This is a genomic window from Massilia sp. (assembly GCF_031995545.1).
Lineage (GTDB): Bacteria > Pseudomonadota > Gammaproteobacteria > Burkholderiales > Burkholderiaceae_D > Telluria.
On record NZ_DAMAGA010000038.1, the window covers coordinates 1 to 50,112 of the forward strand.

The following is a 50,112-nucleotide window of genomic DNA, read 5'->3' on the forward strand; positions in this document are numbered from 1 at the left end:
TGGTGCCGACGTTGACGTGCGGCTTGGTCCGTTCGAATTTACCTTTTGCCATTTCAGACTCCTAAGATCTAACGATATTTTTGGGAATTACCAGGCACACCTGACGGGCGAGTGCTACGACTGCCAACCAAAATTCTGGTGCCCTTGACGTGGATTGAACACGTGGCCTCTCCCTTACCAAGGGAGTGCTCTACCACTGAGCTACAAGGGCTGATTTTTGCGATGTAGAAACCACCGCACTAACTGGAGCGGGTGAAGGGAATCGAACCCTCGTCGTAAGCTTGGAAGGCTTCTGCTCTACCATTGAGCTACACCCGCGAGGTACAACTTCTATCCGACTTCACAGATCTTCTTTTTGGTGGTGGGGGCTGGATTCGAACCAGCGTACTCAGAGAGGGCAGATTTACAGTCTGCTGCCTTTAACCACTCGGCCACCCCACCGCGAAGAACCGCAGAGTATGAAGCAAGCTCAACGTACTGTCAATCAGGTTTTGGTAGAAGATTTTCTACTTCGCCTGACAGCGTTGCTTCGGGGCGTGATTGTAACGGGCCGACTGTAAAGCTGCAAGGGTGATTTTTGCATGACATGAAAATATTTAATCCCCGCCGCCAAACGCAGGCTCAGGCAGGCGCCAGCGCCGCCAGCACTTGCGCCTTGAGCGCCTTGATCAAGGCGGTCTCGTCCTGCGGCACGCCTTCCGGCGCCGGCACGATGCGGTCAGCGTAGAACAGGCCCAGAGGCACCTTGTTGACCACCAGCGGCAGCACGATGAAGCTTTCGGCATCCGGCAGCAGCGTCTTGTACCAGGCCGGCAGCAGGTCGCGGATCTTGGGGCTGAAGGCATCGGCGATCATCATGTCGGCGTCGTTTTCCAGCGCCAGGTGGAACAGGTCGCGCCGGGCGGCTGCAGGAAACGCGAAGCCGGCCTGCAACGCGGCGGCACTCTCGCCCAGCGCCGCGCGCGCCCGGTACTGGCTGCTGCGCGCGTCGCGCAGGCACAGGGTGGAGAAGCGAAAGCCCATGGCGCCGTGCAGCGTGGACAGCGCCGCCAGCGCCACCTCGTGCATCGCGGCCTTGCCCGAGCCGCGCAGCAGCGTCACTTCCTGCAGCCCGGCCAGCAGCCGCTCGGCCGCGTTCTTCGGCTTGCCGCTGGAGTGGAACTCGTCCTCATCGTCGGCGCCGGCGTCGAGCGAAGCCAGCATCAGCACGCCCGGCAAGCCGTCCGCCGGCGGCGTGTCGCTCTTGGTTGCCCGTTCGAAGCTCAGGCTCTGCAGCATGGCGGTCATGCCTTCCTGCACCGTGCCGAACAGCGTCTCGAGCCCCTCTTGATCCAATTCCAGCGCCGCGCCGTAGCGCTCCAGCAGCGCCGCCACCTCGGGCGAGCGCGCCGGTTCATGGCTCTTGCCCATCAGGCGCGCGATATCGATGCCGAACGAGGCCACCTGGCACATCCATTCGCTGCGGTCTTCTGCCACCGGCAGCGGGCCCGGCGCCAGCGCCGCCTGGGCGCGCACGATCAGTTCGGGAATGTCCCACTCGACCAGCACCGCTTCGGCCAGTGCCGCGTAGCTGCAGCCCAGGATCAGTTGCGAGGCCTGGGCCGGGGTGTACTTGCCGGCCGCCACCAGCGCCGCGATCTCGCGGTAGCGGTCGTATTCGTGGCTGGCCACCAGCAACGGCCCCAGGTTCTTGAACAGGCAGCAGATCGACGCTTCTTCGGCGCCCTTGTACGGGCTGATGCGCGCCATCTCGCGGCCCACCATGCTGGCGCACAGGGCTGCTTCCAGTTCCCCGCGCACGGCGGCGTCCTGCTGGCCGCCGTCGAGCGCATCGACCAGCAGCATCGCCAGCGCGGCGCTGCGCACATTGTCGAAGCCGAGCAGGGAAATGGCGCGCGAGACGGTGGTGACCTGGTTGCCGCCGGCGGTGCGGTATTGCACCGCGTTCGACAGGCGCAGGATGCGCTGGGTCAGGGCCAGGTCGGACATCACGTGCAGCGCCAGGTCTTGCGTGCCGCGGTCGCTGGACGACGTCATCTCGATCACGCGCGCGACCGCGGTGCCGAGCGCGAACATGGCATCGTTGCCGGCCACCTTGCGCAGCAAGGCGGGGCGCACGCGGCGCGCGGCGCCGTCCTGGGGAATGTCCGCCATGTTCAGTTCAGCTCGTTGGTTCAGCTCGTTCGAGTCGGTTGGGCCGGCGTGGTCAGCTTGCCTTGCGCAGGCGCGCCGCCCCGCCCTTGCCATAGCGCTTCAGGATCTGCTGGTGCAGCGCGGCCATGGCGGGCAGCTTGGTGTTGAGCGGGTCGAGCTTGCGCACGTTGCCGATCAGGCCGATCGCCTGCTGGCCCAGCTTGTCGTCCCAGCCCATATGCTCCAGGCAACGCAAGGAGGCCAGCGCGGCATTGAACGCCACCGCCGGGTTGTTCGGCAGCTTCACCGCCGCTTCCAGCATCAGCGCCACCGCGCCATGATAATCGCCATTTTTTGCGCGCGCCGCACCGTCGGCCACCAGGTCGACCACGTGCTGGCGGCTCTGCTGGGCCAGCTCGCGCGCCAGTTCGCCACGCCCGGATTTTTCCAGCACGCCCATGGCGCGGGTCATCACGGTGTCGTTGGCGGCATTGCGCATCACGTCGCGCACGATGCCGGACGCGCCCTCTTCCATGCCATTGTCGAGGCAGCTGCGCGCCAGTTCCAGCTTGATGTCGGCCGACAGGCCGGGCGCATCCTTGCAGGCGGCCAGGGCGCTGGTGAGCGACTCGCCCAGGCGCGCTTCGTTGCCGGTGTATTCGTGCACCAGGGCCGAGGCGATTGCGCTGCACAGCGGGGTGTTGGCGCGCCCGCCCATCGAACGCTCGAGGTCGCGCACGACGGTGGCGGCCGACACCGGGTCGCCCTTGGTCACCAGCGTGCGCACCAGTTTCACGTGGTCTTCGGGGTCGCGGAATTCCGAATACTTGGCCTTGCCCACCACCTGGCGCAGGGCTTTTTCGGCGGTGTCGACGTCGCCCGCCTCGAACGCGGTATCGGCCAGCGTGCGCAGGCGCCGCACCGCATGCGGCGACACCGCCACCGCTTCGGCCAGCACCGCCTGCGACTTGCCGAGCTCGCCGGCGGCGGCATGGGTGCGCGCCAGCCAGTCATAGGCGTCGACGAAATTGCGGTTACTGTCGACCAGGTCTTCCAGGATGTCGCGCGTCTCGGCGTAGCGCTTGCGCAGGAACAGCGTCTTGGCCAGGCCGAGACGAGCCCAGGCAATTGCCTTGATCTCGACCAGCTGGCGATAAATCGGCTCGGCCTGCTCGGCTTCGCCCAGGAACATGTGCAGCTCGGCGCGCAGGCGCAGGAAGTCGACCGCGTAGCGGGTGTGCAGGCGCTGGCCTTCGATGCAGGCGGCAATCGCTTCGTGCTGGTCGCCCGCTTCCATCAGGGTATACACCGGCAGGAAGGCGTTGCGCTTGTCGAGCGCACGCGCGATGCGCTCCAGCAGGCGCTCGGCGGTGAAGGGCTTCAGGACGTAGTCGGTCGGTGCCAGCTCGGCGGCGCTGACCACCTTGCTGTGGTTGCCTTCGGCGGTGACCATGAAGAACATGGTGGCGAGTGGTATCAGCTTGTGGTGGCGCAGGTCTTCCAGCAGCTGCTGGCCGTCCTGGCCACCTTCCAGGTCGTACTCGCACAGGATCAGGTCGAACGAGCGCAGGGTCAGGTGCTTGACGGCCTGGTTCGAGGTGCTGGCATGCTCGATCCGGGTCAGGCCGCACAGCGTGAGCATGCTGTGGATGCTGGCGCGCATCCCGGCGTGGGGCTCGATGATCAGGGCCGTCAGGCCTTCCAGTTCGTTCATTGTTATCCGTATAAGCCTGCGATGGGCATGGGCCGCGGCTGCATGGGCATGCGGCATCGGGCCAGTATATTACGGCTGGGAACTAAAAAAATTTAAATCGGGTATAGCCGCGATGCTGCAGCGGGCGATGCGTACAAAAAACGACAACGCTGCCGTTCATCGCCAAATCAAGGGTGGATTCAGGCTTCCGGCGTGGCTGCCGTGGCCCGGTACAGCGCGGTGCGGCGGCTGGCGTCGCAGTCGGATTTGTTGGCGCCGACGATGATGTTCTGGTAACGCACTTCATACTTGCCGGCGGCCAGCTTGTCGATATTGAAGGTCGAGCGCGACTGCACGTAGGCGTGGCGCACGTTCGAGCGGCGATCCAGGTCGTACAGCTTGACGAAGACCGGCGAGGCGTTGCCGCTATTGTCGATCAGCACCTGCATCTCGGTGCCGTCGTTGCCGACCGGGTAGCCGGGCAGATAGCTCGATTCGAGCGGCCACGGGTCGCCGCTGGGAGCGCTCAGGGTCTGCAGGTCGGTGCCGCAGTCGGGCGCGTGTTCCGGCACCACCAGCTGGGTCACGGCCAGCGCGCGCACCTCGGGTGGCGGCTCCTTGACGCCGAGCGCGCTGGTGCTGCCAGTGCTGGCGTTGCGTTTGGCCCAGCCATCGATGCTGGCGTCGCGGCCGGGCTCGTCGGCATGGGCGACGCTCACCGCGTCCGCCTTGCCCAGGCCGCTCCAGGCCAGGGCGCTAGGGAGCAGCTGCGGCTGCTCGCCCAGCATCACCGCCACCGAGGCGCCGGCGATGAAGGCGCCCATCAAACCCAGCCACCAGCGCGAATCGCGCGCCAGGTGTGCACGCCGCGGACGCGCCGGCTGCTGCTGTTGCTGGGCATCCCAGGCCGGTTCCGGCCCCTTGCGCGGCTGGCCTTCCTTGGCGTTGGAACTCTCGACCCACTCGACTTCCCATTCCTCGGACGCGATCCAGTCGTCGTGCTCCTTGCGCCGGATCGGGTCGGACAGGATGTTGTAGGCCGTATTGACGATGGCCATGATGCGGGCGGCCTTTTCGTCGCCCGGATTCTTGTCGGGATGGTATTTCTGGCTCAGGGCCTTGTAGGATGCACGAATGACTTCCTGCGGCGCATGACGCGACACCTTCAGGTTGTCATAGTGTGTGTGAATCTTGGCCATGGTGTGTCAAGTCTGCCCGCTGGTGCTTGCCGCCGTCATTGTCCTCGGCCGATTCCGGTCGCCCAACCAGGCGCAGAGATATCTTACCGTCTTAGAACCTACCGGAATAGGTTCCTAGTCTCACAGCTTAGCCGGATTTGTGTCCGGTGTGCAAGATGTCAAATAGTCTACAACCTGTGGCTGCGGTCTGCGCGCACGATTGCGTCAGGCAATTGCACATCGTTACCAACTATCAGCACCTTGAACAACTCTCCCATTTCAGCAGGAGACACCAGTTTTTGCACTGCCCGGGAATGGGGTAGATACGAAATCGCTTGTTCAGGGTCGTTTTCCAGCAACAGTTCGCCGATTCCGGCACTCAGCAGGAAGCTGGCCTGGTTCATATAGCCCAGCACCGGCAGGCCGGCATCCTGGGCCGCCAGCGCCATCGCCGTGAAGTCGACGTGGGCGGTGATGTCCTGCAGGCCCGGCAGGTAGAACGGATCCGGGTGTGCATGGTGGCGGTAGTGGCACATCAACGTGCCGCCGATTCGCTGGTCGAGGTAGTACTCGTGGGCCGGGAAGCCGTAGTCGAGCAGGATGGCCGCGCCACGCCCTCCGGCGAACATCTGGGCCAGCGAGCCCATGAAGCCGGCGCCGACCGGGTGCAGCTCGGTGACATAGCCTTCCAGCATGTGCTCGTGCTCGGGCACCTGGCGCGCCAGCTGTTCTTGCAGCCCGGCCCCGAGCGGCGCCTGGACGAAGGCGAAGGCGCCGTTCTCGATCGTCACCATCTGGCGCATCCAGCCGCCGGCCGTGCGGATCACCAGCTCGACCGGCATCGCGTCCAGCACCTCGTTGGCCAGCACCACGCCGCTGAACGATTCCGGCATCGCATCGAGCCAGCGCACCTGTGGCAAATCCTTCAACGCTTCCTGCTGGCGCGCACGCAGTTCGCCCGACAGCTCAATGATGGTGTACGAGTTCAACTCGACGCCCTGTTGCCCCAGCGCCGTGATCACATCGCGTGCCAGGCGGCCGGTGCCGGCGCCGAACTCGATGATGTCGGGCGCGCTTTGGGCGATAATAGCGGCTGCCACGCGCGCCAGGGTCGCGCCGAACAGCGGCGTGATCTCGGGCGCGGTCGTGAAATCCCCGTCAGCGCCGAGCTTGGACGCGCCGCCACTGTAGTAGCCGAGCCGCGGCGCGTACAGCGCCAGTTCCATGAACCGCGAAAACGCGATCTGTCCGCCGTCTCGTTCGATCTCGGCGGCGATCAACTGTTGCAGGGATTGGGAAGCGGCGAGCGCATCGGGGTCGGGTACGGGCAGGGACATCGCGTTATTTAAATGAGGAACCAAGGGCAAACCGCCATTCTACCGATGGCGCGCCGATATCGATGAGCACAATCTCTTCCACTAACAACAAAGTCGCGCTGGTGACCGGCGCCGCCAAGCGGCTGGGACGCGCCATCGCGCTCGAGCTGGCCGCAGCCGGCTGGGACATCGTGGTCCACTACGGCGCGTCCAGCGCAGAGGCCGAACGCACCGTGGCCGAGATCGAGGCCCTGGGCCGGCGCGCGGTGGCGCTGCAGTGCGAGCTGGCCGACGAGGCCGCCGTGCGCCGCTTGTTGCCAGAAGCGAACACTTTGTTGGGGCCGGTCAGCTGCATCGTCAACAACGCCTCGCTTTTCGATTATGATGCCGCTCTTGATTTCTCGCACGCGCGCCTCGACCGCCACATGCACATCAACCTGGCGGCGCCGATCCTGCTGGCGCGCGCGCTGTTCGATGCGACGCCGGAGGGAAGCCAAGCGGTGGTGATCAACCTGCTCGACCAGAAGCTGTACAACCTGAATCCCGATTTCCTGTCGTACACCCTCTCGAAAGCGGCGCTGGAAAGCGCCACCACCATGCTGGCGCAGGCGCTGGCACCGCGCGTGCGCCTGGTCGGCGTGGCGCCGGGGCTGACAATGATCAGCCATTTGCAGACCGAAGAAGAATTCTGCGCCACCCACGCGCTGTCGCCGCTCGGAGAGTCGAGCCGGCCGGACGAGGTGGCGCAGGCCGTCGTGTTCGCCGCCCGCAACCGGGCATTGACCGGCACCACGCTGCTGGTCGATGGCGGCCAGCACCTGATGCCCATGTCCCGCGATTTCAGCCTCATCAACAGGAATACCTAATGTTCATTCACCCGCGCCTGGAACACTGCCGCCGCCTCTTCATCCGCGATTACCGCCTGGACATGGAGATCGGCGCCTATTCCCACGAAAAGAACAAATCGCAGCACGTCGTCGTGAACATCGAATTCTGGGTGCCGCTGGAGTGGAACACGCCGCTGTCGGACGAGCTCGACGAAATCGTCAACCACGACTTCGTGCGTCCCGGCATCCGGGACATCATCAGCCGCGGCCACATCAACCTGCAGGAAACCCTGTGCGATGCGATCGTCGCGCTGGTGCTGGCGCACCCGAAAGTGGTGGCCGCACGCGTGATGACCGAAAAGCGCGAGGTATATCCGGATTGCCTGTCGGCCGGCGTCGAAGTATTCAAATTCAAAGAGTAATTTATGAACAGCATGACCACGGAAAACCTGGAACAGCCTGCCGCCGATGAGGTGTCCGCTAAGCGTGCCGAAAAAATCGCGCACGAGAACAACAAGCTGCACAAGCGCCTGTGCCGCCTGGTGGGCCAGGCGATCGGCGACTTCAACATGATCGAGGACGGCGACAAGGTGATGGTCTGCCTGTCCGGCGGCAAGGACAGCTACGCCCTGCTCGACATCCTGATGACGCTGCGCGAACGCGCGCCGATCCACTTCGACATCGTCGCGGTGAACCTGGACCAGAAGCAGCCGAACTTCCCGGCCGACGTGCTGCCGGCCTACCTGGATAAACTGGGCGTGCCGTACCACATCGAGAACCAGGACACCTACAGCATCGTCAAGCGCCTGATCCCGGAAGGCAAGACCACCTGCTCGCTGTGCTCGCGCCTGCGCCGCGGCATCCTGTACCGCGTGGCCGATGAGCTGGGTTGCAACAAGATCGCACTGGGCCACCACCGCGACGACATCCTCGAGACCTTCTTCCTGAACATGTTCTTCGGCGGGAAGCTGAAAGGCATGCCGGCCAAGCTGGTGTCGGACGATGGCAAGCACATGGTGATCCGTCCGCTGGCCTACGTGAAGGAAGCCGATACCGAGCGCTATGCCGAAGTGAAGGGCTTCCCGATCATTCCGTGCGACCTGTGCGGTTCGCAGGAAAACCTGCAACGCAAGCAGATCAAGGCCATGCTGCGCGACTGGGAGAAGAAGCATCCGGGCCGCGTCGAGAACGTGTTCTCGTCGCTGTCGACCGTGGTGCCGTCGCACCTGCAGGACCGGGACCTGTTCGGGTTCGTGGATCTGAAGACCGATGGCGTGCCCAATCCACTGGGCGATATCGCGTTCGATGAAGAGCCGTGCTCGACCCCGGCCAGCAACACGATTTCGCTGACCCAGCTGTAACACCCTCCTTCCCCCCAGAAAGGCAGACGCTTCGGCGTTCTGCCTTTTTTTTCGCCTGTTCACAGCCTGTCTCAAACAAAAGTGCCTAGCGCTCTTTTCTTTCGAACGAAAGATTAATAACCAAAATAACATAGATACAACAGGAAATTCGAAATATCGTAAGAAGCTTTGTGTTGCACAGAGTTTCGCTATAGACTCAATAACACTGTATCCGCCAGCGCCCTCCAAGGTGCTTTCGATATCTATAAACCGAAACCTCAGTAAGTGAAGGCGTACGTCATACGAAATCAAACGAAAGCACCGATCAACTCCTGCCAGCCGGCTCTGCACTGCGGCTGGCGGACGTGGTGATCGCCACCGGTCAGCCCTTCCCAGCTACAAGATTCGCCCACGCTGCTCCAACAAACCTATAAAAGGAAGCGTTAAATGAATTCTCATCTGCAATGCCGCCCGCACGCTGCCAGTCACGCCCGCCCCGTGCTGAAACCGCTCACTTCCGCCTGCCTGCTGGCACTGGCCACGCTGGCGGCACCAGTCCACGCCCAGGTGGAAGCCCCCGCGCCGGCCGATACAGTCACCGCCACGCCCGACGAGGGAAAAGTCGAACAGGTCGTCGTCAGCGGCACCCGCGCCAGCCTGCAGCAGTCGCTGGCGCTCAAGCGCAACTCGGCGGTGGTGCAGGACAGCATCAGCGCAACCGAACTCGGCCGCTTCCCGGACAACAACGTGGCCGACTCGCTCAGCCACATCACCGGCGTCGCGATCTCGCGTACCGCCGGCGGCGAAGGCCAGCGGGTCAGCATCCGCGGCCTGGGCCCCGACTATACGATCACCACCTTCAACGGCCGCCTGCTGGGCACCGACGGCGCCGGCCGCGACTTCGCCTATGACGTGCTGCCGGCCGACGTCATCAATGGCGCCGACGTCGTCAAGTCGACCCAGGCGCAGCTGATGGAAGGCGCGATCGGCGGCCTGGTCAACCTGCGCTCGGCCAGCCCGTTCGACCAGAAGGGCCAGCGCGGCCTGCTGCGCGTGGAAGGCGACCGCAACCAGATGAGCCACCTGAACGGCAAGAAGCTGTCGGGCACCTACAGCAACACCTTCAACGACAAGGTCGGCGTGCTGCTGGGCGTGGTGTATGCCAAGCGCGACGTGCGCACCGACACCGCCGGCAACGATGGCGGCTGGTCGCGCAACGCGATCCCGAGCGACCCCAGCCAGTTCTGGGAATCCGGCAACACCTGGGGCGGCGCCATCGATCCCAACGGCAACGGCGTCCTCGACCCCAGCGAAGAAGGCCTGATCGCCCCGGGCCAGTTCCGCTTCGGTTCCATCATGGAGAAGAAGGAACGCATGGCGCTCTCGGGCAAGGTGGAGTGGCGCCCGCGTAGCGACGTGAAAGTCATCGTCGACGGCTTCGCGACCCGCCTCGATTCGCCCCAGGTCGGCTACCAGCTGTCGTACTACCCTTTGTTTGCGCCGGGCCGCTGGTCCGACATCAAGGTCACCAACAACGTGGTGACCGACATGACCCTCAACAGCAGCGACCCCGAGCTGCGCCTGAATCCCGAAGTCCTGAACATGACCGAGTACCGGGTGGTGGATACCGCCATGATCGGCACCCGGGCCGAATGGAAGGTCTCGCCGTCACTGACCGTGGCAGGCGACGCCTACCTGTCGACCTCGAAGCGCGACTCCGGCGGCAAGGACAGCTACGTCGTGCTGCGCATGAACCAGCCCAACGTGACGCGCATCCGCCTCAACGGCGGCGCGGTGCCCGACGTCACCACCACGCTGGCCGACGGCCGCGACCTGCAGAGCGGCCTGGCCCAGGGCCTGTTCACCGCCAACGACTTCAATACCCACTACTACAGCCGCGCCGGCGACAATATCGACGACCGCATCGGTGGCGCGACGCTCGATGCCGACTGGAAGGTGGACCGCTTCAATGTCGACCGCCTGAAATTCGGCCTGAGCCACACCAACCGCAAGAAGTCGCGCGACATGATCAACAACGCCTTCAACGCGGGCGCCGACCATTACTCCGGCGAGAACGCGATCAACGTGGGCGACCTGGGCGGCAACGTCATCAACCAGACCTTCACCCCGCGCGGCTTCCTCTCGGGCGTGAGCGGCAACTTCCCGCGCAGCTTCCTCGGCTTCGACATCGACAATTACGCGCAGGCGCTGGCCGGCTACGACGGCAAGCCGCGCCCGGGCGGCGGCGTGTACAGCTCGACCCTGTCGGCGCCCGCCTTCAACCCGCTGGAAAGCTACCGCGTGACCGAAAAGACCTCGGCCGCCTTCGTGCAGGCCGACCTGCAGGGCGAGCGCTGGTTCGCCGACGTCGGCGTGCGCCTGGTGCACACCAAGACCGGCGCCCAGGCCTGGGACGCCAAGATCAACGACATCATCGAGTACGGCGCGTTCAACTACACCGCCGTCTATGCCGATCCGTCGGTGGTCCAGCAGGATGCCAGCTATACCTACGCGCTGCCGTCGGCCAACTTCACCTATTCGCTGACCGACACCCTGCAGCTGCGCCTGGGCGCCGCCAAGACCATGGCGCGGCCGTCGGTGGACAAGCTGGCGCCGTCCAGCACCACCGCCAGCATCTCGTGGGGCGACTTCACGCAAATCTACGGCGGCAATGCCGACCTCAAGCCGTACACCGCGGTCCAGGGCGACATCTCGCTGGAATGGTATTACGCCAAGAACTCGGCCCTGACCCTGGCCCTGTACCAGAAGAACATCAAGAACCAGATCACCAACCTGTGGCTGACCGGCCAAGACATCGGCGCGCCCGGCGGACGCCTGTTCAATGTCCAGCGTCCGATCAACGGCGACAGCGCCAAGGCGCGCGGCATGGAAATCGGCCTGCAGCACCTGTTCGACAACGGCTTCGGCGTGCGCGCCCAGTACACCCGCAACCTGTCGAGCAGCTGGGTGCAAGGCATCGAGCGTCCGCTCGAAGGCATCGCGCCGGCGACCGCGTCGCTGGGCGTGCTGTACGAGCGTGGCCCGTGGAGCATGAGCGCCACCGCCGACTACACCGACTCGTTCGTCACCGCCACCAACGTGATCGGTTCCGGCTTCAACGAGGTGGCCAGTTCGGTGACCTGGCTCACGGCCCAGCTCGCCTATGAGGTCAACAAGTCGCTGCGCATCAGCATCGAAGGCAACAACCTGACCGACGCCGAGCAGACGCCCAAGCTGACCAACGGCGTCGTCAGCCTGCCCAACGGCTACTATCGTTATGGCCGTTCGATCACCGTGGGTGCGAGCCTGAAGTTCTGATGAAACTGGAGTCCTGATGCGATCATTTGTCTTCTCGTTTGCCGCCCTGCTGTGCGGGGCGGCGTCTTTCCCGGTCCATGCTGCCGATGCGGCCAGCTACACCATGGCCGACTACGCCGGCGTCGCCAAGATCGACGTCCACCTGCACCTGCACGACGAGGCGCCGGCCTTCATGGCGTCGGCCAAGGCCCAGAACTTCAAGGTACTGACGATCAACGTCGACTACCCCGACTTTCCGCCGCTGGACGACCAGCAGCGCGTCGCCATCGCGCTGAAAAAGCAGTTCCCGCAAGACGTTGCCTGGGTCGCCAGCTTCTCGGTCGCCGGCTCCGACCAGCCGGCCTGGCTGGCCGCCACCCGCCATCGCCTGGCCGGCTCGACGCAAGCCGGCGCCGTGGGCGTCAAGGTATGGAAGAACATCGGCATGGATCTGCGCGACAGCGACAAGCAGCTGGTGATGATCGACGACGCCCGCTTCGCGCCGTTGTTCGACGACCTGGCGCGGCAAGGCATCCCGCTGCTCGGCCACCAGGGCGAGCCGCACAACTGCTGGCTGCCGCTGAATAAAATGACGACGAATAACGACCGCGCCTACTTCAAGGCCCATCCGCAGTACCACATGCACCGGCACCCCGAGATGCCGAGCTGGGAAGCCCAGATGGCCGCGCGCGACCGCATGGTGGCGGCGCACCCGGACCTGCACTTCATCGGCGTGCACCTGGCGTCGCTCGAGCGCGACGTCGACGAACTGGCCGCGTTCCTGGACCGCTTCCCGACCGCGGTGGTGGACATCGCGGCGCGCATCGGCCAGGTGCAGTTCCAGAGCCAGAAAGACCGCGAGCGCGTGCGCCAGTTCTTCATCAAGTACCAGGACCGCATCATGTACGGCAGCGACATGGCGCAAGCTCCGGGCCAGGACGGCGCCGCGCTCGGACGCGAGGCTGAACAGGTATGGCGCATGCACTGGCGCTACTTCAACACGTCGGACTCCATCAAGGTCGCCGATCTCGATAAACCGGTGCAAGGCTTGGGCCTGCCGCGCGAGGTGGTGGACAAGCTGTATCGCACGAATGCCGAACGCGCCTTCCCGGGTGCATGGGGAGGCCAACCATGACCGCGCGCCGTGCATTTCTCGGCTGGCTGGGCGCCGCCCCGCTGGCCACGCAGATCCCGCTCGCCCATGCCGCCGCCGGCAAGGGCCATGTGCGCGTCGAGGACAGCGCCGTGTCGCTGCAGTTCGACGAGCAGATGCGCTGCCGCATCGTCAGCCTGGTGGGCAAGCAGCCGACCGTGCTGACCGGCTTCGACACTAGCGAACACCTGGTCGTGGGCGGCAAGCCGTTCGGACGCTTCACGCTGCGCGAAGCCAAACCGGCGCGCGCCACCACCCTGTTCGGCGCCGGCCAGGCGCTGCACCTGGTCGGCAGCTCGAAGGAAGGCATCGAAAAGCGCGTGACAGTAACGCTGCTCGACGAGCATCCGGGCCTGGCCCTGCTCGACGTGAGCTACGTGAACACGGGAACCAAGCCGCTGGCGATCGACGCCTGGGTCAACGGCGCGCACCGCCTGGCCGCCGCGCCGCGCCATGCGGGCGGCTACTGGACCTATTCCGGCGCCAGCCACGCCGACCGGCGCGACTGGGTGCAGCCGGTGAAGCGCGGCTACGAGCAGGGCAACTTCATGGGCATGAACGCGTCGGACTACGGCGGCGGCACGCCGGTGGCCGATGTCTGGCGGCGCGATGTCGGCCTGGCGGTCGGCCACCTGGCTCTGAAGCCGCTGCTGGTTTCGCTGCCGGTGAAGGCAGCAGGCGACCAGGTCGACATCTGCCTGCGCGGCGACCTGCCGCAAGAGAAGGAGCAGGCGCAGACGCTGGCGCCTGGCGCCACGCTGGCCACGCCGCCGACCTTCATCGCCGTGCACCGCGGCGACTTTTACGTGCCGCTGGAGCGCTATCGCATCCTGATGGCGGCGCAGGGCATGGCCGCGCCCGAGCCGCCGCAAAGCGCCTATGAGGCGCAGTGGTGCGCCTGGGGCTACGAACGCGACTTCTCGCTCGACTACGTGCGCGCCACGCTGCCCAAGGTGCAGGAGCTGGGCTTCAAGTGGGCGGTGCTGGACGACGGCTGGCAGGTGAAGACCGGCGACTGGACGCCGGACCTGGCCAAGTTCCCGCGCGGCGGCGACGAGATGAAGGCGCTGGTGGCCGACATCCACGCGCGCGGCATGAAGGCGCGGCTGTGGATCGCGCCGCTGGCCGTGGCCCCCGGCAGCGACGAGCTGCACGAGCACACCGACCTGCTGCTGCTCGATGAAGCCGGGGCCCCCCAGGACGTGACGTGGTGGAACTGCTTCTACCTGTGCCCTGCCTACGACAAGACCCAGGCGCGCCTGGCCGCGACGATCAGGATGATCATCGCCGACTGGGGCTTCGACGGCCTCAAGGTCGATGGCCAGCACCTGAATGGCGTGGCGCCCTGCTTCAATCCCAAGCACAAGCACCAGCGGCCGGAAGAATCGGTCGAGGCGGTGTCCGCCTTCTACAAGGTCATGCACGACGTGGCGCATGCGGCCAACCCGGAAGCGGTGGTCGAGGTTTGCCCTTGCGGCACCAGCTACGCCTTCCACAACATGCCGTACATGGACCAGGCGCCGTCGTCCGACCCGCTCTCGAGCTGGCAGGTACGGCACAAGGGCAAAACCCTGAAGGCGCTGATGGGGCCATGGTCGGCGTACGCAGGCGACCACGTGGAGCTGAGCACCGGCGGCCAGGATTTCGCCTCCAGCGTCGGCATCGGCGCGGTGGTGGCCACCAAGTTCACCTGGCCGGTGGATCCCAAACCCAAGGACTCGTTCCTGCTCACGCCCGAGCGCGAAGCGCACTGGCGCCAGTGGGTCGACCTGTATAACAAACAGCGGCTGGCCGAAGGCCGTTACCGCGGCGAGCTGTACGACCTTGGTTTCGACAAGCCGGAGACCCACGTGGTGCAACAGGGCGGCGCCATGCACTACGCCTTCTATGCCGACCAGTGGGACGGCGCGATTGCCTTGCGCGGCCTGGGACCGGGCGCCTGGACCGTACGCGAGTCGCTCAGCGGCAAGGTGCTGGGCAAGGTGACGGCCGCCAGTCCGACGCTCCCGATCCGCTTCGGCCACAGCCTGCTGATCGAGGCGCGGCCCGACCTTCCCGATGCGCTGCCGGTGGCATTCGCCGGCCGCGTCGCGCAGGTGGCGTCGGACGGCTTCCCGCGCGCATCGCAATGGGCCGACGCGCCCACCACCTTCTTCCGCCACGACTGGCAGGGTAAACCGCTGGCCGGTCCGCAATCGACCCGGGTGCAGCTGCTGCGCGGCGCCGGCCAGCTGTACCTGCGCTTCATCTGCAAGTTCGAGTCGGTGAACACCTTCGAGCGCGCCGGCTCGGACAGCACCATCTGGCCGCTGTGGGAGCGCGACGTGGTCGAGGTGTTCCTGCAGGCGCCGCAGCGCGCGGGCCTGAACAGCTACCGCGAGGTGCAGGTAGCGCCCAACGGGATGCTGCAGGAGATCGCGGTCGAGGTGTCGGGCAAGAAGCGCATCAACGGCGGCAGCCGCGCCAGAACCCACGTCGATGCCGGCAACAAGGTCTGGACCGCCGAGCTGGCGGTGCCGATGCAGGACAGCGGCGGGGATGGCTGGCGCCTGAACCTGTTCCGCGTGGAAGGGGCCGGCAAGGAGCGCGTCCATTCCGCCTGGAGCCCGACCGGCACCGGCGGCGGCAAGCCCGACTTCCACGTCCCGGCCGCCTTCGGCCGCCTGCTGGACGCGTGATGCCGCGGCGCCTGTGCCCGATCGCCCTGCTGCTGGTGGCGCTGTCGGCGCAGGCGGCGCCACTGCCAGGCGCCATGGTCGGCACCACGTTCGGTGGCACCGATGACGACGTCGCCAATCCCGAGCGCGGCATGTATGTCTGGGCGGCCGACAACCTGGCCGCCTGGACGCAGGCGCAAGCCGATGCCCAGTTCGCGGCCGGCTACCGCCTGGTCTATGCGCCGGTGCGGCTGGACCGGTATGCCGATGCGGCGCTGCCCGCGGCGCTGCTGGCCGAGGTGTCCGGCGGCTTCGCCATCGCGCGGCGCGCCGGCCTGAAGGTTATTCCGCGTTTTATCTACAACTACCCTGCCGGCGAAACCGGGTATCAGGCGGCGCAGGATGCCCCGCTTGATCGTGTGCTGAGCCACATCGACCAACTCAAGCCGGTGCTGGCGGCGAATGCGGATGTCATCGCCTATCTGCAGGCCGGATTCGTCGGCGCCTGGGGCGAATGGCACACCTCGTCCAACGAGCTCACCGCACCGGCGGCGCGCGCCCGGATCCGCGACGCGCTGCTGGGCGCCCTGCCGGCCAACCGCTTCCTGCAGTTGCGTTATCCCCCCTACCTGATGGCGTGGCCGGCCACAGCGCGCATCGGCGTGCACAACGACTGCTTCCTGGCCTCGACCACCGATGTCGGCACCTACAGCGAAGACGCCAGCACCCGCCGGCGAGAACGCGACTACGTGGCCGCGCTGGCGAACATCGCGCCGTTCGGCGCCGAGACCTGCAATCCTGCGGACGAGATGGCTCCGACACCGCGCGCGGACTGCGGCGACATCCTGCGCGAGGGACGGCAATTTGGCCTGACCTACCTGAACGACAGCTACTATCGAAAGCTGTTTCACGACCGCTGGCAGGCGCAGGGCTGCATGGCGCAGGTCAAACGCAGCATGGGCTACCGCTTCAAGCTGCTGACGCTGCGGCATAGCGCCGTTGTGGCGGCCGGCGGCACGGGCCAGCTGGCGCTGACGGTGCGCAACCGCGGCTGGGCGCGTGCCTTCAATCCGCGTGCGGTGCAGCTCGTGCTCAGGGAACGCGCCGGCGGCGCGGTGTTGCGGATTGCGCTGGCATCGGTCGACCCGCGCGCCTGGCTGCCGGAACGGACCAGCAAGGCGGAGGTACGATTCGAGGTGCCGGGCGGCACGCGCGGCGGTGTGTACGATGTACTGCTGGCCTTGCCGGATGGCGCCGCCTCGCTGGCCGGAGACGCGCGCTACAGCGTGCGTCCCGCCAATGCCGACGATGCCGACAAGGCGCAGGGATGGGATGTCGCGCTGGGGGCGTTCCGCACCGGGACCACGCTGCGCATTCGCTGAAGCGTTCTGCTTTAGAACGCCTGACAAAACCCTCTAGTTGCTCTGGAGACAACAGCCGGGTACACTGAGCTGTGCCGACCGTCCGCAATCGGCCAAAAGCGGTCCTTCCTAGTGTCGCAATCCAAAGCCTAGGCTGGCGAGGCAACGACATTGAACCATCCAGGCGTGGCTTCAATGACAGCCCACAGCTTGTGAGGAATGCGTGCCGATGCCACGTCAGCGGCAGAAATGGCCAGGGGGATGTCGCTGTCGCGACCGGTGCGCGCATCAGCGACCCAGTCTGGGTTGATCACGAGGCCTTGACCCACGGCTACCAGCGATAGGCCCTGATTCAACGCGTTTTGAGCCTGCCGAGGCGTCTTGATTTGGCCTGCTGCCACTAGCGGAATGCGCCCGTCGATGTGGTTATGCAGTATGCTGACGATCGTCGCATCGGGGCCGCTTTTGGCTGGTTTCTGATCTAACGCGCTACCTAGCGATACATGCAGGTAGTTAATACCGGCGTCGACCAGACTGGTTACCAGCTGGAGCGAATCAGCCAGCTGCAGGCCGCCTTCGAACTCTTCCTCGACCGTGATGCGATAGCCCAGCGCGAATGGCTTATGGGCGTGTTCGGCAATCTCTGCCTTGACTGCCGCAACCACCGCAAGGGGAAAGCGCATGCGGTTTTCCAGCGAACCGCCCCATTTGTCCGTGCGGACGTTGAAATGCGGAGAGAAGAAATTCTGTAGAAGGAAACCGTGGGCGCCGTGCAGCTCGATGCCATCGAAACCGGCGACGATGGCCCGGCGAGTGGCTGCGGCGAAAGCATCGATGACTCCCATGACTTCGTTGTCTTCCAGTGCCCGTGGGACGATGGCGCCCGCGAACGGTCCTGCATGGCCCGGCACTGCGCTGGCCGCGATAACATCGCCCACCAGCTCTGGCAGCGTTTTCACTCCTGCATGGAAAATCTGCAGGATGGCCGGAGCACCTCCGCTTTTGGCTGCCGTGGCCAACTTACGCAAGCTTGGAATGAAGGTGTCGTCATAGGCGGCAAACTCACCGGTGAAGCCCACGCCATTTGACTGCACGTGAGTACAGCCAGTGATGACGAGACCGACATCCTTTGCCCTGCAGCGATAGTACGTATCTTCTTCGTCGGAAATGGTACCGTCGTCGTTGCTGGCCCAGGTAGTCATCGGCGCCATCACAATCCGGTTGCGCAGGACGAGATCCGGCATGAGCGCCATTGGCGCGAATAGTTTTGGGTGTTTCAAAAAGTTGTACCTTGATATAGATGAGGCGCAATTTATGCGCGGCGCCCAGCGAATCAGATCGTGTAGTCGATCTTCACGTCATTAGCTGCGGTCAAGTGCAAGCGCTGAGCACCAAGGTTTCCGGCAGGTCAGCCTCGGTGCGCGTGCCTAGAAAGAACACGATGTACGGGCTCTGCGCTATTAGCCAGGCCAGCGCTACCTGCGACGTTAAGCGAGGGTGCGGGTAAAAAATGGGGTCAGTTTGGCCATCGCCAGGCCGACTCCCGGTCCGTCGTACAAGTCCATGTGCGTGGCACCCGGGATCAATGCCAGGTCTTTCTTCCCCGGAGCCTTCGCAAACAATGCCTTGCTGTGCCACAGCGAGCCGGCTTTAGTGCCGGCGACAATCATGATCGGCTGGGTCAGTGTTTCGACGCGGTCGAAGCCGGTAAAAGAAATCATGTAGTTGGCACTGGTAAGCAACATCTTGTTGGGTGCGTTCTTGTGCTGGCCGCGTGGAGTCAGGTAATAGTCGGCTGCTTGCTGGAGATCGTACGGGGCCGAACGATCGCCCACGGCAGGCACATAAGGGATATACACCGGAGCGGCGCCGCCCGCTTCAGCGGTGCGTTGTTGGGCTGCAGCGTCCAGGGTCTTGAGCTGGTCAGCGATCTTTCCCTTTCCATCCCAGCCCTGACGAAATGCCGCGCCGACGTCCACAGCACTGACAGTACCGATAGCCTTGATACGACGATCGGTCGACGCGGCCTTGACGCTCGCCCCACTGCCGGCGCAAATACCAAGTGCGCCGATGCGCGTGTCATCCACGTACGCGAGGGTCGTCATGTAGTCAACAGCGCTATAGATGTCACCCACGCGGCGCATTGGGTCGTCCAGGAAGCGTGGCATGCCGCCACTGGCGCCTTGGTGCGACGCATCGAACGCGAACGTGACGAAGCCCTGTTGCGCCAATGCCTTCGCATACACGCTGGCAGTCTGTTCCTTCACGCCGCCTCCTGGATGCACCACAACGATTGATGGGTATTTGACGCCCTCCTTGAATTTTTCCGGAAAGAACAGGATACCGGCCATCGTAATGTCATTGTTCTGGAACTGGACGTCCTGTGTCCGGATTCCACTAGCCGTTTCAGTCGTCGTCGGGGGAGTGGCAGCGAAGGCACCAATCGACAGCATGGCGGATGCAGTGGCAACTGCGCTACCGGCCAGAACCGAGCGGCGAGTTGCATCTGGTTTGTACATGTTCGTGGATTCATGTTTCATCGATTTTCCTTCGGCATCGCAGTAGAGTTGATCAGTGACATCCACTATAGCCGCGACTCGCTTGCTAGATTAGCCCCTATAATGTGTGTGAGCCTATAACGTGGAGTAATGAATGCGTCGGGAAGAAATGGCCGATTTGACGGTGTTTCTGGCGGTAGCCGAGGCGCGCAGTTTCACGCGTGCAGCTGCCAAGCTCGGGCTGTCGCAGTCGGCATTGAGCCAGATCGTGAGACGGCTGGAAGAGCGCCTCGGCATGCGTCTGCTGACCCGCACGACACGCAGTGTCGCGCCGACCGAGGCTGGTGAACGGTTGATCGACACGCTTGCCCCTGCGCTCGATCAACTTGATGCCAGCCTAGCCGCGCTCAGCGAGCTGGGTGGGAAGCCGACGGGCACCATTCGCATCACCTCGGTCGAGCACGCGACGAAAACTGTCCTCTGGCCGGTACTGAAAAATTTCTTAGCGCAGTACCCTGAAGTGAAAGCTGTCATTACCTCAGATTACGGCCTGGTCGACATCGTGGCCGAACGTTACGACGCCGGCGTTCGCATGGGCGAGCATGTCGACAAGGACATGATTGCCGTGCGCATCGCGCCGGACTTCCGCGCAGCCATCGTTGGATCACCTGCTTACTTCAAGAACCATCCGATACCGAAAACACCGCAAGAACTCATTGCGCATCAATGCATTAACCTGAGCCTGTCGGCATCACGGGGCCATTACGTCTGGCATTTCATCAAAGAGGAGCGCGAATTAAAGGTACGCGTGGATGGCGCCGTCGCCTTTAACAGCATCAGCATGTTGAAAGACGCAGCATTGGCTGGATTTGGCTTGGCATACCTTCCAGAGGACGAAGTCCAAATCTGCATTAAGGAAGGCAGCTTGGTAAGGGTGCTAGAAGACTGGTGCCCATTGTTTCCCGGCTATCATCTTTACTACCCTAGCCGCAGGCAGCAGGCGCCCGCATTTGCATTGTTTGTGGAAGCCCTTAGGCATAACGCCACGCAGAAATGAGCATTAACACCCTCTGAACGCTCAGATGGTCGCGGCAATGGCTGCTTTGGGTCGATAGCGGACGTACGAAGGCTCTGTCCGAGCACTAAGATGCAAACACCATTTACTCGTCGATGCATGCGGGCTTCCACTAGTAGCTCAGATCTCGGGCGCGCAGGTACGCGACTCGCGTTTCCTCATCCCGTTGGTAGCGTCAATCCCGGCAGTTCAAGGGCTGGCAGGCCGTGCACGCAAGCGTCCAGGCAAGCTGCATGCTGACCGAGCGTACGCTTCAAGAGCCTATCGGGCTTGGCTGCGTAGTCGGGGCATCGCCGCTCGTATCGCACGCTACGGCGTAGAGTCGCGCGAGAAGCTTGGACAGTGGCGTCGGGTCGTCGAACGAACCTTGGGTTGGCTGCACCGCTTCCGCAGATTGCGCATCCGGCATGAGCGGCAAACAGGCATGCACCAAGCGTTTCTGTCGCTTGCCTGCCCGCTCATCCGTTGGCGGTAAGTCGAGAGGTTTTGCCAGGCGCTCTTAATCGGCGATCAGGAGTTCGATGCCTGCTTCGCGCAAGCCATCCCGGTATTGCGGGCCGATGCCGGCGTCGGTGATGATGGTATGCACCCGGTCGAGCTGCACGATGCGGTGCAGGCTGATGAAGCCGAACTTCGACGAATCGGCCAGCACGATGACTTTGCGGGCGCGCTCCACCATCTTGATGTTCAGGCTCGCTTCCGCCTCGTGGTGGGTGGTCACGCCGAACTGCAGGTCGAGGCCGTCGACGCCGAGGAACAGCTTGTCGAAGCTGTAGGCCTGCAGGCAGGCCTCGGCTTGCAGGCCCTGGATCGACAGCGCCTGCTTGCGCAGCAGGCCGCCGGTCAGGATCAGGTCGACGCCTGGCGCATTTACCAGCTCCCACGCGATATTCAGGCCGTTGGTCATGACCGTCACGTTATGGGTGTCGCGCAGATGGCGCGCCAGCGACAGCGTGGTGGTGCCCGAATCGATGATGATGTTCTCGCCCGGCTTCACCAGCCGCGCCGCCAGGGCGCCGATGCGCTCCTTCTGCTCGTGATTGAGCGCGTCCTTCTGCGACACCGTATGCTCGGTCGGCGGCATGCGCGCCAGCGTGGCGCCACCATGGCTGCGGATGGCCAAGCCCTGCGCCTCGAGCGCGCGCAGGTCGCTGCGGATCGTCACCGCCGACACGTTGAGCTGTTTTACGAGTTCGCTGACTTGCACCGAGGCTTGTTCGGTGAGGGCTTTGAGGATGGTGTCGCGGCGCTGGCCGGTTTGTCCCATGATTGGACGAGTAGTTTTAGTAAAGTAGGAGCTTACCAGATTGCAGCAGGGCCGGTGCGGCGCATCGGGCCCTGCGCGCCGCTATCCGGCAAGCATGAAATCCAGCGCGCGCCTTACTGCGCGGCCGCCAGGCGCGCCAGCGCCGCCGGGTCGAGCGGCGTGCCGGCCACCAGCGCCGCATACAGCGCCGCGCCGAGCACCGGCGGCAGGCGCGGCGTCGTCAAGCGATACGCGCCCGCGCCTCCTGCCTCGAGCGCGCGCGCGAAGCGTTCGCGCAGCGGCCCTTCGGCGCCGAACAGGCCGCCCGAGTACGACACCGTCACTTCGGCCTCGGGATCGACTCCGAGCTGGCCGCGCACCGCATCCACCAGCGCGGCCACCTCGGCGGCGGCGGCGTCGAGGATCGCGGCCGCCTGGGTATCGCCCTGCGCCGCCGCTTCCGAAACCAGGCGCGACAGCGCGGCAATCTTGCTGCGCTCCCCTTTCAGGTCGCCGTACACGACCTGGCACAGGTCGAGATCGTCGCGCAGCGCCAGGCGCTCGCGCAGCAGCGCATGCAGCGGCCCGCGCGGAGCACGGCCATCGCTCATGCGCGAGAACAGCGCCAGGCCGGCGCGCGCGATCCAGTGCGCCGAGCCCTCGTCTCCGAACAGTTCGCCCCAGCCGCCGGCGCGTGCGCGCTGGCCTTTGACTTCGCCATACGCCATCGAGCCGGTGCCGGCGATGACGCTGATGCCGTCGGCGCAGGCCAGCGAGCCGGCCCAGCTGCACACCATGTCGTTGCCGCACAGGTAGCGGCCGTGGCCCAGCGCCGCGCGCGGCAGCGCATCGAGCTGCGGCTGCACCGCGCGGTCCTCGCCATACGCCGGTAAACCAAAGAAGGCGAATGCGACGTCGTCGGCGCGCACACCGGCGGCGCCGAACAGCGCCGCGCAGCCGCGCGCCAGCATGGCGCCCGCGCCGTCCATGCCGACTTCGAGGTAGTACGCGCTGCTCTCTTCATGGCGCGCCAGTACCTGCCCTTGCGCGTCGATCAGCGCGAACGCGGTCTTGGTGCCGCCGCCGTCAACTCCGAGGAACATGGCCGTCATTCTTCATCCGTCAATGGATAGATGGTCACGCCCTGCACCACCCGGTTGACGGTGCCCGACACGCTCGGCGTATCCGGGCGCAGTCCCAGCGTCAGCGACTGCAGCAGCGCGAACGCCTGGCAGAACAGGATGTAGGGCAGCGCCAGCGCCAGGTCGTCGGCCTCGGCGACGCCGGGCAAGGCGATGCAGGCGTCGCCCAGTTCCGGTTCCTCGCGCCCGCTCAGCGCCAGCACCCGGCCGGCGCGGCCGTCGCGGCGCAGTTCGCGCAGCAGGTCGAGGTCATAACGGCGTGCGCGCGGGTCGTTCGACAGCAGCACCACCACCAGCGTGTCGGTGTCGACGATCGTCTTCGGACCATGGCGGAACCCGAGCGGCGAGTCGAACAGCGCCACCACCTGGCCATCGGTCAGTTCCAGCAGCTTGAGCGAGGCTTCGCGCGCCAGACCGCGCAGGCTGTTGCTGCCCAGGTAGACCACGCGCCGGAAGCGCTGCGCCACCAGCGCTTCGAACACTGGCAGCATGGTGTCCAGCACGCGCGCGGCCGCAGTCGACGGCGCGCCGATGGCGCCCGGGGCCAGCACGCCGAACGCGCCGGCGGCGGCCAGCAGCATCGAGGTGAAGCTGGTGGTCATGGCAAAGCCGCGGTCGTGGGTGGCGTCCGGCAGAAGGATGGCATAGGCGTTGTTGCGGCCTTGCGCCCACTGGCACAGGGCGCCATCGGTATTGCAGGTGATGACCAGGTGGTACACCTCGCCGACCAGCTGCTCGGCCAGCGCCACGGCGGCCACGCTTTCCGGGCTGCTGCCCGAGCGGCCGAACGATACCAGCAGCGTCGGCACGGCCGGCTGCAAAAACTGGCGCGGGCCGGAGACCAGGTCGGTGGTCGGCACCGCCTCCACCCGCCGGCCTTGTCCCAGCATGGCGGGCGCCAGGCATTCGCCAATGAAGGCCGAGGTGCCGGCGCCGGTCAGCACGATGCGCAGGTCGGCGCGTGCCAGCAGCGGGTTCAGAAAAGCGTCGAGCGCGCCGCGCTGGCGCGCGACCAATGCCTCGATCTCGGGCCAGACGGCGGGTTGTTGCGCGATCTCGCGCGCGGTCAGGCCGGCGCCGGCGGCATCGAGCCGCTCTTCACCAAAGCCAAGGATGGTCTTGTTTGCCACTAGCATGCTTGCAACTCCTTCTTGTCCAACGCGTTCTTTGCGGCGCCCGGCGTGCAGGCGTCCATGTATTGGCGCAGCACCCTGGCCACGCCCTCCTTGAGCAGATCGAGCGGACGGTTGCGCAGCCGCCCCTCGCGCACGGCCTCGTACTGCGCCGGCAGGTATTGGCTCAGCAGCGTGAGCGGCGGCGCTTCGCTCTCCAGACTGGCCAGCAGGCGCGCCTGCGCCGCCTGGATCGTGGGGTGCGGCCAGTAGTAGCGGATCCGGTCGCTCAGGCTGTACTGCTGGTCGAAGCGGTTGCTGCGCGCGTCGCCCGTGTAGTACTTGCGCCAGTACTCCGGCTCGGCGCGCATCACCTCCAGCACCGTGTCCTTGAAGCCGGAGCCGACGCCGTCGCCGGCCATCGCCGCCTCGATATCGGCCAGCGCCCACAGCGTCTCGCGCAGCGCGAAGGTGGCGCCGGGGCCGACCTTGAGGATGGCGAAGTGGCCGGCCACCAGCGCGGCCAGGTTGGCCGGTGTCTGGTAGTCGGTCGAATGGGCTTCGTAGACCAGCGTCGGCACGTCTTCGATCATGCGCGAGAGGTCCACCGCGCGCTCGGGGCGGAAGTCGATCACCTTGTGGTGGTCGAACTCGACGCCTGGCTGCACCACCAGGCCGACCACGCGCGGCCACGCCGCAGCCAGGCCGGCGCCGCCGAACGCGCTGCGGTGCGCAGCGATGGTCTGCGCCGCCGCGGCCGGCGTGGTGACGCTCAGTTCGTCCAGGTCTTCGTGCGCGCCGCCCGGCACCGGCACTTCGGTGCCGACCACGTACACCGGCGCTTCGCCGCCGGCCGCCTGCCAGGCCCGCTCGGCCACAAGGCACAGGCGCGCGGCGCGCGCCGCCACCACGTCATCCTGCAGCGGCACCGGGTCGCCGGCGCACGACATCGAGCAATCGAGGTGGATCTTGCGAAAGCCGGCGGTCACGTATTGTTCTATCAGCACCTCGGCCTTGGCCATGGCGCTGTCCGCGCTCTCGCCCTGCCAGGCATTCGGCCCCAGGTGGTCGCCGCCGAGCAGCACGCGCTCGCGCGCCAGGCCCACCCGGTCGGCGATGCCGTGCACGAAGTCGCGGAACGCGCTTGGCGTCATGCCGGTGTAGCCGCCATCCTGGTTCACCTGGTTCGACGTGGCTTCGATCAAGACCGGCGGCCCGCCCGGCGTACCGGCCGCCACTTCCATCGCCGCCTCGATCACCAGCGGATGCGCCGAGCACACCGAGTGGATGCCGACCGCTTCGCCGGCCTTGTGGCGGCGCACCAGATTCAACATGTAATCCATTGTTTTACTTTCCTTCGCTTGCTTCGGTGGGCGCGGCGCCGTCGTCAGGCTGCAGCGCGAGGAACAGTGCGGCCGCCAGCGACAGCACGATGCCGGCCAGCCGGTAGCTTCCCGGCAGCGTTGCGGCCAGCGCCATCGCGATCACGGTGGTCAGGAGCGGCGCGCCGGCATTCACCAGCGGCGACACGGTCAGCGCCTTGCCGTGGCGGAAGGCGTACACCAGCGTCAGCGCACCGATCGCGTTCAGCACCTGGGTGGCGGCGGCCAGCAGCGGGCCGGAAGGACCGTAGTTGATCGGCTGCGAGAAATCGGTCATCGCCAGCGCCACCGGAATGCACAGCAGCGCACTGACGGTCATGTAGAAGAAGATGCTTTCGGCATCCATGCGCGTATTGGCCAGCTTGATGAAGTAGGCCTGCAACCCCCAGGCCACCAGCACCCCGACGGCCAGAACGAACCACAGTCCGTACTGCTGCGGCGCCCCGCCCGGGTTGAAATCGAACAGCGGCAGCGCGCAGATGGCCAGCACGATGCCGATCGCTCCCATGCGGCCGGTGCGCTCGCGCAGGAACACGTATGACAGCACGATCGTGATCACCGGCGACAGCGCAATCAGCGGAAAGATCAGGTAGGCCGGCCCGGCCTTGACCGCATAGAACAGCACCATCTGGCCGCCGGCGCCGAGCAGCCCGATCGCCAGTCCGTAGCCCAGCGCGGTGCGGTCGCGCCGCACGCGCCAGCCGGAGCGCGCCAGCACGAACAGCGCCGGCGGCACCATCGTCAGCGCCCACACCACATACACCAGCGTTTCAGGAAAGCCGTACTGGGTCGGCAGGCCGGCAAAAGCACCCCATACCCCCCATAGCAGCGCGGTGGCCAGCGCGTAGCCGAGCCAGCGCGGCCGGCGCCCGGCAGCAGCACCGGGTTGATGCAGAATCGTCGTCGTATCCATGGCAGCCTGTCAGAGTCGTTGCAAACGTTTTCGTTGCCAGCAGTTCCGATAGTAAATAAGTATCAAACGAAAAGCAAAGAACTTTCATAATATTTTCGTTTAGTTGTTTTTGCGCTGTTCCAGTAGCGCCTTTTAATTTCGAATTCTTTCGATTAATATCTGAAAAATCAGCTTCAGCGTAGTGCCGCAGTACGGTTTTCCTTGGTGCTCCCCAAGCGGGCAACGCCGATGGCGCATCAAGACTTTCGATTTTTTCTTCCACCGATGGATGACCGGATGATGACGTCGACCTGCCTGCACATGCGAGGCCGGCTTTCGAAGCAGCCCGGTACGACAACCAGGAGACATGCATGAAAGACCGCTCGACCAAGCCAGCCCATTCCAAGCCATCGAGATTGCTGTATGCCAGCCTGGCCGCCGCCCTGACCCTGTCGGTCGGCGCGGTGCAGGCCAACGCCGCGGCCGATGCGCTGGCACCGGCCGGGCGTTGGGAAGGCAGTACCAATGGCAGCGCCGCCACGCCGCCGATGGGCTGGAGCAGCTGGAATGCCTTCCGCACCGAAGTCGACGAAGCCAAGGTGCTGGGCGCGGCGCAGGTGATGGTCGACAGCGGGCTCGCCAAGCTGGGCTACACCCAGGTCAATATCGATGACGGCTGGTGGCTCAAGCGCAGGGCGAGCGACGGCCGCCTGCAGATCCGCACCAACATCTTTCCGTCGGCGGCCACCGGCGGGCCGGACGGCACCAGTTTCAAGCCGTTCACCGACAAGCTGCACGCGATGGGATTGAAAGCCGGCATCTACACCGACATCGGCCGCAACGCCTGCTCGCAAGCGTATGACCTGCATTCGCCCAACCTGCCGCAGGGCAGCACCGCCGAGCGCGAAGTGGGACTGGAAGGCCACGTCACGCAAGACATCAACCTGTACTTCAAGGAATGGGGCTTCGATTACATCAAGATCGACGCCTGCGGTTTGGCCGACTTTTTGCCGGGGTCCGACCTGGTGAAACAGCAGAACTACCGCGCCGCGGCGCCGCTGATCGAACGCGGCTCGCTCAACCGCACCGACATCGGCGCGGTGCGCGCACGCTACGAAGCCGTGGTCGCGGCGCTCAAGGCGGCGCGCCCAGCCAATGACTACGTACTGTCGATCTGCGCCTGGGGCATGGCCAACGTGCGCAGCTGGGGCAAGGATGTCGGCAACCTGTGGCGCACCAGCGCCGACATCACGGCCAGCTGGACCAGCATGCTGCACAACTTCGACAGCGCCGCCAAACGCGCGCTGTACGCGGGGCCCGGCCACTGGAACGATCCCGACATCCTGCACATCGGCCATGGCGCCTTCGACGCCGCCAACCCGGTCGAAGTGCGCTCGCATTTTTCATTGTGGGCGATGATCAATGCGCCGCTGCTGGTCAGCTACGACTTGCGCAACGGCCCGGCGTCGTTCCTCGAGGTCCTGGGTAACGCCGAGGTGGTCGGTCTGAACCAGGACAAGGGCGGACACCAGGGCGTGGTGACCTATGACTCCGACGACGCGCAGATCATCGTCAAGACGCTCGGCGACGGCCGGCGCAAGGCGGTGGCGCTGTTCAACCGCGGCGCCACGCCGGCGCCGGTGACGCTGCTGGCAAGCCACCTGAAACTGTCGAACAGCGCGCCGGTCACGCTGCGCGACCTGTGGTCGAAGCAAAGCACGACCTTCACCGGCGAAAAGGAATTCACGCTGGCGCCGCACGAGACGCTGGTGTTCGAGGTCAGCGGCAAGCGGCAGCTGGAAAACGGGGTCTATCTGTCGGAGATTCCGGGTTCGATCAACGTCGCCGTCGACGGCACCCGGCAACCGCAGCTCGATCCGACCGTCCACCGCATGATCGACCCATGGTCGAACACCCGCTCCGGCGGTTCGCGCCCTCAATACGCGGGCTGGGGCGGCGCCCAGGCCGATACGACGCCGTATGGCCAGACCCTGCAGGTGGCCGGCCAGGTGTTCGATTCGGGCATCGGCGTGCTGTCGAATTCGCGGCTGCAGGTGAAGAACGATGGCGGCCACGCGCTGTTGACGGCCTCGGTCGGGGTGGACGATTCGACCGACGACACCCGGCAGCCGGTGCGCTTCTACGTGTATGGCGATGGCAAGCTGCTGGCGCAAAGCGCGCCGCTGGCATTCGGCGCCAAAGCGCAGCGATTGAATGCGGACGTCCGCGGCGTCAAGATCATCGAACTGGTGGTGCGCGGCGCGAAGGCAAGCGCTGCGCCGGTGGTGGCGACCTGGGGCGATGCGCAACTGGTGCGTGCCGGCGCCGGCGTGCGCTGAGCGGGCTGGCGAGCGGCAGGCGTCGTGGTACTCTTCAGCGACGCCCTACTGCCGAAGCGACCATCATGCGCCAGCCATTCCGCGTTTTAAGAAAGCTCTCGTTCGCGCTCGCCCTCCTGCTGCCATGCGCCGCGATGGCGCAGCCGGGCATGATCTACCTGGTGCGCCATGGAGAAAAGGCTGCGGGCAAGGATCCGGAACTGACAGCGCAAGGCCGCTTGCGCGCGCAAAACATCGCGACGCTGTTGCACCGCGCCGGCATCCAGGCGATCTTCAGCACGCCAACCATGCGCACACTGCAGACCGCGCAGCCGCTGGCTGCGCGCCTCAAACTACCGGTACAGCAGTACGCGGCGGAGACCCCGAAAGCCCTGGTCGAGAAAGTAAAGTCGCTGCGCGGCGCGGTGCTGGTGGTCGGGCATTCGAACACGCTGTCCGAACTGGTGACGCTGTTCGGCGGCGCGCCCGGCGCGGAGATCGCGGACGATGAATACGATCGGCTGTATCAGCTGATCAATGGAGCGGATGGGAAGGTGACGACGGTGATGTTGACGTCGCTGCCGGCGACGCCGCAATAAAATGCGGCGCCGCACTTGCCGGCGCCGCATGCTTTTTTACAGCGCCACGTCGGTGCGCAGCACCGGGTACAGGTTCAGGCGCTCGTCGTACGACGAATGGCGCTTGGCGAAGAAGGCCAGGCGCGCCTGCGGGTTCTTGGCGAATGCCGGGTCGGTATCCAGCAGGCGCTGGAACTCGGCGGCCACGGCCGGGTCGTTGGCGAGCTGCTCGCGCGCCACGTCTTCGGCCACGTAGTCTTCCATGTACTCCTTGCGCTCGAAGGCGGTGTTGAACATGCCCCAGGCGACCAGCGCATCCGGTGCCTGCGGCTCGAACATCGCCACCACCAGGCGCGCCTTCGGCTGGGCGATCGGCACGAACAGTGCGCCGGCCGTGACCTTGCGCGGTTCGGCTTTCCACTTGCCTTCCAGGCTCAGGCGCTGGTGGCCTTCGAGCGTACCGGCGCCGAAGGTGGCCTTGTCGGCGCGGAAGGTCTGCACGTCGGCGCGTTCGACCACCTTGTCGAGCTTGCGGAACGACACGCCGTGCTGGCGCAGCTTCTCGCCGACGGTGGCGGCGTAGGCGGCCGGCACGATGTAGCCGGCGCGCGGCGCCTTCACTTCGAGGTCGGCCACGACTTCTTCGCGCAGCGGCACGTGCCAGACCTGCGGCTTCGATTCGTCGTAGCGCGTCATCAGGGCGCCCGAGATTTCCGACGGCTTACGGGTGTAGGCATAGCCGTTGAAGTCGACCATCTGGGTTTTATCGGTGGTGCGGTAGGTCAACGCCACTGACTTGTCGCCCAGCTTGGCGGCGCGGGCGTCGGCGGCGTACGCTGCCTGCTGCCATTGTTTGCCGTTCTTGGCGACCTGGTCCAGCACCGAGACCACGGTGTTGCGGGTGATGCGCACGCGCACCGGATACTCTTTCCACGAATGGGTCTCGACCAGCATCGCCATGCGGTTGCGCAGCTGGAAGTAACCGGTCGAGAAGCGCGGATCGGACACGCCGTCCATGAAGCCGGACATCGGGTCGTCCTGCTTGACGAACGACATGTAGTAGGACTGCGGAGTCGAGCCTTCTTTCGCGATGTCCTTGATGACGTTGCTACGCAGCGCCAGGCCGGCCTTGCGCAGGTCCGGGTCGCCCGAATACACCGGCTCGACCTGGATCGAGATGTCGTGCTGGAACTTGGCGCCGTTGGTGGCGTGCAGGTCGACGTAGGTCAGCGGATCCCAGGCATTGACCAGGCCCAGCATGGCCTGCATCTCGGGCGCGTCGGCCTTCAGGTAGTCGCGGTTGAGGTTGAAGTTCTGGGCGGTGGTGCGCCAGCCCATCTCGACCGGGCCGCGCTGGTTCGGGCGGTTCCACTTGCCGAAGCGCTCGTGGCCGTCGACGTTGAACACCGGGACGAAGATGAACACCTGCTTGTCGAGCGCGCCCTTGGCGGCGCTGCCTTCCAGCACCTGGCGCAGGGCCAGGAAGCCGGCGTCCTTGCCGTCGATCTCGCCGGCGTGGATGCCGCCCTGGATCAGGGTGACCGGCAGGCCTTGCTTGCGTGCTTCCTCAGGAGTGAAGGCACCCGTGTTGCTGGCGATGAGGGCCTTCATCGGCCGGCCTTCGGGGGTGGTGCCGAAGTCGATGCAGCGGATTTGCTTCGGGTAGGCCTGTTGGAATGCGTCGCACAGGGCGATCACCTCATCGTAGCGGCCGGTAGCCTCGAAGCCCGAACGTTCGGAGATGGTGGTCAGGTTCGGGGCGGCGTGGGACAGGGGGACAGCCGACAGCAGGGCCAGCAGTAATGCAGAACGGATCATTGATGAAACTCCGGCAATTGATGAGGTGACAAAGCGGAGGATTATAGACCTGTTCCTTGGGGAATTATCGATGTTGATCGGTGGCGCTACAGCAGCGTTAGTCGTCACCAAAAAACTCAAAACCGTCACCCCCGCGCAGGCGGGGGCCCAAGTTTGCATGCACCGCGATACAGTTTGCTTGTCCGGTTACGCGTGAGAACTTGGGCCCCCGCCTGCGCGGGGGGGACGGTTTTAAATGTAGAGGAAGAATATTGCAGCGTGATCGCTACGTTAGCGCTGCACTGCTTCGCCCCGGGTCCGGATAGCGATCTCTTTCACCGCCGGCCGCACGATCTGCATCGGCACGGCGCGCGCACGGCTGGTCGAGACCGGGCAGGCATTATTGGTGCGGTAGGCCAGCGCCGCCGCCAGCATCCCTTCCGCCGGATCGCCCACCGGACGCGACAGATCGTCGCTCACCGCGCAGGTCGGTGCGAAGCCGTCGGCGAAGTCGCCGAAGCCCTTGTGGTTGACGCCCTTGAACTCGATCGAGAAATAAGTCGTGCCGCAGTTCGGCGTCGGGTAGAAGCCGTACGGTTTGCCGCAGGTGGCGCCGCCGATCTGGATCACTTCCACATCGGCGCCGCGCAGGCCGTTGATGATGGCTTCGCTGGCCGAGCAGGTGCCGGACGTGCTCAGCACCGTCACGCGCTTCAGGCCCAGCGTCGGCAGCGGCGTGCCGGCGCGCACCGGATTGGGCGAGTCGAAACCATACGCGGTCGCGCGGAACGGGATCGGATCGTCGGCCGGCGTCTTGTTGTTGACCTGGGCGCGCTCGAACACCTTGCCGGCCGTATTCGCCGGGCCGGCGATCATGTAGGCCAGTTCGCTGGCGACATACAGCAGGCCGCCGCCGTTGTAGCGCACGTCGAGCACCAGGTCGCTCACGCCGGCGTCGCGCAGCGTGGCGATGGCGTCGACCAGCTGTTTTTCGGAGACCGCGTTGTGGGTGTCGAAGGTCAGGTAACCGACCTTGCCGCTGGCGGTCTCGATCACCTTGACGTTCTTCACCGGCGCCACGCGCACTTCGAGCGCGGTCATGCTCACCTCGTACGGCACGCCGTTCCGCTGCAGCGTGAAGCGGTGGGTGCTGCCGGCGGCGTCCGGGAACAGGCCAGCGTTGATGCGCGCCACCGCAGTGGCGTCGCTGGCGTTGACGAAATCGACGCCATCCACCTGCGCCAGCATGTCGCCGCGCAGCAGGCCGGCCGCGGCGGCGGGCGAACCCGGCTCGACCGCGGTGATCAGCCAGGTGCGTGGCGCGGTGGTGCTGTTGCGGGTCCAGGTGATGCCGTAGCCGAGGTCGATGCCTTCGTTCTGCATCGCATCCCATTCAGCCGTCGGGTAGGTGAAGTGGAATTCGTCCTTCGGCTTGCCGGATGGGGTGATGGCCGGGGTCTTGAGCACGTCGAAGTAGGCGATCGGATCGCTGAACGCGGCCATGCGGAAGGTGTTCGGCACTTCGTCGTACCAGAGGTAATTCTCGTTGGTCCAGGCGCGCAGGAATTTCAGTTCGTCGAGCAATGTCCCCTGGCGGTCAGGGAAGGCCTGGCCGCTGGCGTCGACGCCGCTGCGCGGCTTGGCGCACAGGTTGGCGTAGGTGCTGGAGGCGGCCAGCAGGTTCGGGTTCAGGTCTTCCGGCGTGGCCTGGGACGTGACCGGCGTCGGCGCCGGCGTGGCCGGCTGCTGCGCGTCCGGACCGCGGGTACCGACGTTGGGCGAACCGCCTCCGCCGCCGCAGCCGGCAAGCACGAGCAGCGCGGCCAGGGCGCTGGAGGTCAGACGGAACGGAAGGGACTGGCGGATGGGGCGGATTGGCGAGCTCATCCAACCGATTATAGACGTGGAGTTTCGGCCGAAGAACAACGGAATGTCACGGTTGAGGCTAGATCGCAACGAAGGTTATTGGGGTGATAACGAACGACGCGGGAGCGTGCAAGAGCAGAGGCAATGCGCAGGATAGTTGAACGCGTCGGCGGCGGAGCCGCCAACCCTACGTAGGGTTGGCGGGTCTCCCGCCGACGCGTTCAACTCACGCCGGTACGATCAATGCGCGACCGCAATCCCTTACGCTGCACGTGGCGCCGCGCCAGCCGGCGCATGAAACGCCGCCACCAGCCCCGCTTCCTTCTCCTTGGCCGCCTTCAGATGCCGCGCCTTGACGTGACCATAGCCGCGGATCTCTTCCGGGATGCTGGCAATCGCCACCGCCTGCGCCAGGTTGTCCGCCGTCAGCTTCGGCAGCAAGGCCGCCACCGTGTCGCGATACTGCTTGACCAGCGCGCGCTCGGTACGCCGCTCGGCGGTATAGCCGAACACGTCCAGCGCGGTACCACGCAAGCCCTTGAATTTGGCCAGCACGCCGAACGCATTCATCATCCACGGACCATATTCGCGCTTGATCGCATGGCCTTGCTTGTCGTGCTTGGCCATCAGCGGCGGCGCCAGGTGGAACTTGACCTTGATGTCGCCTTCGAACATGCCGGCGATCTTGTCGCGGAAGGCTGGATCGGTGTGCAGGCGCGCGACTTCGTACTCGTCCTTGTACGCCATCAGCTTGTAGAAGTAGCGCGCCACCGCTTCGCTCAGGCGCGTGCCCTTGCCCAGCTTGGCTTCCTCGGCCCGCACGCTGTCCACGAAGCCCTTGTACTGCGCAGCGTAGGCGGCGTTCTGGTAAGCGGTCAGCAGCTCGATGCGGCGGTTGACGATCTCGTCCAGCGTTTGCGTGCGCTTGAACTCGATCACCTTGGCCGGCGCGGCCACTTTCGTCACCGACGCCAGGTCATGCGCCGCCGTGCGGCCCCAGTTGAAGGCGGCCTTGTTGAACGCCACCGACACGTTGTTCAGTTCGATCGCCTTCATGAGCGACGCTTCCCGCAGCGGCACGTGGCCCTTCTGGAAGGCGTAGCCGAGCATGAACATATTGGTGGCGATGGCGTCGCCCATCAGCGCGGTGGCGATGCGGCCGGCGTCGACGAAATCGACGTTCTCGGCGCCACAGGCTTGCAGGATCGATCCGCGCGAACCCTCGGCCGGGAACTGCCAGTCCGGATTCTTGACGAAGGCAGCGGTGGTGGCGCCGGTGGCGTTGACCGCGGCCCAGGTGCGGCCTTCGCCCATGCGCGACAGCGCGTCGCGGCTGGCGGTGACGATCTGGTCGCAGCCGATCACCAGGTCTGCGCTGCCGGTGCCGACGCGGGTCGAGTGCAGGTCGGCCTGGTGTTCGGCCAGGCGCACATGCGACATCACCGGACCGCCCTTCTGCGCCAGCCCGCTCTGGTCGAGCACCACGGCGCCCTTGCCTTCGACGTGGGCCGCGACTGCCAGGATCTGGCCCACGGTCACCACGCCGGTGCCGCCGACGCCGGCCACCAGGATGCCGAACGGCGTCTCGACCGACGGGATGCGCGGCTCGGGCAATGCCGGTGGCGCTGCTTCGGTCGTGGTCGCTTTCTTCGGCTTCTTCAGCCCGCCGCCTTCGACCGTGACGAAGCTCGGGCAGAAGCCCGACACGCACGAGAAGTCTTTATTGCACGACGATTGGTTGATCTGGCGCTTGCGGCCCAGTTCAGTTTCCAGCGGCTCGACCGACAGGCAGTTCGACTGCACCGAGCAGTCGCCGCAGCCTTCGCACACGGCTTCGTTGATCACGGCGCGCTTGGCCGGGTCGGGGAATTCGCCTTTTTTGCGGCGACGACGTTTTTCCGAAGCACAGGTCTGGTCGTAGATCACGGCCGACACACCCGGCATTTCGCGCAGCTCGCGCTGCACGTCCATCAGCTCGGAACGGTGGCGCACCGTGGTGCCCGGCGCCCAGTTGTAGTCGGCGGGATATTTGTCCGGCTCGTCGGTCACGACGATGATCGGCTTGACGCCTTCGGCCGCGATCTGGCGGCTGATCATGCCCGGGTCGAGCGGGCCGTCGACGTTCTGGCCGCCGGTCATCGCGACCGCATCGTTGTACAAAATCTTGTAGGTGATGTTGACCTTGGCCGCGACCGAAGCGCGGATCGCCAGCGCGCCCGAGTGGAAGTAAGTGCCGTCGCCCAGGTTGACGAACACGTGCTTCTCGTTGGTGAACGGCGCCTGGCCGATCCAGGTCGTGCCTTCCGCCCCCATGTGGGTGAAGGTCGAGGTTTCGCGGTCCATCCACAGCACCATGTAGTGGCAGCCGATGCCGGCCATGGCGCGCGAGCCTTCCGGCACTTTGGTCGAGCTATTGTGCGGGCAGCCGGAGCAGAAGTACGGAATGCGGTCGGTTTCCGGATTCGGCTTGGCCGGGATGCTCTTGAGCACTAGCTCCTTGGCTTCGAGGAAGGCAATGCGTTCGCGCACCCGTTCGGCCACCGGATGACCGGCGCAGTAGTGCGAGATGCGCGACGCGATAGCGCGCGCGATCTGAGCCGGGTTCAGCTCATACGTGGCCGGCAGCAGCCAGTCGCCGTGGCCCATGTGGTTCTTGTTGCTCCATTCGCCGGTGTCGTCGAACTTGCCGACCACGCGCGGACGCTCGCTGTCCGGCAGGTTGTACAGCGCTTCCTTGAGCGCGTATTCCATCACCTGGCGCTTTTCTTCCACCACCAGGATTTCGTCCAGGCCGCGCGCGAATTCGTGCACGCCTTCGGCCTCGAGCGGCCAGGTCATGCCGACCTTGTACAGGCGCAGGCCGATGTCGCGCGCCGCCTGCTCGTCGATGCCGAGGTCGGCCAGCGCCTGGCGCGTGTCCAGGTAGCTTTTGCCGGCGGTGATGATACCGATCTTCGGTTTCGGGCTGTCCCAGATGATGCGGTTCAGTTTGTTGGCGCGGGCATAGGCCAGCGCCGCGTACCACTTGAAATTGCTCATCCGCACTTCCTGATCCAGCACGGCGTCCGGCCAGCGGATGTTCAGGCCGCCTGGCGGCAATTCGAAGTCGGTCGGCATGGCGATCTGCACGCGGTCCGGATCGAGGTCGACCACGGCGCCCGATTCGATGATGTCGGTCACGCACTTCATCGATACCCACAGGCCGGTGTAGCGGCTCATGGCCCAGGCATGCAGGCCGAAATCGAGGTATTCCTGCACCGAGGACGGGTACAGCACCGGGATGCCGCAGTGGGTCAGGATATGGTCGGACTGGTGCGCGGTGGACGACGATTTGGCCGCGTGGTCGTCGCCGGCCAGCACCAGCACGCCGCCGTGCTTCGACGAGCCGGCGTTATTGCCGTGCTTGAAGACGTCGCCGCAGCGGTCCACGCCCGGGCCTTTGCCGTACCACATGGCGAACACGCCGTCGTACTTGGCATCCTGGTACAGATTGGTTTGCTGGGTGCCCCAGACCGAGGTCGCGGCCAGGTCTTCGTTCATGCCGGGGTGGAACTTGACGTGGTGCTCTTCGAGGTGCTTTTTCGCCTTCATCGCGGTCTGGTCGACCGAGGTGACCGGCGAGCCGCGGTAGCCGGTGATGAAGCCGGCGGTGTTCAGGCCGGCTTTCAGGTCGCGCTCGCGCTGCAGCATCGGCAGGCGGATCAGGGCCTGGGTACCGGTCATGAAGGCGCGGCCACGCTCCAGCGTCCATTTGTCGTCCAGGGATATATCGTGCTGCGTGGCGTGCTCGGGCAGCGCGAGCTTGGCGCGGTCCAGGGGTGCGTTCATTGCTTGTCTCCAATGTCCTCGTGGCGAGAGGTTGGGTTCGGTACATTGCCGTTCCCTGTCGATCTGCCGCCCTGGCCGTCGCGCTGCCGGCTTCTATCGAGCCGATTCGGGTACGCTGGCGGCGGGCTTGGCAGTCTCCTCCCGTAAGGAACCCAGTATAGTCCTGGGCCTCCAGCATTAAATTCCAATCAATTCCCCCCGCCCGTTGAATTGCGCAATAAAATTGCGATATACAAGAGTAATCAGAGGTGTGTATGTCAAAAATTGAGCTGGATAAAACCGACCGCAAGATCCTCGAGATCCTGCAGAGTGATGGCCGGCTGTCGAACCAGGACGTGGCGGAGCGGGTGAACTTGTCGCCCTCCCCTTGCCTGCGCCGTATCAAGCGGCTGGAAGAGGCAGGCGTGATCCGCCAGTACGTGGCGTTGCTCGATCCGGACAAGATCGGGCTGGGGCTGCTGGCGTATGTCAACGTACGCCTGGAAAAGCACAGCGAGGTGGCCAGCATCAGCCGCGCGCCGGGCTTGCCGGCGACGTCGCCGCGCAACGATTTCGCGGTGTCGGTCGGCACCTGGCCGGAAGTGGTGGCGTGCTATGCGATGACGGGGGAGATGGATTTCCTGCTGCGCGTGCATGTGGAAGACATGGACCACTTCTCGCGCTTCATGATGGGCACGCTGCTCAAGCATCCGGCGGTGCTGGATGTGAAGTCGAGCTTTGCGCTGCAGCGGATCAAGGAGACCACGGCGATGCCGCTGGTGTAAAGCTCGACAGAGCTTAATGCCGCAGAGAAAGTCGAGACCGTTGGTCGCGACTTTCTTCAGTTTGCGAAGACTTAATTCGGTTTGAGCTTATAGGGTGACCTTGCGCCGAATGGCGAAAACAGCCAATAGGCCAAGTCCGATCAATGCTAAGGATTCAGGCTCTGGAACATCGACACGTCGCATTTCACCAACAGCGCCTGCGCAATCGATCTCGATTCCCCATCCGCAACCAGCACCAGTATGCCCGGTGCCATCACCCGACGCTCCAATGGTGAAAAGTCGTCCTTCGGAAATCATTGCTAATGAAAGATCTGGATTGATCGTAGAAAAAAATACCATTCCCTCCAGATATCCTTCTGCATTAAATGTCACGCTCATGTGAATTTGCGTTTGCATGTGCATTAGCCCTATCTGAGGGACGAAATCAACCACGGAATATTGAGGATCGCTGGTTGTATGCCCGTAGAATGGATATGCGAAACGAATACGCTTGAGGCCCAGAGTAGAGTCGGCTGGGCCATCATAATTCCCAGGTTCTAAAGACCAGGAGAATGCCCCTGAAGCCACTGTTGCACGGTCGAACTCCATTTCAAATTGAATACCACGTGGCACCTCATTATTCAAGGCACGCCATTGGTAGACGATGCCTGCATAACTCGACGAAGTAACAAAATAAAGTGCAATTGCAGTTAGCACGGCTCTTATTATCATGAAAAATCCCTTTCGTTTTGAAAAGGACATGAATAGCAATAGTCATGCCATTCGTGATAAGGCCTTGAAATATAAAGCTTCAATAACATCCGCTTAGCCTAAGCGTTCATCGATGTAAAAAATTTCGACAGACGATAGGTACTGCTCTGTCACCGTTTTTTCAGAGTGAAAAATTTCGCAGCTGCTCTGGCATTTGCCTTGACCGTGTAATCGATCACCGCAAACTGCTCCTCCAGGGCCTCGGCCATTACGCTGCCCGGGCTGGGCGGCGGCAACTCCAGGTGGGCATCGGCCTCACCATACTCGCGCTTGATCCGCATCCCGGCCTTCTTGGCAATGTGCATCATGGTCTGGTTCGACGTCAGACACTGCATATACAGCGTATCGACGTCCGAATTGCGGCAATGGATCGCGGCGCGTTGGAACAACCGGGTGCCGACGCCCTGTCCGCGCGCCGAGGCCGAGACCGATACCCCGAACTCGGCGATCTGCTCCTTGTCGGTCTTCTTTCCTTCCGACGGCGCGAACGCCAGGTGCCCCACGCCCACCAGCTGGAACACATTGTTGACCACCCCAAACACGATATCGCGCGCGAAGTCGATCTTGCCCACATAGGCCGTGATCCCCTCGTCCGGGATCATGCTGCCGAAGCGCAGCAGACGGTCGCCGCTGTCCAGCGCCAGCAGGTGGCGCAGGATGCGGCGGCGGTCGCGCTCGCCAAGCTCCTTGACCAGCACCGGCACCCGGCCCTTCTTGCCGCGCAAGCCCTGGATCCAGCGCTGTAATGGGTTGTCCAGCATGTTCACATCCTCGTTGTGCAGTGCAACAAGCCGATTCTAGCCGATCGGGTCGCGGTCCGCGCCGTTTGTTGCATCGGCTTCGATCACAGGCGGCAACTCGCGCAATCGTTCGCGCGGCACTTCCCTGGCTGTCGGTCCCAGCCATTGCGACTGCGGACTGACCACGAAACGGCCCTTGCCAGCCTGCTTGGCTTCGTACATCGCCTTGTCGGCGTCGGCCAGCAAGGCTTCCTGCCCGCGCGCCGCGCCGCTCTGGCCGCGCGCGCTGGCGATGCCGATGCTGGCCGAGATGCTGACCGGATGGCCGTCGGCCTCGACGATCGACTCGATCTGCTCCAGCGCCAGCCGCGCCACCCGCAGCGCGCCGTCGCGCGAGGTGACGTCTTCGAGCATGATCACGAATTCGTCGCCGCCCAGGCGCGCCAGCGCGTCTTCGGCGCGCAGTTTCTCCTGCACCCGGCGTGCCACCAGTTGTAGCACCATGTCGCCGGTGGCATGGCCCCAGGTGTCGTTGACCGCCTTGAAGCCGTCCAGGTCGATGAACATCAGCACCACCACGCTGTCGCGGCGGTCGGCGCGCGCCAGCGCCCGCTCCAGCAGGCGCGTGATCTGGCGGTAGTTGATCAGGCCCGTCAGGCTGTCGTGCTGGGCCAGGCGTTCGAGCTGGCGCGACTGCGCCTCGAGCTCGGCGGTTCTCTCGGCGACGCGGTGTTCCAGCGTCTCGTTGGCCGACTGCAGGCTGGCGTTGACCTCGCCGATGATGCGGTAGCTGCGGCGCAGGCGCCAGCCGGCCCAGGCCAGCAGCACCAGCAGCAGCGCCGCATAGGCGAACAGGTAGACGCGCGAACGCTCGCGCTCGAGCAGCACGGCGTCGAACGAACGGTCGAACTCGCGCTCAAGGCGCTCCAGCGCGGCGTCACTGCCGGTGGCGGCGATCTGCGCTTCCAGCATGTTTTCCAGCGGACGCTTTTCCAGGATCACGCGGCAGCTGTGAATCACTGCATCCATCTTGTCGATCACGGCCGGCGAAAAGGCGATCTGCTGGGCGGCGACGTCACCCAAGATTTCGTCGATGCGGCTCGCCAGCGCGGGAGAGGGGGCGATGTTGTAGCGCAGGGTTTCGGTCAGCAAGGCATTCAGGGTGGTGTCCAGGCGCACCACGATGCGCGCCGGCGCCAGCGCGCCTTCGATGCCGCTCAGTTCGGTCTTGAGGTCGGCCACCGCCGGCGGCATGTGCAGTAGCGCCGCGCGCAATGGCGGATTGTGGATGGCGAACTGGCCGACCAGCTGCTCCTTGTTGCGCAGCGCCGTTTCCAGGCTGCCGAAGGCGGCGCTGGCGCCACTGCCTTGGGTCAATGGCAGGGCGTCACGCAGGCGCTCCATCAGGTCGCGCATGCGCGGCAGCTGGGCGGTGAGCTTGGGGTCGGGCGAGGGGCGGCCGATGTGGGCGCGCAGGATGTTGGCATCCCATTCGGCGTCCAGCTTTTCCAGCTCGCGCAGGTTGAGCGTGACGCGGTTGCTGATGGCGGGGTCGACCGCTTCGGTGCGCAGGTAGAGGATGGCCAGCATCAGGGCCAGCAGGACGACCGCAACGCCTGCCAATAGCTGGCGGCGGCGTTGACTCCAGCTTGTAATGCGCCGCGCCAGCGTGGTAAGCATTGTTTTTTCTCCAAGGCAACGAAATCGGGTTACTTGAAGGATAACAAAAGCTGGCGGTGGGACGCGAGCAGGGTGTAACTACATGTAACACTTATGCGGGATGGGTGCAACAATCGGCCCGCATGCTGCAGCGTTGCGGGCCGCCGGGATTACCGGGGCGCTGCCGGCTCGGGCTGCTCTTCCTGCTGCAACGCCACCTTCACCGCTTCCACCCGCGCCTGGTGCACCGCTTCCGGGATCTTGTCCCGGCGATCGGCCAGGCGGCCCGCGATCGCGCCGGCATTCACCCCGCGCGCCGCGTCCAGCGCATGCAGCAGGTACTCGCGCTGCGGATACGCTTCGAAGCGCATTGGATGCGTCTCGTCGCCGCGTCCGCGTGCATCGCACTCGGCCGCCAGCAGCATCTGGGCGAAACGCTCAGGCTTGCGCAGGCCGTCGCAGCGTTCGATCAGGCTGACGACCGTGTTGGCGCGCAATTGAAGCGCGCGGCTGATGTTGCCGTGTTCGCGCGCGGTCATGATGGCCAGGTCGCGGCATTCGTTCGGCACCTTCAGGCGCTTGCATACTTCGCCGATCAGGGCGACGCCTTCGCCTTCATGGCCATGGTGGCTCGGCCATTGCTCGGGCGGGGTGATGCCCTTGCCGAGGTCGTGCATCAGCGCGGCGAAGCGCACCTCCAGCGAGTGGCCCTGTTCCGCGGCGTAGTCGATGACCAGCATCATGTGGGCGCCGGTATCGATCTCGGGATGGTGCGCGCTTGGTTGCGGCACGCCCCACAGCGCGTCCAGTTCGGGCAGGATGCGCGCCAGTGCGCCGCAGTCGCGCAGCACCGCCAGCATGCGCGACGGGCGCCGCGCCATCAGACCGCGCGCCAGTTCCTGCCACACGCGCTCGGGCACCAGGGCGTCGACCTCGCCCTGCTCCACCATCTGGCGCATCAGCGCATTGGTGTCTTCGGCTACCCGAAACTCGGGCAGGCGCGCGGCGAAGCGGGCGATGCGCAGGATGCGTACCGGGTCTTCGGCGAAGGCCTCCGACACATGGCGGAACAGGCGCGCCTCGAGATCGCGCCGGCCGCCATACGGGTCGACGATGACGCCGTCGTCGCCCAGCGCCATGGCGTTGATGGTCAGGTCGCGCCGGATCAGGTCCTGCTCGAGCGTAACGTCGGGCGCAGCGTGGAAACTGAAGCCGTGATACCCCGGCGCGGTCTTGCGCTCGGTGCGCGCCAGCGCGTATTCCTCGTGCGTTTTCGGGTGCAGGAAGACGGGGAAATCCTTGCCCACCGCACGAAAGCCCGCGTCCAGCATTTCCTGCGGGGTGGCGCCGACCACCACGTGGTCGCGGTCCTGCACCGGCAGGCCCAGCAGCTCATCGCGCACCGCGCCGCCGACGACATAACACTGCATGCTCATTCGCCGGGCAGCTCCATGTCGTGCAGCGGGGTCGGATCGTCTTCCGCCATCGCCTCGCCCACCCAGCGCGCTACCGCCGGGTGCGCCTGCATGCGGTTGCAGTAGGCCTGCAGCGCCGGCGCCAGCGCCACGCCATAGGTCTTGAAGCGCATCACCACCGGCGCATAGAAGGCGTCGGCGATCGAGAACTCGCCGAACAAAAACTGATGGTGGCCGAAGCGCGACAGGCAGTCTTCCCAGATCTCGCAGATGCGGCCAATGTCGGCCTGGGCGCCAGGCGTGCGGCCACGGCCCGGCAAGCTGGACTGAATGTGCATCGGCATCGCGCTGCGCAGCTCGCTAAAACCCGAATGCATCTCGGCCACGATCGAGCGCGCCAGCGCGCGCGCCGCCACGTCCTGCGGCCACAGGTGCTTGTCGGGGAATTGCTCGGCCAGGTATTCGACGATGGCCAGGCTGTCCCAGATCGTCATCTCGCCCGAGATCAGCACCGGCACCCGGCCCGCGTGCGAATAGCGCGCGATCTCGTTGGCGGTGTCGCGCTGGTCGAGCAGGACGCGGATCTCGGTGAACGGGATGCCGAACGCCACTGCCGCCACCCACGGACGCATCGACCACGAGGACAGGTTCTTGTTGCCGATGACCAGGGTCAGGCCGGGCTGCCGCGCCTGCTCCAGGGTGTGCGAGAGGATCGGGTCGAGGTCGATGGTCTGCATGGTGTCCGAGAAAAATGTAAACCGTTAAAGGGAAGCGCTGCCGGCGTAGCGTGGCCGGCAACGTTGCGGGCTATTGCATCCGGCGACGATGGCGGCCGAACAGCGCCAGCCGGCAACGCCGCATCGGCGCGATGCCGGCGGTCAGGCGCTCAGCGCCCGGCATGGGTGCGATAGTCGTCCAGCCGGTCGCCGCCCGCCAGGTAGTGCGGCGCGATCGCTTCGATCGACGAGAGCTTGAGTCCCAGCGCCGCGGCTGTCAAGGCGCGGGTGTCGGGCGCGACCACGTTATCGACCCGCATCGAGTCGAGATTGTCGCGGCTGATCAGGGGGTCTCCCGGCAGCAGTTCGAACAGGCGCGCCTGCAACCGCGCCACGCCGTCCGGCAGGCCGATCACCTTGCGCTCGTGCCCGCTATAACGACCGGACAGGCGTACCAGCTCGGCCAGCGTGTACACGTTCGGCCCGCCCAGCTCGATGATGGCGTTGCGCGTGTCCGGACGCGCCATTGCGGTCGAGATGGCGGCGGCGACGTCGCCCACCCACACCGGCTGGAAGCGCGCCGTGCTGCCGGCCAGCGGCACGAGCGGCAGATGGCGCTGCAGGCGCGCGAACATGGTCAGGAAGTGGTCGCCCTCGCCGAACACCACCGACGGCCGGAAGATGGTGGCGGCGACCGTGCTTTCGCTGCGTGCGGCGGCCTCGCCGTCGGCCTTCGAGCGGCCATACATCGAGGGACTGGCGCTGCTCGCGCCGAGCGCGCTCATGTGCAGGTAGCGCGGCACGCCGCTGGCGGCGCAGGCGGCGGCGATGCGGCGCGGCAGCTCGACGTGCAGGCGCCGGAAGCCGTCGCCGTAGGGCTGGCCGTGGCCGCCGTGCAGCACGCCGACCAGGTTGATCACGGCGTCGCATCCGGCCGCCAGCCGGCGCAGCACGGCATCGTCGTGGATGTCGGCCACGTCGACGTCCACGCCCGGCAGCATGGTCAGGTGGCGCGCCGCTTCGACGTGGCGCGCCGCCACCAGCACGCCGACGCCGTCGTCGGACAGGCGCGCGGCCAGGTGGTTGCCGATGAAGCCGGTGCCGCCGATCAGCAGCACCTTGAGCGGGCGGGTGGTCATGGCCGTCGCGGATGCGCAGTTGCTGCCGGCATCGTTCGCTCCATCAATCGAGCACCGAACCGCTGCCGCCGCCGCGCGGGCTGATCGTGCCCAGGCGCGCCTTCAGCGATTGCGGCTTGCCCTCGAAGATCGAGGCGTAATTGGTGGCATTCGCCATCACGTTGCGCACGTAGCCGCGCGTCTCGGTGAACGGGATGCTCTCGACGAAGATCGCCCCTTCCATCGGCTGGTCGAGGCGGCCGCGCCAGGTGCGCGAGCGTCCCGGACCGGCGTTGTAGGCGGCGGTGGCCAGCACATAGGAGCCGTCGAAATTACCCAGCACCATGTTCATGTAGTTGGCGCCGAGCGTGATATTGGTGCGGATATCGCTGAGCATGTCGTGCACGAAATTCTCCAGGCCGATCTTGTTGGCCACCCACTTGCCGGTGGCGGGCATCACCTGCATCAGGCCCGAAGCGCCGACGCCGGAACGTGCGTCGCGGATGAAGCGCGATTCCTGGCGGATCAGGCCATACACCCAGGCCTTGTCCAGCCCGAGCCCCTGGGCGGTCGGCTTCAGGAGTTCGAGGTGCGGCGCCGGGAAGCGCTGGTCGTAGCTGAGTTCGGTGCGCGTGCGCAGCGAGGTTTCGACCATGCGGTCGAGCAGCTCGTTGCGGCGCGCCAGCTCGGCGGCGGCCAGCAGCTGACGTTCAGACAGATTGCGCAAGCCCCAGTTCCATTCACGGTTGCCTTCCGCGCGCAGGCTCAAACTATAGAACTTCAAGGCCCGTTGCAGGCTCGGATTGCTGCTCGCCTGGGCCAGCTCGGCGGCGCTGATCGGCGCCACCGGCGGCGGCGCCACCACCAGCCGCCCCAGCTCTTCCTGGGCCAGCTGGCCATAGAAGGTCGACTGGGCGGCGATGCCGCTGAACAGGTCGCGCGCCTCGACCGAATGGCCTTCGGCCTGGCGCGCGCGGCCGAGCCAGTAGATCCAGGTGGAATCGTTGCGCAGCGCCGGCGGCATCGCTTCAATCGTCGCGCGCACTTCCTTCCAGTCGCCGCGGCGCAGCGCCATGCGCGTCTTCCATTGCATCTGGAAGTCCGACAGCGGCGCGCCTTTCGAACGGCGCCAGTATTCGTCGGCTTCCGGCGCCAGCGCGATCGAGGCGGCCAGCGCCACGTTGGCCCAGCCGATCGCGCGTTCTTCGGCGTCGAGCTTGGGACCATTCTTGTCCAGGCCCACGGCGGCCAGCTTGAGGCTGGTACGCGCCATGCGGCCGACCGCGACCAGGTACAGTTCCTGTTCGGCGCGGGTCTTGCCGACGCCGCGCGCCATCGCCACCGCCGGCAGGTCGACCGCCTGGGTGGCGCGTCCTTCGGGCAGGCCGAGCAGCACGGCGATGCGGCGCGCCGGGCCGGTGGCATTGGTTTCGCCTGCCAGGCGCAGCTGGCGCAGCAGGTCGGCCTGGGTGAATTGTCCGTTACGGGCGAGCTCGGCAGTCAGGGCGGCGCAGGCGTCGCCGTAGTTCGGCGGATTGGTCAGCAGCGCACGCGCTTCCTGGGCCACCGATTCGCCGCGGCTGGCGCGGCCGAGCAAGGCGTAGCAGCGTACCTGCAGGTCGCCCGATTGGCCAAGGGTGCCGACTTCGCGCTGGAACGTGTTCCATTCACCGCGCTTGCCCAGCTCGATCAGCCAGTCGTTGCGCAGGCGGTCGGCCACCGCCGTACCATCATGGCGGCGCAGCACTTGCAGCACCTCGTCCTGGATGGCCTCGCGCAGGCGCGGTTTCAGACGATAATAGTCGACATACGGCGCCAGCAGGTAGTTGGGCGCCAGGCGCGATGCGATGGCATTGGCGCGCGCGCCGTCGTTCTGGCGCGATGCTTCGCGCAGCAGCATGAAGTTATCGTCATCGGCGCGGGTGTCGCCGGCTGCCGGCGCCACGCCCTGCATGGCGGGCGCGGCCGGGGCACTGGGCGCGCCGGCGGGGACCGGCGGCAGCGCCACTTCGGGCGCGGGTGCATCGGGATCTTCCTGCGCCTGCGCGGCTGGCAATAGCGCACAGAACAGAACAAGGGCAATGGCGGCCGGAACTGCGCCGGCTGACAATTTCGATTGAAACATCCACAACTCTCACAATACGCTGCATTGAAACCATGACCGGCGAACCAAGAATACCACGCACCTCCGGCCCGCTACCAGACGTGGCAGAGGCCGATGTCTCGCTGCAACAGCATACGCAGGCGCCACTGACCCAAGACAAATCTGCCTTGCGCAGCGCCCTCAAGGCGCGGCGGCGCGCGATCGACCCGGCGCTGAAAGCCGCCTGGGACGACCGCATCGGCGCGCAGGTGCTGGCCTGGGTGCAGGCGCATCCACATGCAATGCTGGGGGTATATTGGCCGCTGGCCGGCGAACCGGACTTGCGGCCAGCGTACGCGGAAATGGCGCAGCGAGGCGTACGGCTGGCGTTGCCGGTGGTGCTGGAGCGCGATGCGGCGCTTGGATTTGCTGAGTGGATCCCTGGGGAAGCGACCGTGTTCGATCAGCTGGGGGTGGCGGTGCCGGCGGACCTGCGGCTGGTCGAGCGGCCGCCGGCGCTGCTGGTGCCGTGCCTGGGGTTCAATGCGCAGGGGTACCGGATGGGATATGGCGGCGGGTTCTACGATCGCACGCTGGAAGCCATGCCGCGGCCGGCCACGTTAGGAGTCGCGTATGCGTGCCAGCTGGTGGAGTTCGCGGGCGACGTGCATGACGTGCCGCTGGATCGGGTGATTACCGAGGAATGAATGCCGGGCGCTAGCGCCCGGCACCAATCAACCCCGCAGCCGCTGCCAAATCGCCGTCGTCGGCGCCGCCTGGTTCATGCTGTAGAAATGCAGCCCCGGCGCACCGCCCGCCAGCAGGCGTTCGCACAACCCGGTCACCACGTCCAGCCCGAAGGCGCGGATCGACGCCGTATCGTCGCCGAAACTGGCCAGCTTCAGGCGCACCCAGCGCGGGATCTCGGCCCCGCACATGTCCGAAAAACGCATCAGCTGCATGTAGTTGGTGATCGGCATGATGCCCGCCACCACCGGCACGTCGACGCCCAGCTTGCGCGTGTTGTCGACGAACTGGAAATACGCGTCCGCGTTATAGAAATACTGGGTAATGGCCGCATTCGCCCCGGCCTGCACCTTGCGCGCATACGCCTGCAGATCGTCCTGCGGCGAACGCGCCTGCGGATGCGTCTCGGGATAGGCCGCGACCTCGATGTGGAACCAGTCGCCGGTTTCCTGGCGGATGAATTCCACCAGCTCGCTGGCATAGCGCAGCTCGCCCGCGCCGCCATAGCCGCTCGGCAGGTCGCCGCGCAGCGCCACCAGGCGCCGGATATTGCTGTCCTTGAACTGCTGCAGCACCGCGCGGATCGAGTCGCGGGTGGCGCCGATGCACGACAGGTGCGGCGCCGCCTGGTGGCCTTCGGCCATGATCTCGCGCACCGTCTGCAGCGTGCCGTCCTGGGTGCTGCCGCCGGCGCCGAAGGTCACCGAGAAATACTTCGGGCTCAATTCCGCCAGCTTGGTGCGCGCCAGGCGCAGCTTTTCGGCGCCTTCCGGCGTCTTGGGCGGAAAGAACTCGATACTGAAATCAGGAGTTTCCATTGTCTTTATTGGAAAGAAGCAAAGTGGAAAGCGCCCACGAAATGATGCTGTACAGGATCGCCGCCAGGAAGGCCGACCAGAATCCCGCCACCTGGAAGCCGCCCACCATGTTTGCCACCAGCCAGAACAGCAAGGCATTGATGACCAGGATAAACAGGCCCATCGAGACCAGCGTGACCGGCAGGGTCAGGATCACCAGCACCGGACGGATCAGGGTATTGACCAGTCCCAGTACCAGCGCCGCGATCAGCGCGGTGCCCAGGCTCGACACTTCGACGGAGTGCATCAGGTAAGGCAGGGCCATCAGGGCCGCGGCATTGATCAGCCAGGTAATCAGGAGGCGCATCGTGACAATCGACTTTCATGGTACGCGGGCGCCATGGCGGCGCCCGGCTCGTGGAACAGCGAAGCGCCCGGGGAGCGCTTCGCGTGGAGTACAGCCGAACGACTGCTACTGAAAGATTAGTAGCGGTAGTGTTCCGGCTTGTACGGGCCTTCCTGGCTCACCGAGATGTAGGCGGCCTGCTCTTCGGTCAGCGTGGTCAGCTGGGCGTTGAGCTTCTTCAACTGCAGGCGCGCGACCTTCTCGTCCAGCTTCTTCGGCAGCGTGTACACGCCCACCGGGTACTGCGCGGTGTTCATGAACAGCTCGATCTGGGCGATGGTCTGGTTCGCGAACGACGAGCTCATCACGTACGACGGGTGGCCGGTACCGCAACCCAGGTTCACCAGGCGGCCTTCGGCCAGCAGGATAATGCGCTTGCCATCAGGGAAGATGACGTGGTCGACCTGCGGCTTGATGTTTTCCCATTCGTACTTCTTGATTGCCGCGACTTCGATTTCGTTGTCGAAGTGACCGATGTTGCAGACGATGGCCTGGTCCTTCATCTTGAGCATATGCTGCTCGGTGATGACGTGGTAGTTACCGGTGCAGGTGACGAAGATGTCGCCGTGTTCGGCAGCGTAGTCCATGGTCACGACGCGGTAGCCTTCCATCGCCGCCTGCAGTGCGCAGATCGGATCGATTTCGGTGACCCACACTTGCGCCGACAGGGCACGCATGGCCTGGGCCGAGCCCTTGCCGACGTCACCGTAACCGGCGATGACGGCGATCTTGCCGGCGACCATCACGTCGGTGGCGCGCTTGATGCCATCGACCAGCGATTCGCGGCAGCCGTACAGGTTGTCGAACTTCGACTTGGTGACCGAGTCGTTGACGTTGATCGCCGGGAAGGCCAGCTTGCCTTCCTGGTGCATCTGGTACAGGCGATGCACGCCGGTGGTGGTTTCTTCGGTCACGCCTTTAATGCATGGCAGACGCTTCGAGTACCACTGCGGATCACGTGCCAGACGGCCCTTGATGGCGTTGAACAGGCAGATTTCTTCTTCCGAGCCCGGCTTGTCCAGCACCGAAATATCTTTCTCGGCGCGCACGCCCAGGTGCAGCAGCAGGGTTGCGTCGCCGCCGTCGTCCAGGATCATGTTGGCATGGTTGTCGCCAGGCCATTCGAAGATGCGGTGGGTGTACTCCCAGTATTCGTCCAGGGTCTCGCCCTTGACCGCGAACACCGGGGTGCCGACCGCGGCGATGGCGGCGGCGGCGTGGTCCTGGGTCGAGTAGATGTTGCACGAAGCCCAGCGCACGGTCGCGCCCAGCGCTTCCAGGGTGCGGATCAGGACCGCGGTCTGGATCGTCATGTGCAGCGAACCGGCGATGCGCGCGCCCTTCAGCGGCTGGGCAGCGGCGTATTCTTCGCGGATCGCCATCAGGCCCGGCATCTCGGTTTCGGCGATGCGGATTTCCTTCTCGCCCCAGGAAGCCAGGGAGATATCGGTGACGATGTAGTCTTGGGAATCTTTGAGTACGGCGTTCATCACGCCCTCCTTTCAATGTTTAGAAAAAAGTAACGTGAGCGCGGTTGCTTGGATATCCGAGCCTGGCCAGATGAGGAATTCTGGTCGCAACGCTCCTCGGAACGAGGTAGTTTAGCACGGCTAAGGCGCGCTGTGGCGTGGTTTGAAGCCACTGGTAGGCGGGCAAAACTTGGGTACCCGCCTTCGCGGGACCCAAGTTCGTTGCGCGGCCCGGACATATTCGCCCGTCCGCGCAAGAACAGCTTACGACAGGCCGGCCGCCGCGCGCAGCGCAGCTGCCTTGTCGGTGCGTTCCCAGGTGAACTCCGGCTCTTCGCGGCCGAAGTGGCCGTAGGCCGCAGTCTTGCAGTAGATCGGACGCAGCAGATCCAGCATCTGCACGATGCCCTTCGGACGCAGGTCGAAGTGCTCGTTGACCAGGGCTGCGATTTTCTCGTCCGAGATCACGCCGGTGCCTTCGGTGTACACGGTGATGTTGATCGGGCGTGCCACGCCGATCGCGTAGCTGACCTGCACCTGGCACTGGCGCGCCAGGCCGGCGGCAACGATGTTCTTCGCCACGTAGCGGGCGGCGTACGCTGCCGAACGGTCGACCTTGGACGGGTCCTTGCCCGAGAACGCGCCGCCGCCGTGCGGGGCTGCGCCGCCGTAGGTGTCGACGATGATCTTGCGGCCGGTCAGGCCGCAGTCGCCCTGCGGACCGCCGATGACGAAGCGGCCGGTCGGGTTGACCAGGAA

General features: G+C 65.2%; 37 protein-coding genes, 3 tRNA genes, 1 pseudogene and 1 riboswitch. Of the genes and pseudogenes, 13 read left to right on the forward strand and 28 right to left on the reverse strand.

All coding sequences use genetic code 11. From position 1 onward, the window contains the following. Nucleotides 1-136: 136 nt before the first annotated feature. The 7 genes from RTQ83_RS20070 to RTQ83_RS20100 form a co-directional block, all read right to left on the reverse strand. A tRNA-Thr gene (locus RTQ83_RS20070) sits at nt 137-211 on the reverse strand. Between the two features lie 33 nt (nt 212-244). Beyond that, nucleotides 245-318: transfer RNA gene (locus RTQ83_RS20075), tRNA-Gly, on the reverse strand. A gap of 38 nt (nt 319-356) precedes the next feature. Further along, a tRNA-Tyr gene (locus tag RTQ83_RS20080) sits at nt 357-441 on the reverse strand. Between the two features lie 180 nt (nt 442-621). Next, the gene (locus RTQ83_RS20085; protein WP_312518475.1) at nt 622-2,154 is read right to left on the reverse strand and encodes an HDOD domain-containing protein; all 1,533 of its coding nucleotides are present in this window, start codon (nt 2,152-2,154) and stop codon (nt 622-624) included. Nucleotides 2,155-2,206: 52 nt separating this feature from the next. Then, nucleotides 2,207-3,847 carry a response regulator gene (locus tag RTQ83_RS20090; RefSeq protein ID WP_312518478.1) on the reverse strand — a complete coding sequence of 547 codons (1,641 nt, stop codon included), beginning with the start codon at nt 3,845-3,847 and terminating at the stop codon, nt 2,207-2,209. 179 nt (nt 3,848-4,026) lie between these two features. Then, nucleotides 4,027-5,025: a J domain-containing protein gene (locus RTQ83_RS20095; RefSeq protein WP_312518481.1), complete on the reverse strand. Its 999-nt coding sequence runs from the start codon at nt 5,023-5,025 to the stop codon at nt 4,027-4,029. A 167-nt stretch (nt 5,026-5,192) separates the two neighbouring features. Then, entirely contained in the window at nt 5,193-6,341 is a 1,149-nt protein-coding gene (locus RTQ83_RS20100; protein ID WP_312518483.1) for an SAM-dependent methyltransferase, read from the reverse strand. A gap of 62 nt (nt 6,342-6,403) precedes the next feature. Between RTQ83_RS20100 and RTQ83_RS20105 the strand changes: the two genes are divergently transcribed. The 7 genes from RTQ83_RS20105 to RTQ83_RS20135 all read left to right on the forward strand — a co-directional run bounded on the left by RTQ83_RS20105 (nt 6,404) and on the right by RTQ83_RS20135 (nt 16,976). Further along, nucleotides 6,404-7,186 carry an SDR family oxidoreductase gene (locus RTQ83_RS20105; protein WP_312518487.1) on the forward strand — a complete coding sequence of 261 codons (783 nt, stop codon included), beginning with the start codon at nt 6,404-6,406 and terminating at the stop codon, nt 7,184-7,186. Then, complete coding sequence (locus RTQ83_RS20110; RefSeq protein ID WP_312518489.1) at nt 7,186-7,569, forward strand: dihydroneopterin aldolase; 384 nt, start codon at nt 7,186-7,188, stop codon at nt 7,567-7,569. Before RTQ83_RS20105 ends, RTQ83_RS20110 begins: the two co-directional genes overlap by 1 nt. A gap of 3 nt (nt 7,570-7,572) precedes the next feature. Then, complete coding sequence (gene ttcA, locus RTQ83_RS20115) at nt 7,573-8,508, forward strand: tRNA 2-thiocytidine(32) synthetase TtcA (protein WP_409456132.1); 936 nt, start codon at nt 7,573-7,575, stop codon at nt 8,506-8,508. A 426-nt stretch (nt 8,509-8,934) separates the two neighbouring features. Continuing rightward, nucleotides 8,935-11,805: a TonB-dependent receptor gene (locus RTQ83_RS20120; RefSeq protein WP_312518492.1), complete on the forward strand. Its 2,871-nt coding sequence runs from the start codon at nt 8,935-8,937 to the stop codon at nt 11,803-11,805. Between the two features lie 16 nt (nt 11,806-11,821). Then, the gene (locus RTQ83_RS20125; protein WP_312518495.1) at nt 11,822-12,919 is read left to right on the forward strand and encodes an amidohydrolase family protein; all 1,098 of its coding nucleotides are present in this window, start codon (nt 11,822-11,824) and stop codon (nt 12,917-12,919) included. Further along, complete coding sequence (locus RTQ83_RS20130; protein ID WP_312518498.1) at nt 12,916-15,615, forward strand: alpha-galactosidase; 2,700 nt, start codon at nt 12,916-12,918, stop codon at nt 15,613-15,615. Before RTQ83_RS20125 ends, RTQ83_RS20130 begins: the two co-directional genes overlap by 4 nt. Next, entirely contained in the window at nt 15,615-16,976 is a 1,362-nt protein-coding gene (locus tag RTQ83_RS20135) for a DUF4832 domain-containing protein (protein WP_312518501.1), read from the forward strand. The genes RTQ83_RS20130 and RTQ83_RS20135 overlap by 1 nt, the downstream gene beginning before the upstream one ends. Before the next feature lie 128 nt (nt 16,977-17,104). Here the strand turns inward: RTQ83_RS20135 and RTQ83_RS20140 are convergent, their stop codons facing one another. Continuing rightward, nucleotides 17,105-18,235 carry an NADH-dependent flavin oxidoreductase gene (locus RTQ83_RS20140; RefSeq protein WP_312518504.1) on the reverse strand — a complete coding sequence of 377 codons (1,131 nt, stop codon included), beginning with the start codon at nt 18,233-18,235 and terminating at the stop codon, nt 17,105-17,107. 207 nt (nt 18,236-18,442) lie between these two features. Next, complete coding sequence (locus RTQ83_RS20145; protein WP_123068063.1) at nt 18,443-19,495, reverse strand: alpha/beta hydrolase; 1,053 nt, start codon at nt 19,493-19,495, stop codon at nt 18,443-18,445. Between the two features lie 112 nt (nt 19,496-19,607). On the opposite strand from RTQ83_RS20145, the gene RTQ83_RS20150 reads away from it, so the two are divergent. Both RTQ83_RS20150 and RTQ83_RS24310 read left to right on the forward strand, forming a co-directional pair. After that, the gene (locus tag RTQ83_RS20150; protein ID WP_312518510.1) at nt 19,608-20,510 is read left to right on the forward strand and encodes a LysR family transcriptional regulator; all 903 of its coding nucleotides are present in this window, start codon (nt 19,608-19,610) and stop codon (nt 20,508-20,510) included. Between the two features lie 106 nt (nt 20,511-20,616). Then, nucleotides 20,617-21,003: pseudogene (locus tag RTQ83_RS24310) on the forward strand (transposase); the annotation flags it as partial. Nucleotides 21,004-21,027: 24 nt separating this feature from the next. Here RTQ83_RS24310 and agaR read toward each other — a convergent pair. The 5 genes from agaR to RTQ83_RS20175 form a co-directional block, all read right to left on the reverse strand. After that, nucleotides 21,028-21,795, reverse strand: a complete 768-nt coding sequence (gene agaR, locus RTQ83_RS20155; protein WP_312518513.1) for a transcriptional repressor AgaR — start codon at nt 21,793-21,795, stop codon at nt 21,028-21,030. A gap of 113 nt (nt 21,796-21,908) precedes the next feature. Continuing rightward, nucleotides 21,909-22,877 carry an N-acetylglucosamine kinase gene (locus RTQ83_RS20160; RefSeq protein WP_312518515.1) on the reverse strand — a complete coding sequence of 323 codons (969 nt, stop codon included), beginning with the start codon at nt 22,875-22,877 and terminating at the stop codon, nt 21,909-21,911. Nucleotides 22,878-22,882: 5 nt separating this feature from the next. After that, the gene (locus RTQ83_RS20165) at nt 22,883-24,052 is read right to left on the reverse strand and encodes an SIS domain-containing protein (RefSeq protein ID WP_312518518.1); all 1,170 of its coding nucleotides are present in this window, start codon (nt 24,050-24,052) and stop codon (nt 22,883-22,885) included. After that, a complete protein-coding gene (locus tag RTQ83_RS20170) occupies nt 24,046-25,371 on the reverse strand; it encodes a D-tagatose-bisphosphate aldolase, class II, non-catalytic subunit (protein ID WP_312518521.1) in 1,326 nt (441 codons plus the stop codon). Before RTQ83_RS20170 ends, RTQ83_RS20165 begins: the two co-directional genes overlap by 7 nt. 4 nt (nt 25,372-25,375) lie before the next feature. After that, entirely contained in the window at nt 25,376-26,323 is a 948-nt protein-coding gene (locus RTQ83_RS20175; protein WP_312518523.1) for a DMT family transporter, read from the reverse strand. 350 nt (nt 26,324-26,673) lie between these two features. Here RTQ83_RS20175 and RTQ83_RS20180 point away from each other — a divergent pair, with 350 nt between their 5' ends. Together RTQ83_RS20180 and RTQ83_RS20185 are read left to right on the forward strand one after the other, a co-directional pair. Further along, nucleotides 26,674-28,641 (forward strand): NPCBM/NEW2 domain-containing protein, encoded by a 1,968-nt coding sequence (locus tag RTQ83_RS20180; RefSeq protein ID WP_312518526.1) that lies wholly within the window; start codon nt 26,674-26,676, stop codon nt 28,639-28,641. A gap of 65 nt (nt 28,642-28,706) precedes the next feature. Then, nucleotides 28,707-29,219, forward strand: a complete 513-nt coding sequence (locus tag RTQ83_RS20185; protein WP_312518528.1) for a phosphoglycerate mutase family protein — start codon at nt 28,707-28,709, stop codon at nt 29,217-29,219. A 36-nt stretch (nt 29,220-29,255) separates the two neighbouring features. Here RTQ83_RS20185 and RTQ83_RS20190 read toward each other — a convergent pair whose 3' ends face one another. The 3 genes from RTQ83_RS20190 to RTQ83_RS20200 all read right to left on the reverse strand — a co-directional run bounded on the left by RTQ83_RS20190 (nt 29,256) and on the right by RTQ83_RS20200 (nt 36,689). Next, a complete protein-coding gene (locus tag RTQ83_RS20190; RefSeq protein WP_312518530.1) occupies nt 29,256-31,016 on the reverse strand; it encodes a M14 family metallopeptidase in 1,761 nt (586 codons plus the stop codon). Between the two features lie 270 nt (nt 31,017-31,286). Beyond that, nucleotides 31,287-32,882 (reverse strand): S41 family peptidase, encoded by a 1,596-nt coding sequence (locus RTQ83_RS20195; RefSeq protein WP_312518533.1) that lies wholly within the window; start codon nt 32,880-32,882, stop codon nt 31,287-31,289. A 240-nt stretch (nt 32,883-33,122) separates the two neighbouring features. Further along, nucleotides 33,123-36,689 (reverse strand): indolepyruvate ferredoxin oxidoreductase family protein, encoded by a 3,567-nt coding sequence (locus RTQ83_RS20200; RefSeq protein WP_312518536.1) that lies wholly within the window; start codon nt 36,687-36,689, stop codon nt 33,123-33,125. 254 nt (nt 36,690-36,943) lie between these two features. Here RTQ83_RS20200 and RTQ83_RS20205 point away from each other — a divergent pair, with 254 nt between their 5' ends. After that, nucleotides 36,944-37,453, forward strand: coding sequence for an Lrp/AsnC family transcriptional regulator (locus RTQ83_RS20205; RefSeq protein WP_290418636.1), 510 nt, complete (start codon nt 36,944-36,946; stop codon nt 37,451-37,453). Nucleotides 37,454-37,540: 87 nt separating this feature from the next. On the opposite strand, the gene RTQ83_RS20210 is transcribed toward RTQ83_RS20205, so the two are convergent. The 7 genes from RTQ83_RS20210 to RTQ83_RS20240 all read right to left on the reverse strand — a co-directional run bounded on the left by RTQ83_RS20210 (nt 37,541) and on the right by RTQ83_RS20240 (nt 45,805). Continuing rightward, the gene (locus RTQ83_RS20210; protein ID WP_312518541.1) at nt 37,541-38,194 is read right to left on the reverse strand and encodes a PEP-CTERM sorting domain-containing protein; all 654 of its coding nucleotides are present in this window, start codon (nt 38,192-38,194) and stop codon (nt 37,541-37,543) included. A 119-nt stretch (nt 38,195-38,313) separates the two neighbouring features. Next, nucleotides 38,314-38,964, reverse strand: a complete 651-nt coding sequence (locus RTQ83_RS20215; protein ID WP_312518544.1) for a GNAT family N-acetyltransferase — start codon at nt 38,962-38,964, stop codon at nt 38,314-38,316. 36 nt (nt 38,965-39,000) lie between these two features. Beyond that, nucleotides 39,001-40,623, reverse strand: coding sequence for a diguanylate cyclase (locus RTQ83_RS20220; RefSeq protein WP_312518546.1), 1,623 nt, complete (start codon nt 40,621-40,623; stop codon nt 39,001-39,003). A gap of 149 nt (nt 40,624-40,772) precedes the next feature. After that, nucleotides 40,773-42,032 (reverse strand): multifunctional CCA addition/repair protein, encoded by a 1,260-nt coding sequence (locus tag RTQ83_RS20225; protein WP_312518571.1) that lies wholly within the window; start codon nt 42,030-42,032, stop codon nt 40,773-40,775. A gap of 2 nt (nt 42,033-42,034) precedes the next feature. Continuing rightward, entirely contained in the window at nt 42,035-42,754 is a 720-nt protein-coding gene (locus RTQ83_RS20230; RefSeq protein WP_312518549.1) for a glutathione S-transferase family protein, read from the reverse strand. Between the two features lie 149 nt (nt 42,755-42,903). Next, nucleotides 42,904-43,872, reverse strand: a complete 969-nt coding sequence (locus RTQ83_RS20235) for a complex I NDUFA9 subunit family protein (protein WP_312518552.1) — start codon at nt 43,870-43,872, stop codon at nt 42,904-42,906. A 43-nt stretch (nt 43,873-43,915) separates the two neighbouring features. Then, nucleotides 43,916-45,805, reverse strand: coding sequence for a transglycosylase SLT domain-containing protein (locus tag RTQ83_RS20240; RefSeq protein WP_409456133.1), 1,890 nt, complete (start codon nt 45,803-45,805; stop codon nt 43,916-43,918). A gap of 203 nt (nt 45,806-46,008) precedes the next feature. On the opposite strand from RTQ83_RS20240, the gene RTQ83_RS20245 reads away from it, so the two are divergent. Further along, entirely contained in the window at nt 46,009-46,641 is a 633-nt protein-coding gene (locus RTQ83_RS20245) for a 5-formyltetrahydrofolate cyclo-ligase (RefSeq protein ID WP_312518557.1), read from the forward strand. A gap of 27 nt (nt 46,642-46,668) precedes the next feature. On the opposite strand, the gene metF is transcribed toward RTQ83_RS20245, so the two are convergent. From metF to RTQ83_RS20265, 4 genes are all read right to left on the reverse strand, one after another. Further along, complete coding sequence (gene metF / locus RTQ83_RS20250; RefSeq protein ID WP_312518559.1) at nt 46,669-47,499, reverse strand: methylenetetrahydrofolate reductase [NAD(P)H]; 831 nt, start codon at nt 47,497-47,499, stop codon at nt 46,669-46,671. After that, nucleotides 47,486-47,845, reverse strand: coding sequence for a phage holin family protein (locus tag RTQ83_RS20255; protein WP_312518562.1), 360 nt, complete (start codon nt 47,843-47,845; stop codon nt 47,486-47,488). The genes metF and RTQ83_RS20255 overlap by 14 nt, the downstream gene beginning before the upstream one ends. A 116-nt stretch (nt 47,846-47,961) precedes the next feature. Beyond that, nucleotides 47,962-49,374 carry an adenosylhomocysteinase gene (ahcY, locus tag RTQ83_RS20260; protein WP_312518563.1) on the reverse strand — a complete coding sequence of 471 codons (1,413 nt, stop codon included), beginning with the start codon at nt 49,372-49,374 and terminating at the stop codon, nt 47,962-47,964. A gap of 29 nt (nt 49,375-49,403) precedes the next feature. Beyond that, nucleotides 49,404-49,478: riboswitch (S-adenosyl-L-homocysteine riboswitch) on the reverse strand. A gap of 139 nt (nt 49,479-49,617) precedes the next feature. Further along, a partial coding sequence (locus RTQ83_RS20265) for a methionine adenosyltransferase domain-containing protein (RefSeq protein ID WP_312518566.1) occupies nt 49,618-50,112 on the reverse strand: 495 nt, incomplete at its 5' end.

What these genes read in the sequence shown, in the direction of transcription:
- RTQ83_RS20085 (WP_312518475.1), bottom strand. Translation starts at nt 2,154, where the DNA reads ATGGCGGACATTCCCCAGGACGGCGCCGCGCGCCGCGTGCGCCCCGCC.
- RTQ83_RS20090 (WP_312518478.1), bottom strand. Translation starts at nt 3,847, where the DNA reads ATGAACGAACTGGAAGGCCTGACGGCCCTGATCATCGAGCCCCACGCC.
- RTQ83_RS20095 (WP_312518481.1), bottom strand. Translation starts at nt 5,025, where the DNA reads ATGGCCAAGATTCACACACACTATGACAACCTGAAGGTGTCGCGTCAT.
- RTQ83_RS20100 (WP_312518483.1), bottom strand. Translation starts at nt 6,341, where the DNA reads ATGTCCCTGCCCGTACCCGACCCCGATGCGCTCGCCGCTTCCCAATCC.
- RTQ83_RS20105 (WP_312518487.1), top strand. Translation starts at nt 6,404, where the DNA reads ATGAGCACAATCTCTTCCACTAACAACAAAGTCGCGCTGGTGACCGGC.
- RTQ83_RS20110 (WP_312518489.1), top strand. Translation starts at nt 7,186, where the DNA reads ATGTTCATTCACCCGCGCCTGGAACACTGCCGCCGCCTCTTCATCCGC.
- ttcA (WP_409456132.1), top strand. Translation starts at nt 7,573, where the DNA reads ATGAACAGCATGACCACGGAAAACCTGGAACAGCCTGCCGCCGATGAG.
- RTQ83_RS20120 (WP_312518492.1), top strand. Translation starts at nt 8,935, where the DNA reads ATGAATTCTCATCTGCAATGCCGCCCGCACGCTGCCAGTCACGCCCGC.
- RTQ83_RS20125 (WP_312518495.1), top strand. Translation starts at nt 11,822, where the DNA reads ATGCGATCATTTGTCTTCTCGTTTGCCGCCCTGCTGTGCGGGGCGGCG.
- RTQ83_RS20130 (WP_312518498.1), top strand. Translation starts at nt 12,916, where the DNA reads ATGACCGCGCGCCGTGCATTTCTCGGCTGGCTGGGCGCCGCCCCGCTG.
- RTQ83_RS20135 (WP_312518501.1), top strand. Translation starts at nt 15,615, where the DNA reads ATGCCGCGGCGCCTGTGCCCGATCGCCCTGCTGCTGGTGGCGCTGTCG.
- RTQ83_RS20145 (WP_123068063.1), bottom strand. Translation starts at nt 19,495, where the DNA reads ATGAAACATGAATCCACGAACATGTACAAACCAGATGCAACTCGCCGC.
- RTQ83_RS20150 (WP_312518510.1), top strand. Translation starts at nt 19,608, where the DNA reads ATGCGTCGGGAAGAAATGGCCGATTTGACGGTGTTTCTGGCGGTAGCC.
- agaR (WP_312518513.1), bottom strand. Translation starts at nt 21,795, where the DNA reads ATGGGACAAACCGGCCAGCGCCGCGACACCATCCTCAAAGCCCTCACC.
- RTQ83_RS20160 (WP_312518515.1), bottom strand. Translation starts at nt 22,877, where the DNA reads ATGTTCCTCGGAGTTGACGGCGGCGGCACCAAGACCGCGTTCGCGCTG.
- RTQ83_RS20165 (WP_312518518.1), bottom strand. Translation starts at nt 24,052, where the DNA reads ATGCTAGTGGCAAACAAGACCATCCTTGGCTTTGGTGAAGAGCGGCTC.
- RTQ83_RS20170 (WP_312518521.1), bottom strand. Translation starts at nt 25,371, where the DNA reads ATGGATTACATGTTGAATCTGGTGCGCCGCCACAAGGCCGGCGAAGCG.
- RTQ83_RS20175 (WP_312518523.1), bottom strand. Translation starts at nt 26,323, where the DNA reads ATGGATACGACGACGATTCTGCATCAACCCGGTGCTGCTGCCGGGCGC.
- RTQ83_RS20180 (WP_312518526.1), top strand. Translation starts at nt 26,674, where the DNA reads ATGAAAGACCGCTCGACCAAGCCAGCCCATTCCAAGCCATCGAGATTG.
- RTQ83_RS20185 (WP_312518528.1), top strand. Translation starts at nt 28,707, where the DNA reads ATGCGCCAGCCATTCCGCGTTTTAAGAAAGCTCTCGTTCGCGCTCGCC.
- RTQ83_RS20190 (WP_312518530.1), bottom strand. Translation starts at nt 31,016, where the DNA reads ATGATCCGTTCTGCATTACTGCTGGCCCTGCTGTCGGCTGTCCCCCTG.
- RTQ83_RS20195 (WP_312518533.1), bottom strand. Translation starts at nt 32,882, where the DNA reads ATGAGCTCGCCAATCCGCCCCATCCGCCAGTCCCTTCCGTTCCGTCTG.
- RTQ83_RS20200 (WP_312518536.1), bottom strand. Translation starts at nt 36,689, where the DNA reads ATGAACGCACCCCTGGACCGCGCCAAGCTCGCGCTGCCCGAGCACGCC.
- RTQ83_RS20205 (WP_290418636.1), top strand. Translation starts at nt 36,944, where the DNA reads ATGTCAAAAATTGAGCTGGATAAAACCGACCGCAAGATCCTCGAGATC.
- RTQ83_RS20210 (WP_312518541.1), bottom strand. Translation starts at nt 38,194, where the DNA reads ATGTCCTTTTCAAAACGAAAGGGATTTTTCATGATAATAAGAGCCGTG.
- RTQ83_RS20215 (WP_312518544.1), bottom strand. Translation starts at nt 38,964, where the DNA reads ATGCTGGACAACCCATTACAGCGCTGGATCCAGGGCTTGCGCGGCAAG.
- RTQ83_RS20220 (WP_312518546.1), bottom strand. Translation starts at nt 40,623, where the DNA reads ATGCTTACCACGCTGGCGCGGCGCATTACAAGCTGGAGTCAACGCCGC.
- RTQ83_RS20225 (WP_312518571.1), bottom strand. Translation starts at nt 42,032, where the DNA reads ATGCAGTGTTATGTCGTCGGCGGCGCGGTGCGCGATGAGCTGCTGGGC.
- RTQ83_RS20230 (WP_312518549.1), bottom strand. Translation starts at nt 42,754, where the DNA reads ATGCAGACCATCGACCTCGACCCGATCCTCTCGCACACCCTGGAGCAG.
- RTQ83_RS20235 (WP_312518552.1), bottom strand. Translation starts at nt 43,872, where the DNA reads ATGACCACCCGCCCGCTCAAGGTGCTGCTGATCGGCGGCACCGGCTTC.
- RTQ83_RS20240 (WP_409456133.1), bottom strand. Translation starts at nt 45,805, where the DNA reads ATGCAGGGCGTGGCGCCGGCAGCCGGCGACACCCGCGCCGATGACGAT.
- RTQ83_RS20245 (WP_312518557.1), top strand. Translation starts at nt 46,009, where the DNA reads ATGACCGGCGAACCAAGAATACCACGCACCTCCGGCCCGCTACCAGAC.
- metF (WP_312518559.1), bottom strand. Translation starts at nt 47,499, where the DNA reads ATGGAAACTCCTGATTTCAGTATCGAGTTCTTTCCGCCCAAGACGCCG.
- RTQ83_RS20255 (WP_312518562.1), bottom strand. Translation starts at nt 47,845, where the DNA reads ATGCGCCTCCTGATTACCTGGCTGATCAATGCCGCGGCCCTGATGGCC.
- ahcY (WP_312518563.1), bottom strand. Translation starts at nt 49,374, where the DNA reads ATGAACGCCGTACTCAAAGATTCCCAAGACTACATCGTCACCGATATC.